This is a genomic window from Streptomyces sp. NPDC026394 (genome assembly GCF_055567735.1).
In genome coordinates, this window is record NZ_JBVHPX010000024.1 from 54,592 (window position 1) to 110,873 (window position 56,282).

The following is a 56,282-nucleotide window of genomic DNA, read 5'->3' on the forward strand; positions in this document are numbered from 1 at the left end:
GCCGATGTTCAGGTGCGGCTTGGTCCGCACGTATGCCGTCTTGGGCATGGCTGTTCTTCCTCGCGAAGCAATGCGGTGAATACGGCGGCGTCGGCGTGACATGCCACCGTGGGAACCCCTGAACCCCACCGACCCTCCCCCTGCGGGGTTCGCCGGTCGATCCGGAGAGGGTCAGCTTCGCGCGCCGCCGGAGACGGGGGCGGCAGTGCCTGCCGCGGCTGCGGCTGCGGTGGTGCCTGCCGCGACGGTGTCGACGGTGGTGCCTGCCGCGACGGTGTCGACGGCGGCTTCGGCCTTGAGCGCGGCGATCAGGGCCGCGAGCGAGTCGACGGCAGCCTTCGGCGCGTCCGCGACTGCGGACGTGAGCGCGAGGTACGGCTGCCGGAACATGCGCCAAGGATCTCGTGCGCGGCGCGCCACGTCGAACGATTTATCACCGCCCCACATCCGCCTTCATCCCCTCCACCTTCTCCCTCTCCTCCCTCATCCACCTCACCACCCCCACCCCCTACCTCCCCCTCTCCCCTTCCTCACTCCCCCCCCACTTCACCCCACAGCGATCGCGAATACACCTCCTCGCCACGCTTGTCGGTTACGCTCCCGGGATGCTCGAACCCGCCGCAACGCCCGACGGCCTCGCCGCGCGCTGCACGCGTGTGCTCTTCTCCCCCTGGGCCCGCCTCGCCGTACTCCTCGTCCTGCTCGCCGGCGCCGCGGCCGCGATGATCGTCTGGCAGCCGCAGCGGCTGCTGGCGCACGGCTGGCCGCCCGAGTGGGCCGGCGGCAGCGCCGTAGTGATCTTCGGCCTCGCGTACGGGGTGTGCACCACCGCCTTCGTCCCCCGGCCGGTCCTGAACCTGGCGGCCGGCGCCATCTTCGGCAGCCTGTCCGGCTTCCTGTCGGCCCTGGCCGGTACGGTCCTCGGCGCGGGCCTGGCCTTTGCCCTCGGCCGGCTGCTGGGCCAGGACGCACTGCGGCCCTTTCTGCGGGCCCGCTGGCTGGCCGCCGCCGACCGGCAGCTCAGCGAACACGGGTTCCGCTCCATGCTGGCGATCCGGCTCTTCCCCGGCCTGCCGTTCTGCGCCACCAATTACTGCGCGGCGGTCTCCCGCATGGGTTGGGGCGCGTTCCTGCTGGCCACCACGCTCGGCAGTGTGCCGAACACGGCCGCGTACGTCATCGCCGGCGCCCAGGCCGCGACGCCCACCTCGCCCGCCTTCCTGATCTCCACGGCCTTCATCGCGGTCTCCGGTCTGGCCGCGGTGCTCGTAGCGTGGCGCAAGCGCGCGTCACTCCGGGGGCGTTGACCCGCAGGCGTCCGGAAAGAGCCCTTTGAGCACTCGGACACTTTCGGGCGCTACGCTGCCCCTCGACCGGTCACCGATCCCGCCGACCGCACGCACGCATTCCCGTCCCTTCCGCCCTCGTGTCGCCTGACCCGGGTCTCTGCTGGGTAAGCGCTTGATCACCCTCTGGATAGCGTAGCTTCGATGCATTGGTTTGAATCCTTCATCCTCGGCCTGGTCCAAGGGTTGACCGAGTTCCTGCCCATCTCCTCCAGCGCACACCTGCGGCTGACCGCGGCGTTCGCGGGCTGGCACGACCCCGGCGCCGCCTTCACCGCGATCACGCAGATCGGCACCGAGGCCGCCGTACTGATCTACTTCCGCAAGGACATCGTGCGGATCGTCTCGACCTGGGCGCGCTCCCTCGTCAACCGCGACCTGCGACACGACCACGACGCCCAGATGGGGTGGCTGGTCATCGTCGGCTCCATCCCGATCGGCGTCCTGGGCATCACCCTCAAGGACGCCATCGAGGGCCCCTTCCGCGACCTGCGCCTGATCGCGACGACCCTCATCGTCATGGGCGTCGTCCTGGGCATCGCGGACCGCCTGGCCGCACGCGACGAGTCCGGCGGCCGTCACCGCGCCGTCAAACAGCGCAAGACCCTCACCGACCTGAACGTCAAGGACGGCCTGATCTACGGCGTCTGCCAGGCCATGGCCCTGATCCCGGGAGTCTCCCGCTCCGGCGCCACCATCAGCGGCGGCCTGCTGATGGGCTACACACGCGAAGCCGCGGCCCGCTACTCCTTCCTCCTCGCCATCCCCGCCGTACTGGCCTCCGGCGTCTACGAACTCAAGGACGCCTTCGGCAGCGAAGCCACCGCGAGCCACGTCTCCTGGGGCCCGACCATCTTCGCCACGGTCATCGCCTTCGTCGTCGGCTACGCCGTCATCGCATGGTTCATGAAGTTCATCACGACGAAGAGCTTCATGCCGTTCGTCATCTACCGCATCCTGCTGGGCATCGCCCTGTTCGCGCTGGTCGGCGCGGGTGTGCTGAGCCCGCATGCGGGGGAATCGGCGGGGTGAGTGAGGGGTGCGCCCCGAGAACGGAGGGGCTGCACGATGCGTGAACGCGAGGCGCTTCTGCCGGAGTTCCTGGAAGTAAGGACAAACCACCGCCCCGACTGACAAAGCTCCTGGCCACGAACGGTGGTCCCCGCACGCGCGGGGCTGCCTCCTCCCCACGCGAGCTCCAGGCGGGTCAGGCGTCGCCGGGCTTTTCGGGCGGCGGTGATGTGGCGAGAAGGCGGATTTCTTCGGCTATGAGGGCTGGGTCGGTGAGGGGGACGTAGTGGCCTGAGTTGAGGGCTATCACGTGTTTGCCGTGGGGGGACTTGGCTGCGGAGGCGGCGTGCGAGGCGTTGGCGGCGTGGCGGGTGGACTGGTTCATGCCGTTGCCGGGGAGTGCTCCGGAGATGAGGGTGATGGGGACGTCGCCCAGTGCGGGTGGGGTGTTGCGGAACGTGGCGAGTTCGTCGAGGAAGGTGCGGGCCTGGGCGCGGTGGGTCTTGACCAGACCTACGGAGAACCCGTCCCGTTTCATGTCGAGGCGCGCTTCCTCGGGCAGTGGTGCGGCCGCCGAACGGTAGACGACGCCGAGGAGTCGCAGCCGGGCCAGCAGGAGGTTGACCGCGATGGCAGCGCGCTCCGCTCTTCGGAAGAGTGGGCTGAAGAGTATGTCCGCGCCCTCGTCGGACGGGTCCACGAGCACCAGGCCGCGAATCCGGTCCAGGCGATCGGCTGCGGCGAGGCGTACCAGCGGGCCGCCCGCGCTGTGGCCGACGAGTACGTACGGGCCGGGGCCGAAATGGTCGAGCAGGTCCGTCAGGTCGTCCGCCATGCGGCGCATCGTGCGGGAGGTCGGGTCGGCGGGGCTGCGGCCGAGGCCGGCACGGTCATAGACGATGGCCCGCGTCCAGGTGCCCACGGCGGGCTGCACCAGGGCCCAGGAGGAGCGGGTCGCGGCGGCGCCCGCTTCGAAGACGACGGTGGGGAGGGAGGCGGCGCCGAGTCCGGATTCGTGTGGGCCTGGTAGTACCAAGGCGTGCAGCTTGCGGCCGTCGCGTGTGGGCACCCATTCCGTGTGGCCCTGAATGTGTGGTGCGCTGTTGCTGGTTGAGGGCATGGGCGGTTCATCTCCCGTCGCATGGGCACGCGGAGAGGTTAGGGTAGCCTAAGTAGGCCGGGGCGGGGCGGAGCGAGGCCGCCGGTCGGTTCGGGGGCGGGCTGTGCCCCTGGGAGGGCTTTGGAGGTCAGGCCCGTTATGCGGCCGGTCGTCGATACGACGATGTCGAGACGCATCGGCGTCATGACGCCGTGGTCGTAATGGCGGTAGCTGAGCAGGCGAGCGTCCGGATCGTTCCTCACGCGCTGGAACCGGGCGTCGGCGCCGGCTGTTTCCGTGGGGAACCAGGTGCGGGCGAATCGTTCCGCCGACTTTCGCAGCTCCGCGTCGAGGAGAGGGAGGGACGGGGAGGGATCGCCTGCTTCGCGCTGGTGACTGACTGCGCTGAGTTCTACGAGCCTGCGGTCCGGCCACGTGGCCACGACGATTCCGCGGTCGGCCTCGGCACGCAGGAACCAGCGCTGCTGTCCGTTCCGCGGTTTGCGCACCTCCATTTCGGTGTTGGTCTGTTCTCCCAGCAGTTCGGTGACGGTGCCGGCGAACCACTCCCGCATGGCCTCGGGGTTGCCGAGCTCAGCGCCGAGTTGGGCTCTCGAACGGTAGATCGTCGCCTCGAAGTCCTCGATGGTGAGGGTGGCGGGGAACACCGTCGCGGCGGCGCAGGCGCTCGCGACGACCGCGCCGAGGCCCCACAGCGTGTCCCGCCGGTTGAAGGGTGAGCGGCGTCGGCCGTCGCGTGGGAAGAGGCAGAGACAGAGACAGCCCAGCGTGAGGCCGATGATGCCGCCCAGGGCATTCGCCTTGATGTCGTCGTAACTGCACGCGCGCCCCAGGGGCAACTGCCCTTGGGCGAGTTCTATCCCGCTGGTCAATATCACTGTCCCGGCGAGTACGAGTACCGGGCACCGGAAGAGGAGAACGGCAAGAAAGCACAGCGGGACGAACAGCAGGACGTTCAACTGGGCTGATTCGGAGGCCAGGGAGGAAGCGCCGGGCAGCCCTTGATCGCATGTGCCGGGCGCTTCGCTTTCGAGAGAGCTCGGCATCAAAGTCACGGTGAGTATGCCGACCAGTGCCGTGGTCAACAACACCGGCAGAACGGCGGAACGGCCGCGTAACGTGCTGATGAGGCCGACCGGCACGGCCAGTAAGAAGGCGGTTATGACGAATGCCGGAACGAGGCCGGGCACCGCACCGACCGATGCTTCAATCACCGATGACGTCTTTCGTCGAGACGGGGTGACGGAACATCACCCCATGAGCCCGCACCGGAATCGGTGGGGGACGGACGCGGAGTGACGTTACCGGTCGACGCTTTCGGTGGTGCGGCGAGGGATCATCGAGCCAGGCGTTGGTACAAGGCCATGGGGGTCACATAGCCGGGCCAGCGGCCGTCGTCGAAGAGACGGACTCCGGCGTCCTGGTAACTCTGGTCGACGAGTTGGGAGCAGATCATGTGGCCGGTGGCGGCGACGTAGCGCCGAAGCCCCGGGAAGGGCAGGCGCAGCCGGTGCACGGCGATGGCCAGGAAGTCGAGGAAGCTGTACGGGACACCCTCGTAACCGCGGCCCGCGGCGCATATCGCGTCGCGCCGGGCGTCGGTGAGCCCTTCCGGGTACACGTACAGGACGTCCACGCCGTCGTAGGCCGACAGGGAACGGATGGTCGCGCCGCCGGGTTCGGCTTCGATCAGCATTTCGCCGGGCAGTACGAGGAAGGCGTGCTGGTAATCCCCGAATCCGTTTCCGTTCAGCCACTGGCCGATACGGATCAAGCGGCCCACATTGCCGCTGATTCGGGTGAGACCTATGTCTCCGGGCATGGGCAGGGCATGTTGCATCCGCGGCTCCGAGGCACACAGTGGGGTGGGTTTTCTGTGTGATACCCATTCCGGAGCCGTTGAAAGGAGACGGGGCGGGGGAATGCGTGAACTGGCGTCTGCGGGAGGGCCGGAGACGCTATCGGTACCGCCGGCGCCGGTACGGGTACGGGCATCACCCGTACTGGCACGGGTGCCGACGCTGGAGGCGGTCGGGGGCGCCGCCACAGGGAGCGGTGGCGGAGCGCCGAGGCGGGGGTCGTGGGGGCCGTCGCCGGGGCCGGTTCAGCGCAGTTCGTAGTGCCAGCTGCCGTCGGAGGGTTCGTACCGCATATGCACGCGGGCGACGGCGCGCAGGCGGTCACGGTCCTGCCGGGTGACGGTCACCGCGCCGCCCGCCTTGTCGAGCACGTACTTCAGCGCGGATTCGAGCTCGTCGCGCCTGCGGGCGAGTTGTACGACCTCGGACTGCGCGTGCTGCAACCGCGCTTGCAACAGCACGATCTGCTGCTCGGGGGATTCGTCGTCATGCGCCATGGCACCGGCGTCCTCGGGATCGGACGGGCACGGACGGGTACAGACCGGCACGGACGGACACGGATCGGCGGGCGAGGCGGGAGAGGCGCCTCGCCCGGACCTTCCGCGTGCCGGCAGGCACACCCGGTGGGATGCCGGATGTGCCCGCCATCAAGGCGCTGGGGCAATCAGTCCTGCTCCAGGTCCCCGAATCGGGCCGCCGAGTTCCAGTTGCCGCTGCCCCAGTTGTGCGAGGCGTGGCTCGGCGCGTTGGTGTACTTGCTGATGTTGACGAGGTCGTCGTCGTGACCGTGGGCCTGGGCCGCAACGGCGCCGGCGGCGGACAGGCCCACCACCGCGAGACCGACGAAAAGCGGACGCATGACAGAACGCATACCAACATCCTCCTTTGAGGCGTGCTGAGAGTGACTGACGCTTCGATTCAACCCTCGGCGTTCGGTCATATGAAAGGAGAAACGCGCCTTTTCTCCCGATTTACCCGGTTGGGCTAAGAGGGAAGGGAGGCGAAGAGGAGGGTGCGGAGGGGCGGGTGGGTCGGGGTGCCGGTGGTTGCGGAAAGGGTGCCGGTGGTCGGCAGGGGCGCCAGGGGCCGTCGGGGGCTACGGCGGGTGCCGGAAAGGGGCGGGAGTGGGGGGCTGTTGGGGTCACCCGTTCGGCGGATGAGTGTGGCGGGACGTGGACAGAGCGTGGGCAGAGGGTGTGGGTCTGGACACATATGGCGAATCCCGCGCGCCGGGCACGTAACGGTCAGGGCAGGTCAGCCGCCTGCGTACGGTGCACGTGCCGGTGCCGGCGCAGTGATGCGGCGGGCGGAGGTACTTCGGGGAGGGGACGTTGTCAGTGGCCGCCCCTAGCATGTACGGCATGTCCCCAACTCCTCCCCCCTGCACGGGCGCGCCCGTTGCCGCGGCCGACGCGAACGAGGCGATCCGGCGGTTCGTGCGTGCCCGCCGCGGCCGGTCGTGGACGGCTGAGGACCGTGCGGAGTATGCGCGGCTGCTGGAGATATGGACGCTCGCGGCCCGCGGGGCTGTCGCCGAGGCCGCCGTCTGAGCCGACGGCGACCGCGAGAACGAGGGCCGCGGGCGAGGGCCGAGTACGGCGGGGCGCAGAGCCGCGTCGGCGTGTGGTCGGAAACCGTTGGCGGTGCGGGGCGTACCGCTGCTTGGATGCGGGCGTGAACGCTGCCGAGATGGACGAGAACCGCCACGCCGACCTGCTGCTGGAGCAGTTGCTCGGCCGGATCGAGGAGTACTACGACGCCGTTCCGCGCAGTGGCGCCCACGCTGAGGACTTCGGGGCACTGACCCTCTTCGTACGCGACGGCCGGGGCTGGCCGTACTACGCGCGGCCCGCACTCGGGCGGACGGGGGACGCGGTGAGCACCGCCGAAGTGGAGCGGGTCCGGGACCGGCAGCGGGAGCTGGGCGTGCCGGAGACCTTCGAGTGGGTGGCCGAGAACTCGCCGCACCTGCGCGCCGCGGTGGAGGAATCGGGGCTGGTGGTGCACGAGCACCCGCTGCTCGCCCTGGACCTGAGCCGGAGGCGGGCAGCGGAGGGCGGAGGGTCGGGCGGGGCCGGAGAGGCGGTGTGCGTCCGGGTGATCGAGGACGGTGACCCGGCACTGCCGTACGCCGTCGCCGTACCGTACGTCGCCTTCGGACAGCGCGACACCCAGGTGGGCCCTGCGGGCCCTCGCGAGCTGGCGGAGGCGGCCAGGCTGCTCGTCGAGGACCGGGCCGTGGAAGCCGTGGCGGAGCGCATACGGGACGGGTACACCGCGGTGGCGGTGGCGGAGGAGGACGGGGTCGCCCTGTCTGCCGGCCAGCATCAGCCGGTCGGCGCGGTCAGTGAGATCGTCGGCGTGGGGACACTTCCCAGCGCCCGTCGCCGTGGCCTGGGCCTCGCGGTGACCGCCGCGCTGGTGGCCGACGCCCGTGAGCGGGGCGTCCGTACGGTGTTCCTGTCGGCGAACAACGACGACGTGGCACGGATCTACGAGCGGCTCGGTTTCCGGCGGATCGCCACCGCACTGATCGCGGAGCCTGCGGAGGCCCCGGAAACCCTGGAAGTTGTGGAAAGCGTGGAGCCCGCGGAGTAGCCGATAGCGCAGGTGAGGGAAAATGGGGCGTGAAGGAGCGGAGGGGCGCGTGCTCTGACGCCCGTGCGCCCACCGGGAACGGCATCGGGACCGGGACCAAGGCCAGACAGAGGCCCGGGCCGGGTCCGGGGCCAGCACCAGGGCCAGGGCCGGACCGGGACCGGGACCGTGAGTGAGGTTGTTGTGGACGTGCCCTTGCCCGGCTTCGGCGGTTCGGAGCGAGTACGGTCCCGGCCCGCGCCGGGTGCGGTGCACGTGCCCGGCTGGCTGTCCCTGGAGCGGCAGCGGGAGCTGGTCGCCGCCTGCCGCGACTGGGCGCGGGGGCCGGTTCCGCTCCGGCACACCCGGCTGCCGCGCGGCGGCGTGATGTCCGTACAGACGGTGTGCCTGGGCTGGCACTGGCAGCCGTACACGTACCGGCGCACCGCCGACGACGTCAACGGCGCCCGCGTCGCCGCGTTCCCGGACTGGCTGGTGGAGCTGGGGCGGGCGGCGCTGGTCGACGCGTACGAGGACACGGCCGCCGGGGACGGCTACACGCCGGACACCGCCCTGATCAACTTCTACGACGGCCGGGCCACGATGGGAATGCACCAGGACAAGGACGAGCGGTCCGGCGCCCCGGTCGTCTCGCTCAGCATCGGCGACACCTGCGTCTTCCGCTTCGGGAACCCCGAGTCCCGCGGCCGCCCCTACACCGACGTCGAGCTGGCCTCCGGCGATCTGTTCGTCTTCGGCGGACCGTCGCGGTTCGCCTACCACGGGGTGACGAAGGTACGTCCGGGGACCGGCGGCCCCACGACGGGGCTGGCGAGCGGGCGCCTCAACATCACGCTCCGGGTCACCGGCCTGGAGTCGGAGTAGGGCGTCCTCCACCGGGCCCCTCGGTCGCTACTGGGCCGTGCCGGCCAGCAGCCAGCGGTCGACCGGCACCTCGAAGAGCACCCGGCCGGACCGGCTCGACGCCGACTGGGGCGTGGCGATCACGTTCCAGTCGTACTTCGCGAGGAAGGCGGCGACGACGTCGGAGGGCACCGCGGCACCGGACGGCACAGTGGCATTGGACGGCGCCGCGGCATCGGACGGCACGGCGGCGTCGGGAGCCGGCGCGGCGTCCGGAGAGGCCGCAGCGCCTGGCGGCACGTGCCATATCCGGGCCCGCCCCTCCGCCACGACCGGGGCCTCGCCGCCCTCCAGGGCCAGCGAGACCCGCGGGTCGTTCTCGATGTTGCGCAGCTTCACCGAAGCGCGTTCCGCGCCGATCCACCACGTGCCGCGTACGAAGACGAACCAGACCGGCGTGACGTGTGGCGAACCGTTCGGGCGGAGCGTGCACAGCCAGACGATCCGCTCGGCGGCCAGGCGGCCGCGGACGGCCGGGGTGAGGTCCTCTGAGCGCTCGGTACCGGCGGTAGGGACGACGGGCCGCGCGTGATCCTGATCGTTCATGTCGGCATTCCAGCAGAGGAGGGAAGGGACGAGGGCGGCGGGACATCATTTCGAGCGCATGTTTGATTGAGTGCGGTGAATCGGCTGCCACGGCCGGGGCGGGGAGGCACACTGGACACATGTGCCGCAGCATCAAGACGCTCAGGCCCCCAGCCACGCCCGATGTGACCGAGGACGACATACGGGCCGCGGCCCTCCAGTATGTCCGCAAGGTCTCCGGGTTCCGCGCCCCGGCCGCGCACAACCGCGAGGTGTTCGAGCAGGCCGTGGACGCGGTGACGGCCGCGACACACGACCTGCTGGCCGGGCTTCAGATACGGGGGCGCAGCGGCAGCGGGAGCAGCAGCGATGGTGGCGGTTCCGGTCAGGTCCTGGAAGCCTCCGGCAACTCCAGCAGCGCGCGCACGGGCAAGTGATCGCTGGGGAACTGCCCGTCCTCGGAGAACGTGTCGATCACGGCGCGGTGGGTCCGGATCGACGGTGACGTGAGGATCCAGTCGATCCGTTCGCCGTCCCGTACCAGCGGCCGGTAGCCGTGGTAGGTGGCGTACAGGGTGCTGCGCGAATCGGCCGTGTCCCAGCTGTCCACGAGTGAGCCCCGGCGGAGCATCGTGTCGTACACCGGATTGTTGTGGGCGGGGACGTTGAAGTCGCCGGTGACGATGCGCGGAATCGCCGGGTCCAGCGCGCGCAGCCGGTCGGTGATCAGGGTGGCGGAGCGCTCGCGCGAGTACTGGTTGAGGTGGTCGAGGTGGGTGTTGAGGGCGTAGAACTCACCGCCGGTACGCAGGTCCCGGAAGCGCACCCAGGTCGCCATCCGGATGACCGTGTTGCCCCATGTCGCGGAACCGATCAGGTACGGGGTGTCAGAGAGCCAGAAATGGTCGTACTCGACCGGGGTCAGGCGGCGGGTGTCGTAGAAGAGGGTGGCGAACTCGTCGCGGCTGCCGCCTGCCCGGCCTGTGCCCAGCCAGGCGTAGTCGTCGCCGAGATCTTCCGCGATGTCCTGCAGCTGGTGGTAGAGCCCCTCCTGCGTACCGAGCAGGTGCGGTGCGGCCCGGTGCAGCAAGTCCCGCATGACGGGGCGGCGTTCGGGCCAGGAGTTGGGGCGCTGGTCCGAGGCGTACCGGAGATTGAACGTCATGGCGCGCAGCCGCCGGTCGCCTCGGGCGGCGTGCGCGGTGCCGCCTCCGTAGGCCAGCGCCGGCGTACCGACCGCGGTCGCCGCGACGGCGCGCAGTGCCGTACGGCGGCTGAAGGGCTCCACGGCGGCGCGAGCGGCGCCCGCGGGCTCCGACGCCGTGTCCGTCGGGAATTGCGGCACCGCGGCGGAGCAGCCCGTCGATCTCGTCATCGCGTCTCCAGTGGCCGGTGGCCCGCCACGTCTGCGGGCCGGGTCACTGAAGAGTCTCGGAGACCTGGGTGATGCGGAAGTGGACAGGAGGGGGAGGGGGTCGAAACGCGCTACTCGGAACGCGCTGCTCCCCTGGTGTCTGCCGGGGGCCCGGAGCCGGGGCCCGGAACCAGGTGCCGGGTACCTGCCACAGCCGGGCATCGGAGCCGAGCGCCCGTCCGCCCGTCCGCCCGGCCCCGATTGCGGCCCCGATTGCGGCCCCGATTGCGGCCCCGATTGCGGCCCCGATTGCGGCCCCGATTGCGGCCCCGATTGCGAACGCCCCGCGCCGGTCCGCGGTTCCCGGCTCCGAGTGTGCCACCGGCCTCCGGTCAGGCTCCCGCTGCCGGGCCCTGCCAGTCGGCGTACCGGATGCGGGAGATCTCCCGTACGTCGCCGGTCGTCCCCCACTCGTCCTTGCCGAGCCGGGACAGCGGCCGCATCTTCCGGATTTCCGGGTGGCCGTCGGCCATGACCTCTTCCGCCACGGCGGCGTGCACCACCCGGCCGAAGACGACGGTCGAGTCACCGAACCGCAGCGTGCTGTGCAGTTCGCATTCGAAGGCCACCGGCGAGGCGGCGACCCGCGGCGCCTTGACCCGCAGACTCGGTTCGGGAGCCACCCCCACCGCGTCGAACTCGCTCACCCCGTGCGGGAAGTCGGTCGCCGTCTCGTTGATCTGCCCGGCGAGTTCCTCCGGCGCGAAGTTCACCACGAACTGGCCGGTCTCCTCGATGTTGCGGAGGGAGTCCTTCCGTCCGACGGCCGAGAACTGCAGGACGGGTGGCGCGACGCAGGCGATGTTGAAGAAGGAGTGCGGGGCCAGATTGGCCACGCCCTCGCCGGAGATGGTGGACACCCAGGCGATGGGCCGCGGCACCACGGTCGCCGTGAGCAGTCGGTAGAAGCCTTGCCGGTCGTACTGTGCGGGGTCGAAGTCGATACGCATGAAGATCAGTATCCATCCCCGCCGATCTGCGGCCCAGTGCCTCCGCGAGGAAGCCCGGCTACGGGGACGGACGCGGGCGCTCGACACCGCACAGCAGCCGGTGCATCCTCGTGATGCCATCCGAAATCCATGAAACTGCCGGAAAACACTTGAAGCTACCTGATGAATTGCACGCTCTCGAACGACATCACATCCGCATACTCCTCCTTGCGCAGGAAGTGGTCAGCGGTGCCTTGGCATGCTTCATCGCTGGTCCAGGTCTCGACCGTCTTGTTCGTCGCGTTGTACACAGCCCCGTCACTCCGGAGTGCGAAACAAGCATTGCTTCGGGGATTGTGCAACGTCTTCACCCGACCGGCTTCCCGGTAGCGGAAGTATCCTGAGTTCGGACGCGTTCTGAAATTCACGCTGCCGAATGTCGCCCGGGTCTGCTGTCCGGGCTGGAGCTTGCGCAGAATGTTTCCCGAGCAGTTTTTTGAAGCATAGAGTTCCGCCGTTACGTCGGTCGCGTTCCAGACACTTCCCGATGCCTGCACATAGGTGTGGCAGCCGTGGCCCGAGAAGTCTCTGATCGTGTGGGCGGGGCCGGGTTCGGTGTATTCGAAATATCCGGTCGTCGTCGCGGCAGGTGACGCTGTCACCATGGTGAGCAGGAATGACGCGACCACCACCGCGGGAGTGTTCCACCGTCGGTGCGCCACTGCACCGCCTCCATTCTTTTCGGTACGGGCACGGTCTTGTGTGCCCATGAGGCTCGCGCCGCCCCGGCCGGGCCGCGCCGGCCTGCCCGACCACCCGGCATGCGGTGGCAGGGCAGGGCCGACGCGGCGGTGGCCGACGCGGCGGGGTCGGCGGGTGTGGCTAGCGGATGAATTCGGCGCTCTTGAACTCGACGTCCGCGCCGTGCTGCCGCGGCCTCAGGAATTGGGTCGCGGTCCCCTCGCAGTCGTCCCTCGACGCATAGAGGGCGACCGTCTTGTTGGTGCCGTTGTAGGCCCGGCCGTTCCCTTCGATCGTGTGGCAGGTGTTGCTCCGCGGATTGTCGAGCTGTTCCTGCTGGCCCGTCGGAGTGGTGTACAGGAAGAAGCCCGTCGTACTGAGAGCGGGCGTGGTCGCGCCGAGAGCGACCGCCGTCGCGATGCCCAGGCCGGCGAGAATACGGGGAATACGCTTCATTCGAAGTCTCCTACTGCGGGGGGGGTGAACTGCCTGCCGCAGTAATTAAATTGGCGCGGCGGTGGCACCGGCAAGATGCTTGGACGTCACCAAAAGAGCGAGTTTACCGTGAACCCGGTGTTATTTAACTCCGGAGCTACGGGCCCGGGTTGCGCACGCAACGGGAAAGCCGGATTCCGGGAATTCACCGGATTAATCCCTCTGTCTCAATGTGAGACGACAGCAGGCGCAAGCTTCGCACGCGTCCGCACTCATCCGCACGCCCCGTGCCCCGTATCTGCCCCAGCCCCGCACGCCCCCAGCCCTGTTCGCACCCGACCCCCGCCCCTCCGACCCCCGCCCCTCCCCCAAGCGGCAACCTTTCCCTCCTCGGCGGCGACAAGGACATGTGCGGCCCCGGGCAGCAAGCCGGGCCGGCCGCCGCTTCCGTCCCCCACGAGAGGAACAACTGCCGTGCGCAGCAACACCGGTCGCCACCGCAGGACTCGCACTCTGACCCTCGCCACCGCCGTGGCCGTGACCGCCGGCGCGGGAGGTGCCTGGCTCGCGCTCGCCCCCGGTACGGCCGGGGCGGCGCCCCAGGCCGTCGTCGTCTCGACCACCGCGGCCCTCCAGGACGCCGTCGCACATGCCGCGGCAGGCACCACCATTCAGGTGCGCGGCGGTACGTACCACCCGACGAGCAGCCTCAAGAGCTCCGCCGACGGCACGCCCACGGCCCGGATCACCCTCGCCGCGTACGGCGGCGAGAAGGTGCGGATCGACGGTTCGAAGCTGCCCGCCGGGTCTTGGCTGGCCGGGATATCCGGTGACTACTGGACCGTCCGGAACCTCACCTTCCAGAAGTCACCCGCGCACGGCTTCGTCGCCACGTCCTCCACCGGCGGCGTCTTCGAGAACCTGGTGACCGCCGACAACGGCAACTCGGGCTTCACCCTGCGCGGCGAGGGCACCCACGACAACCTCGTACGGAACCTGGACAGTCACGGCAACTACGACCGGGCCACGCACGGCCAGAACGCCGACGGCATCGCCGTGAAGTTCGGTTCGGGCAGCGGCAACCGCATCACGGGGGCGCGACTGTCCGGCAACGCCGACGACGGGCTGGACCTCTGGAAGTTCGCCGGTCCGGTCACCATCGAGCACACCTGGGCCTACGGCAACGGCAAGAATCGCTGGCACGACCCCGCGTTCGAGGGCAACGGCAACGGCTTCAAGCTGGGCGGCGGCGGATCGGTCGCCGCACACACGGTGATCAACAACGCGGCCTGGGACAACACGCTCCACGGCTTCACCGAGAACAGCAACCCCGGCGCCACCACCCTCCGGCGCAACACCGCGTACGCCAACCAGAAGGCGGGGTTCTACTTCGCCACGGGCAAGGCGCGGCTGGCGAAGAACCTGGCCGCCGCCAACGGCGACCGGCCCGCCAAGGTGGGCTCCTCCGCCGTGTCGGCGGGGAACAACTGGGACCGCGGCGTGGCGACGCCCGGGTTCCGGTCCACCGATGCCCGTACCGCGTACGGGCCCCGCCGGGCGGACGGCTCGCTTCCGGTGACCACCTTCCTGACCACCGGGAACGCTCCCATCGGGTCGACCATGAACTGACCGGGACGCCGCCCACCTGCCCGCCCCGCCCCGCGACGTTAGCCGGGTGTTAGCCGTTCATCAGCGCTCGCCCGCAGGGTGGAGCGCACGGGGGACGAGGAAGGCCGTACCGGCCCGCCACCGCGTCGGAGCACGTGTCGCGTTGTGTGTATGGGGCAGGCGGGTGGGTGCATCACCAGCGTTTTCCCCGGAATGCCGGGGAAGAGGGAGTTGATCGAACATGCGTGGTCTGCGTACCGCAGCCGCCGTCGCCGCTGCCGCCGCCCTGGCCGTCGGAGCAAGCGCCGGCGCCGCCTCCGCCGCCGGCACGGGGGCGCCCGGTGCCGGGGCCTGCCAGCCCGGGACGCTGAAGGTCACCACGACGGACGCGGGCGGCAGCCAGGCCGGCATGAACCACGCGGGCACCTACCTGCGGATGGAGAACGTCGGCAAGAGCACCTGCACGATATCCGGCTACCCGGGTCTGGCGCTGGAGGGCGCGGGGCACACGGCGCTCAAGACCACGGCGCGGCACGGCGACACGTACTTCGCCAAGGACCCGGGCGAGCACCCCGTCACGCTGAAGCCGGGCAAGAGCGCGTACGCCGACCTGGTGTGGACGCACACCGGCGCGAACACCGCGCACGCCAAGTACCTGCAGGTTTCGCCGCGGGGCGGCAACGGACACAGTGTGCTCCCGTTCGACCAGGAAGTGGACAACGGCACGCTGTCCGTGACCGCCTGGTCGGCGAAGCTGCCCACCCCCTGAAACAGCATCCCGTAGCGGTACGGAGGCCCGGCGCCCAGAGATGGCGGCGCCGGGCCTCCGGCATGCGGTACGGCGGTGGGATGGCGTACGCCGCGTCAGACGGACCGGCGGACCGGCGGACCGCGTACCCACATACCCGCGGACCGGCAGACCGACGGTCGTCAGAACCTCCTAACGGCCGACCGGCCAACCAGCAGACCCGGCACCCCGGCACCCCGGCACCCCGGCACCCCGGCACCCCGGCACCCCGGCACCCACAACAAGCTGTTCACAAAAGCGGTCCGCAACCGACCAGAAATCGGCGACAAACAACCGCATTTCGGCAAACCCCCTGTGAAATCCTTGTTGAAGACCTGACAAAGGCGGTCGGGTGATGGCACTCTCCTCTCGATTCACTCCTGCACCACCGGGCGGCCCGACAGGGCTGCCCTCCCCCTCATTCGGGCCGCAACCGTACGGCCCGCGCTAGGAGACTGAGTTGAGACGCATGACCTCCACCCCCCGCAAGTACACCCTCCGTGCCGCCGCCCTGGTCGCCTCCGCCGCGATGGTCGCGGTCACCGTCCAGACCGGGTCGGCGACCGCGCAGCCCGACGCCGCGACCGGTGCCTCCGCCGTCGCGCTGTCAGCCCAGCAGCGCGTGACCGCGATCAAGAGCGCGCAGGCCGAAGCCGCCGGCACCGCGCAGAAGATCGGCCTCGGCGGTCAGGAGAAGCTCGTCGCCCGCGATGTCATCAAGGACGCGGACGGCACGGTGCACACGCGCTACGAGCGCACGTACGAGGGCCTGCCGGTCCTCGGCGGGGACCTGGTCGTCCACGAGAAGAAGAACGGCACCCGCACGGTCGACAAGGCGACGCAGGCCAAGATAGCCGTGTCCACCACGGACGCCGCCCAGCCGGCCGCCACCGCCAAGAAGAGCGCGCTGTCCGCCGCCGCCGAGAAGAACACCAAGGCCGAGGCCAAGGACGCGCCGCGCAAGGTGATCTGGGCGGCCTCCGGCAAGCCCGTCCTGGCGTACGAGACCGTGGTGACCGGCGTCCAGAAGGACGGCACGCCCAGCGAGCTGCACGTCATCACCGACGCGAAGACCGGGGCCAAGCTCTTCCAGGACGAGACCATCGAGACCGGTACGGGCACCAGCTCGTACAGCGGCACCGTCCCGCTCACCACCACCAAGAGTGGCAGCACCTACAACCTCACCGACGGCGCCCGGGGCGGCCACAAGACGTACGACCTGCGCCAGGGCACGTCCGGCACCGGCACGCTCTTCACCGACGCGGACGACAAGTGGGGCGGCGGCCGCCAGACCGCGGCCGTGGACGCGCACTACGGCGCGGCGGTCACCTGGGACTTCTACAAGAACGTCCTCGGCCGCAACGGCATCCGCAACGACGGCAAGGGCGCCTACTCCCGCGTCCACTACGGCAACAGCTACGTCAACGCCTTCTGGCAGGACTCCTGCTTCTGCATGACGTACGGCGACGGCCAGAACAACGCCAACCCGCTGACCGCGCTGGACGTGGCGGCCCACGAGATGAGCCACGGCGTCACCGCCGCCACCGCCAAGCTCAACTACAGCGGCGAGTCCGGCGGCCTGAACGAGGCCACGTCCGACATCTTCGGCGCGGCGACCGAGTTCTACGCCAACAACGCGGTCGACAAGGGCGACTACCTCATCGGCGAGAAGATCAACATCAACGGTGACGGCACGCCGCTGCGCTACATGGACAAGCCCTCCAAGGACGGCGCGTCCAAGGACTACTGGTCCTCGTCGCTGGGCGGCATCGACGTGCACTACTCCTCGGGTCCGGCCAACCACTTCTTCTACCTGCTGTCCGAGGGCAGCGGCACGAAGACGATCAACGGCGTGACCTACAACAGCCCGACCTACGACAACTCGAAGGTCACCGGCATCGGCCGCAGCAAGGCCGAGAAGATCTGGTACCGCGCGCTGACCACGTACTTCACCTCCACCACGAAGTACGCGGGCGCCCGCACCGGCACGCTGAAGGCCGCCGCCGACCTGTACGGCGCCACCAGCACCGAGTACAAGACGGTCGCGGCCGCGTGGACCGCGATCAACGTGAAGTGAGCACCGTGAGCATCATCTGACGCCGGTCCCGGCGCGCCCGTCGTCGCCAACGACGCGCCGGACCACCGCACGGCTCCGCCCCGCCGGGACTCCCGGCGGGGCGGAGCGCGTTGCGGCGCCGGAAAGCGTACGGGCTCAGGTCACCGGACCGGAAGGAGAGCCTCGGCCTGCTCGGCCGGCCGTGGGCCGAAGATGCGCCGCTCCGCCTCGCTGATCCGTACGTCGTTGATGGCGGCCTCGCGGCGCCGCATCAGGCCCTCGCCGGTGAACTCCCACAGCTCGTTGCCGTAGCTGCGCCACCACTGGCCGGCGGCGTCGTGGAACTCGTACTGGAACCGCACCGCGATCCGGTCGCCCTCGAAGGACCACAGTTCCTTGCGCAGGGCGTAGTCGAGTTCCCGCGACCACTTCTGGCGGAGGAAGGCGGTGATCTCGGCGCGGCCGGTGAGGAACGTGTCCCGGTTCCGCCAGATCGTGTCCTCTGTATAGGCGAGGGCGACGTGTTCGGGGTCGCGGGTGTTCCAGGCGTCCTCGGCGGCCCGGACCTTCTTGAGCGCGCTCTCCCGGTCGAACGGCGGGAGCGGGGGGCGTGACGTCATCACGGACTCCTTGCAGGGGGAACCACACGGAGAACGGTCGTTCTCCGCGCTGTCCGCTACTCTAGAGAACGATCGTTCTCGGCGACAGGGGGAGTCCCTCGTGCACCAGGAAGAAGCCCGGGTACGGCTGCTCGACGCCGCCGAGGAGCTGTTCTACGCCCGAGGCATCCAGGCCGTGGGCATGGACGAGATCCGCGCCGCGTCCGGTGTGTCCCTGAAGCGGCTGTACCAGGCCTTCCCCTCCAAGCACGAGCTGGTGGAGTCCTACCTGCGGCACCGCGACGAGCGCTGGCGCGCGGCCCTGGCCGGCCACGTGAAGGAGCACGCCGCCACGCCCGAGGACGCGCCCGCGGCCGTCTTCGACTGGCTGCACGCCTGGTTCACCACGCCGGGCTTCCGGGGCTGCGCCTTCATCAACGCCTTCGGCGAGCTGGGCGCCGTCTCCGACGGTGTGGCCCGCGCCGCGCGCGACCACAAGGACGCCGTGCACGCGTACGTCTCCGGCCTCGTCCGGGAACTGCCGGCCGACGATCCGGCCGCGCTGGCCGAGCAGTTGGCGCTGCTGATCGACGGCGCGATCACGACGGCCACGATCAGCGGCACCCCGGATGCGGCCCTGCGCGCCCGCGATGCCGCCGTGACGCTGGTGAGGGCGGCGACGTCGGCCGGGACGGGAATGCGCGCCTGCGATCCCGAGGCCCTGAGCTTCGGTCCCTGAGACTTCGAGTCGCCGAGTCCGTCGAGCACCAACACAGGAATGCATGTTCGACCGGAGCGGCCAGGGGGACGTCGGCTCGACGCATCGGCGCGATTCCGGGCACCACGCAGGGCCCCGACTCCACATCCGGCGAACCCGCCCCGGGAGCTGGTGGGCCTCATGACCGGACCGGGACAGCAGCTCGTCGAGGGCGAGGTCGAGGTCGAGGTCGCCGACACGCCGCCGGAAGGCTCTGCGGCGGAACTCCGCACCCACCTCAGGACCAGCCTGCTCGGCCGAGGCACCGGGGCCCGGGCAGGTACGGAAACACCTATGAGCCTTCGTGACGCAATCGCCGGATTGCCGCAACGGAGGGGAGCCAACATCATTCGACGTAGGGTTTCCCCCCGGCTCGCGCCCCCATGACCACCGACTGGAACCACTGTGCACCTCCCCCGCTCCCGGCCGTTCCCCGGGCAGACACGGGCCCGGCGCGGCACGCACCGGTGGCGCCGCCTGCCTTCCTGGACGGCGACGCTGCGCTGGAAGGCCGCGCTGTTCATCATGGTGATGTGCTGCTTCCTGGCCGCGGTCCTCGGCGTACTGGTCCACGTCCTGGTCAGCCGGCAGAGCGAGGAGCAGGCCCGGAACGCGGCCCTGGACCGGCTGGACTCGGTGGTCGAGACGTACGTCGCCGGGGAACCGCTCAGCCGTGACGCGGGCCTCGACCCGCCCGGCCTGCCGCCCGCGCTGCGCGACATGGCGCGGCGGGGCGAGCGCGGTACTCAGCTCGGCGAGCGCGACGGCCGCCCGACGATGTGGGCGGTGACCCCCGCCGACGGCAAGGCGCTGGCCGTCGGCCAGGACTACAGCCAGCGGGCGGCGGTCATCAGCGGGCTGGACCAGGCCATCATCGGGTCGTCGGCCGTCGCCATCACCCTGACGCTCGTCGTGGGCATCTACGCCACCAGGAGCGTCACCCGGCGTCTGCACCGCACCGCGCAGGTGGCGCGCCGGATCAGCGACGGCGACCTCGACGCGCGGGTGGACGACCCCCGCGCACGGTGCCCGGGGTACGCGCGGGACGAGACCGCCGCCGTGGCCGCCGCGCTGGACGCGATGGCCGCGAGCCTCCAGAGCAAGCTGCACAGCGAGCAGCGGTTCACCGCCGATGTCGCCCATGAGCTGCGCACCCCGCTCACCGGTCTGCACGCGGCCGCCGAGCTGCTGCCCGCCGGGCGGCCCACCGAGATGGTGCAGGAGCGGGTCCAGGCCATGCGGCGGCTGACCGAGGACCTGCTGGAGATCTCCCGGCTGGACGCGGAGGTGGAGCGCGCCGATCTCGACGTGCACCGGCTCGGACCGCTGACCGAGCGCGCGGTACGGGCCACCGGGCGCACGGCGGAGGTCCGGGTGGTACGGGACTGCCGGGTGGAGACCGACCAGCGGCGGCTGGAGCGCGTCCTGGGCAATCTCGTCGCCAACGCGCACAAGCACGGCCGTCCGCCGGTGGTCGTGACCGTCGACGGGCCGGTCGTCACGGTGCGCGACCACGGGGACGGCTACCCCGACGAGCTGCTGGCCGAAGGCCCGCAGCGCTTCCGCACCCGGCCCGGGAAGGGCCGGAAGGGCGGCGGGCACGGCCTCGGACTGACGATCGCCGTCGGGCAGGCACGCGTCCTCGGTACGACCCTGCGCTTCTCCAACGCGCCCGACGGCGGCGCCGTCGCCGAACTCACCGTCCGCCTGCCGGAGGCGGAAGCGAAGGCCGCGGACGATCAGCGCGGGCACGCACCGGCGCCTCCGGAGCCGGGCGGCCCTCAGGTCCCCCGGGAGCGCTGAGGTCGCCGGGGCGCCGAGGACACCGGCCGCACGGGGAACGGCTCATCTCAACAGCTCGTGTACAGCGCCCCCTTGGCGTAACACCCCGGTACGCTGGGCTCCTGTCCGACGCCGGTACGGAGCCCCGGCGAGGGGCCCACCCAGGGGGCGATGTGAAGCACCTCGGACCGATCACCGGCCAGGAGCGGCTGCGCGACCGTGCGGCGCACGCCCTGCGCGTCGCGCTGATCGCCGGCGAACTGCGCCCCGGCACCGTGCACTCCGCCCCGGCACTCGCCGCCGGGTTCGGCATCTCGGCGACGCCCGTACGGGAAGCGATGCTCGACCTGGCGCGTGAGGGGCTGGTCGAGCCGGTGCGCAACAAGGGGTTCCGGGTCACCGAGGTGAGCGAGCGGGATCTCGACCAGTTCGCGGAGATCCGGGCCCTGATCGAGGTGCCGACGGTGGGCCGGGTGGTCCGGCTGGCCGTCCGCGAACAACTGGCCGCACTGCGTCCGCTCGCCGAGGAGATCGTCCGAGCCGCGCGCGACCACGACCTCATCGGCTATCTGGAAGCCGATCGCCGCTTCCACCTGGGCTTCCTGGCCCTCTCGGGCAACGCGCGGCTCGTGGAGACCGTCGGCGACCTGCGCAAACGCTCCCGGCTGTACGGGCTGACCGGCCTCGACGAACGCGGTGAGCTGCTGCCCTCGGCACAGGAGCACCTGGAACTGCTGGACCTGGCGCTGGCGGGCGACGCCGCGGGGGCGGAGGCGTGCATGGCGCGCCACCTGGGGCACGTGAGGTCGCTGTGGGCACGGCCCGGGGACGAGTCCGCCGAGCGGCGGGCCGCGCGGGGCGGCCGGAGGACGGTCCGTACGACTCGGGCCCGTACGGTTTCGGGGCCCTGAAAGCGGCAGAGGGCGAGGCCTGCCCCCCCGGGGAAGCAGGCCGGGAGCGTCGCACATCGGAGGCGTCGCGCATCGGAAGCGTTGAGCAGCCGAGGACCGAAAGGCGTATCCGACGGGTTGTCAGTGCAATGTCACATTACTAGGTTACGGGGCGCACAGCGGCCCGTCGTGGCGTCAACTCCCGCCTTACATACGCCAGTTCGCCGGTCGCGCGTGCGCGTACGTGCCGTACACGCCTCTACACAGGAGCAGCCGGTGTTTCCGTTACGCACTGTGCGCAAGGGCCTGCTCAGCGCCGTCCTGTCGGTAGGCCTCGCCCTCCCCGCAGCCCAGGCCGCCGCCCAAGACGCGGCACCCGCCCGGCCGTCGGCCGCCACGACGGCCGCCTCCCCGACAGCAGCCGGCCCGGCAACGGCCTCCTCCCACGGGACGGCCGGCAACGGCACCGACCGGGCCGACCGGTTCGCCGACGCCCCCGATCCGGCGGCACGGGACCTGCCGCCCGGCAACGGCCGCGTCCCCCGGGGCCGTACCCCCGGCGACCTGGCGCGGGACACGTCCGACGCGCCCCACCGCCCGAGCACCGAGGCCCCCTGCACCCTGGACGCGCTGACCCGCCTCGCCCCGGACGCCCTCACGGACTTCCTCACCGACCCGGCCGTCACCGTCGAGGGCTGTCTGCGCGGCCTGATCTGGACCTGGGACGCGCGGCTGGCCCCCGTGATGTCGCGGGCGCACGTACAAGCCGTTTCCCGCCGGATCAGCGCGCTCGCGCCGGGCCATGACGCGACGGACGCCACCCACCTCCACGAGCTGTTCACCTACCTGCACGCCGTCGTCTACCACGACTTCTCGCGCGGCGAGATCGACGTGACGGACGCGCCCACGGTCGGGGCGATGCGGGCGGCCGTCGCCGCGTACGGGGGCGCGGCCCGCACCTTCGAGCCCACCCGGCACAACGCCGAGACGCTACGGGAAGCCCTCACCGCGGCGAGCGCGCCCGGGCTGCGCCAGCACCAGCTTCCGCTGGTGATGAAGGTTCTCGGCACCATGGGGCCCGGCAAGCCGACCGCCGCGGACCCGGTGTGGGGCGGTGCCGCCCTCGCCGCCCTCACCGTCAACTACCTCGGCGTGTACCCCGGAAACAACGACACCGCCTTCCGGGCGGCCGTCACCGCCGACGCCGCGTACCGCGCCGCATTCCGCGCCTTCTGCGGGCACACACACCTGAAGGGGACGGTGAACGCCTGGGCGGTGCGCGACGCCCTGGGCGAGTACGGCCGCTTCGGGCAGATCGATTCCCTCAAGCCCGCCGTTGTCAGCGACCTCGGCGCACTGCTGACCGTCGCGGAGAACAACTTCGGCCGGCTCAGCGCCCCGTGGGCCGGTGTGGCGGGCTGGCTGAACTACTACGGCGTCTGCGCACGGTACGGCGTCTGCCTCCCGCAGATCGAGAACGAGATCTTCCCGCACACGTACACCTACGACCGTGGCACCCTCGAAGTCCGTACCGCACTCGACCGGACCACCGTCGACCAGCTCTACTACGCGAGCAAGAAGGTCAGGTCCCAGTTCTTCCGGGTGCTCGGCGCGGACACGCCGCTGGCCGGTGACAGCAACGCCACGCTGCACGTCCACCTGTACGCGTCCCGTGCCGAGTACGAGATCATGCACCCGCTGCTGACCGGCATGGGCACCGACAACGGCGGCGTCTACATCGAGAACGGGGCGACTTTCTACACGTACCAGCGGCGCGTGCCGCAGGAATCCACCCTCACCCTCGAAGAGCTGTTCCGGCACGAGTACACCCACTACCTCAACGGCCGCTGGGCCGTTCCCGGCAGCTTCGGTGACGCGCCCTGGTACACCGGCGACCTCACCACGGCCATGGACGAGGGCACCGCCGAGTTCTTCGCCGGGGGCACCCGCGACGACGGGGTGCGGGTGCGCAAATCGCTGGTCGAGGGCGTCATCGCGGACACGGCGGGCGGCGGCCCGCGGATGAGCGTCGACCGGCTGCTGCACGCCACGTACGCCGGCGACGGCTTCCGCTTCTACCACTACGCCGGCACCTTCTTCGCGTTCCTGTGGCAGCAGCGCCCGTCACTGATCCGGGAGATGTACGGCTACCAGCGCGCCGACGACCCGAAGGGATTCGACGCCTGGCGGAGCAGGATGGGCGCGGACGGCGCGCTCCAGCGGGCGTACGACGCGTTCCTCGACGCGCGGATCGCCGAGGTCGGCGACCTGTACGTGCCCCGCACCACCTTCCACCCGGTCGCCTCGCTGCGCTTCGCCGAGGCGTCCGAGGTCCGGGCCGCCTTCGCCACCGCCACCTCCGTCACACCCGCCTGCACGGGCAGCGGGGAGACGGGCGGCCGGGCCCGCTTCACCTGCACCGGTCGGATCACCGCCAACCTCTCCGACGCCCGGAACCCCGACCGGGTCTTCGCCGACATGTCGGAGACCGTCGACTACTTCCTGCTGGACCGGGCCGGTGCCGTGGCCGACAACCTCGCCGACATGGACTGCTCCTTCGGGGCCGTGGACGTCTGGTCCGACGGCCGCTCCGGGAGCGCGTCCTTCACGTGCGAGGGCCCGCTGCGCAGCTGACCGGCGGGCGGCGGGGCGCGATGCCGTGGAGCGCGCCCCGTCTCACGCCCCCGATCAGGGGGCGTTTCGAACAACAGCACGTAGATTTCACACAGCCGTAATCTCCCTCTCTACCGGCAGGCGTGCCACCGAGGTTGCCGCCGGCCCCCTCCCCTCCCGACCGGGCATTTCGGACACCCGAGGCCCGGTCGCGCGTGGTGACGTGCGTCCGCGCCGCGTCGGAACGGCAGAATCCGCAGGGGCACGCATCCGACGGCGCACACCGCGCCCGGGCGGCGTGCGCCGTCGGTAGGGACGTCAGGGAGGAAGTTCGGTGTCGGAACGTCAGGTGACGGGTGAGGTCGACGAGGCCGGTGCGCCCGTGGTGGCGCAGGAGCGCCGATTGCGCCGCGACCTGGGGTTCTGGGGGCTCACCGCGATCGGGTTCTCGAACATCGTGGGGTCCGGCTGGCTGTTCGCCGCCCTGTACGCGGCCCAGACGGCGGGCCCCGCGTCCCTGCTGTCCTGGATCGGCGCGGGCCTGCTGTGCGGCCTGGTCGCCCTGGTCATGATCGAACTGGGCGCGTCGCGGCCCGAGGGCGGCGGCACGGTCCGCTGGCCGCTGTTCGCCAGCGGCCGGCTGGTCGGCACCCTGGTGGGCTGGTCGGTGCTGCTCTCGGTGGGCGGCACCGCGGCCGAGATCAGCGCGATCATGCAGTACGCCGCGCACTACGTGCCCGGTCTCTACAGCGGCCACACCCTGACCCTGACCGGCGTGGGCGTCGCCGCCGCGCTCAGCGTGGTCCTGACGGCGCTGAACTGGTACGCGGTACGGATGTTCGCGCGGCTGAACAACCTGGTCTCGGTGTTCAAGATCGCGGTGCCGGTGGTCACCGTGATCGCGCTCATCGCCTCCGGCTGGCACGACGGGCGCCTGACCGACCACGGCGGCTTCGCGCCGTACGGCTACGCCGCCTGCCTGACCGCGCTGGCCGGCGGCGGCATCGTCTACTCGGTCAACGGCTTCCAGGCGCCGCTGGACTTCTCCGGCGAGGCCCGTAACCCGCGCAAGACCATCCCCGCCGCCGTCCTCACCGGCATCGCCCTGGCCGTCGCCATGTACCTGGCCCTCCAGGTGGCGTTCCTGTTCACCGTCCCCGAGAGCGTGCTCGGCGGCGGCTGGAAGGGTGTCTCCTTCGAGTCCCCGTTCGGGCAACTGGCGTTGATCCTCAACCTGCACTGGCTGTCCAGCCTGCTGTACGCGGACGCGGTGGTCTCCCCCGGCGGCTCGGCGTACGTGGGCGTGGCCATCAACGCCCGGCACACCTACGCGCTCGCCAAGAACCGCACGATCCCGCGGTTCTTCATGAAGGTCGACGAGCGGTTCGGGGTGCCGCGCCGGGCACTGGCGATCAACCTCGCGGTGATCGTGATCTTCCTGCTGCCGTTCGGCGGCTGGCAGGACATCGTGAGCGTCATGGGCAACATGTACCTGCTGATCTACGGCGCCTCCGCGGTCGCCGCCGCCGTGTTCCTCGCCGACCCGGGGAGCAGCACGACCGGCTGGGTGCCGGGCCTGCGCTGGATCGCGCCCGTCAGCTTCGTGGTGGCCAGCGAGTTCGTGTACTGGTCGGGCTGGCACACCCTGCGCCTGGCCCTGCCGCTGGTCCTCGCCGGACTGCTGATCTTCCTGGCCATGCGGCGTTCCGGGAACGGCCCGGCGGACGCCGTCGGCGACCGGGACGACGCCGGGCGGCGACTGCCGCTGCTCGCCGAACTGCGCACCGGCGCCTGGCTGGTGACGTACCTGGCGGTGCTGACCGTGCTGTCGTGGCTGGGCAGCTTCGGGGGCTCCACCCGGCTGCCGGCTCCCTACGACTCGCTGGTGGTGGCGGCCTTCGCACTCGCGGTCTTCTTCTGGGCCGTACGATCCGGCGTCCGGCATCTGACGGAGTCGCGTACCGACGCCGCGTGACCGACAGCGGATCGGCCGCGGGCCGACGGCGGACCGGACGCGGGACGGCGGACCGGCCGACGGACCGGCAGCCGAGAGAGGTCGGCAAGGTGGCGGGGAGGCGGCGTCCGCGGCCGGTCCGCCCCGGCCGGTTCCGCGGATGAGGTGGCCTGGGGTCCGTACCGGGGGAAGTATTGCGTATGGACGTTCCCTTGTACCTCGAACCGCGGTTGGAGTCCCGGCTGGCGTCCCTGCTGCGCGCAAGGACGTTCCTCCATACGCTCGCGGGCGGGCTCGGGTCGCCGCTGAACGTGGTGTTACCGGACCGCATGGCCGAGAACCTGGACGCCTTCCGGGCCGTGTACCGCCGGCACCACCTCAGCGGCGGCATCTTCTTCGCGCACAAGGCGAACCGTTCCAGCGCCCTGGTACGGCGGCTCGCCGCCACGGAAGCCGCCGTGGACGTCGCCTCCCTCGGCGAACTCCAGCACGCCCTGGGCTCCGGGTTCGTACCGGACCGCGTCATGGCGACCGGGCCGAAGAACCCGGAATTCCTGTGGCTGGCGGCCCGGTCGGGCACCACCGTGAACATCGACAGCCCGGTGGAACTGGACGAACTCGCCACCCTGGTAGGGGATTACGGCCTCCCCCGCGTCCGCATCCTGCTGCGGCTCTCCGGCTTCTGCGCCCCCGGTGTCCGGCTGTTGACCCGGCAGAGCCGCTTCGGCACGGCGGAGGCGGAGCTGGACGGCCTGCTGAAGTCGGTGGAACGGCACCGCGACGCGGTGGAGCTGACCGGCGTGGGCTACCACCTCGACACGACCAGCCCGGCCGAGAAGGCGGTGGCGCTCGAAGGGTGCGTCAAGGCCCTGGACACGTGCCGGGCCCGGGGCTTCACACCGCGCGCCGTCGACATCGGCGGCGGCTTCGGCACCGACTACCTCGCCGACGGCGCACAGTGGCAGCGGTACACGACAGAGCTGACCAACGCCGCGCTGGGTACCCGCCCGCCCATGACCTGGCGCCGCCACACCTACGGGCTGCGCAACGAGAACGGCACGCTGCGCGGCGCCCTCGCGCTGTACCCGGCCCACCGGCCGACCGCCGGTGCCCAGTACCTGGACGCGCTCCTCTCGCTCCCCGCCCCCTCCCTGGGCCGCCCGCTGGCCACCCTGCTGCTGGAGAACCTTTACGAGCTGCACACGGAACCCGGGCGCGCGCTGGTGGACCAGTGCGGAGTCACTCTGGCGCGGGTGCTGGAGGTGCGCCGTACGGACACCGCCGAGCGGACGGACACCGCCGACCGCGCAGAAGCCGCCGGCCGTACGGGCCCCGGCCACCTCCTGGTACGGCTGGACGCGAACGCCGACGACATCGGCCTGGAGGAGCACGGCGTCCTGGTCGACCCGGTCCTCGTCCCGCGCGCCGCGCCGGGCGGCGCCCCGGACGCCGGGCCGGTGACCTGCTTCCTCGCGGGCAACCTCTGCCTGGAGGCGGACATGATCACGCGGCGCGCGGTCCACCTGCCGAGCGCACCGCGCCCCGGGGACCTGCTGGCCTTCGCCAACACCGCCGGGTACTGCATGGACTTCAGCGCCGACGAGGCCCAGCAGCAGCCCGTCGCCCGCAAGGTCGCCGTATGGCAGGACGGGCCGGCCGACGGCACCGGCCGGGAGGACGCCTCCTGGCACTGGTGCCTGGACGAACAGTACTGGCCGCACGTGAACCGCCGGACGAAAGGGCCTGCATGAGGTTCGAGCGCATCACCGACGCCATCGGAAACACCCCGCTCGTACGCATCGATCCGTCCGTGCACGGCCTGCGCACCGTCGACCTGTACGCGAAGCTGGAGATGCTGAACCCGTTCGGTTCGGTCAAGGACCGGGCGGCCTGGAACATGGTGCGCCCGGGGCTGTCCACCGCCGCCGGCGAGGACCGCACCGTCATCGAACTGTCCAGCGGCAACACGGCCAAGGCACTGGCCGTGCTCGCCGGTATGCACGGGGTACCGTTCAAGACCGTCACGAACCGGATGCGTATACCGGAGATCAAGGATCTTCTCCTGCTGCTGGGCGCGGAGGTGGAGGAGCTGCCGGGGCAGACCGAGTGTCTGGACCCGACCAATACCGACGACCCGCTGACCCACTTCCATCAGACGCTCACCGAGCCGGGCAGCGCATACCTGTACACGGATCAGTATTACAACGACCGCAACACCCAGGCTCATGTGGAGGGCACCGGCCCGGAGATCATCAAGGATCTGGACGGCCGGGCACCGGACTGGTTCATCGCCTGTGTGGGCACGGCCGGCTCGTCCACCGGGGTGGCCCGGGTGCTGCGGGAGCACGACCCCCGGGTGGAGGTGGTCGGGCTGGTCTCGCACAAGGCGGACTTCGTACCGGGCATCCGCACCATCGACGAGGTGCAGGAGGTCGGCCTGTTCGACCCGGGTACGTACGGCACGATCGCCTCCGTCACCGCCGACGAGGCGATCGACGGGATGCTGACGCTGGCCCGGCGGTGCGGCATCCTGGCCGGGCCGACCAGCGGGGCCGCGTACTTCGGTGCCGTGCGGCACCTGCGGGAGCTGGACAGTGGCCCGGCGCCGGGCCCCGACTCCGGTCCGGACCGCCCGGCCGGGCGCCGCACCGCCGTGTTCATCGTGTGCGACCGCATCGAGAGCTATCTCGGCTACGTACGGCAGCGGCGTCCCGAGCTGCTGGGCCGGCCGCCGCAGCCGAACTCCGTGGCCACCCTCTCCGACGCCGAGGTACGCGGTGCGCCGGACGTCGACGTCGAGGACGCCCGCCGGTGGATCGAGGACGACCAGCCGCTCGTCGTGGACCTGCGCAGCCCGTTCGCCTACACCGCGCTGCACATCGCCGGGTCGGTCAACATCGTCGACGAGCTCTTCGGTGAACTGGTGCGCGGCGGGCTGCCGTTCAGCAAGAGCCGGCCCGTGCTGCTGGCCTGCCCGGTCGGCGAGCAGTCCGCCAAGTACGCCGCGCTGCTGGCGCGCATGGGCCATCCCGATGTCCGCAGTCTGCGCGGCGGGATCATCGCCTGGCGCGACGCGGGCGCTCCACTGGTACGGGAGTGACGGCCGATGACCACGACGAACGTGCCCGCCACCGCGGCGCTGGACGAACTGCACGCCTGGCACACCGGCGTACGCGCCCAGTTCCCCATCATCACGGGCGCCCCGCAACTCGCCTATCTGGACAACGCCGCCACGACCCAGAAGCCGCAGGCCGTGCTGGACGCCGTGCTGCACTACCTCACCACCGGCAACGCCAACGCCGGGCGGGGCACCTACACCTGGGCCAACCGGACCACGGCACTGGTCGAGGAGACCCGGCAGCGGATCAAGGAGTTCCTGGGCGATCCGGAACCGGAACGTTCCGGGGTGCACTTCGTCAGCGGGGCGACGGCGGGTCTGCGTGCCGTCGCGCACGACTGGCTGGCCGGCACCCTGTCCGACGGCGACGAGATCGTGGTCCCGCTCGCCGACCACCAGGCGAACATCGTCCCGTGGCTGGAGGTGCGGGACCTGCTCGCCCGGCAGGGTCTGCGCATACGGGTCCGCCCGATGCCGTACCAGGCGGGATCCGGTGACTACGACCCGGCGGCCCTGGCCTCGCTGGCCGGGCCGCGGACCCGCTTCGTGGCGGTCACCCACGTCCACCATGTCTACGGCGGCGACATGAACGTGCACCGCATCCGGCAGGCGGTGGGCCCGGACGTGCCGATCTGCCTGGACGCGGCGCAGAGCGTGGGCCACATCCCGGTGTCGCTGGCCGACCTGGACGTGGACTTCGCCGTCTTCTCCGGGCACAAGGCCCTGGCGCTGCCCGGTTCCGGTGCCGTGTGGGCCCGTAACGCGCGGGGGCCGGCCTTCGTGCCCGGCGGGTGGGACGGCAGCCCCAACACCACCGGCATCCGGAGCCTGCTGGCCGCGTTCGACTGGCTGGACACGGTGGGCACCGGCCGCGTCGAGCGGTGGGCGGCCGCGCTGGCCGCCCGCCTGACCGAGGGGCTGCGCCACCTGCCCGCGTACGAGGTCGTGGGCTGCCGGCGCAGTCTGGCGGCCGACGCGGACATCCAGCGGCGGCAGGGGATCGTGACCTTCCGACACCGCGCCATCGACTCGGGCGATCTCGGCTTCGCGCTGTTCGACCACGGCTTCATGGTCCGTTCCGACAGTCTCTGCCAGGGCAGCGGGGGCGAGCGGCAGCGCTCGGTCCGGGTGAGTCTGCACGCGTACAACTCACCGGCGGAGATCGACCGGCTGCTGGACGTGCTGGGGGCGTGCGCCTGACCCACCGGGGGGGGGCGTCCCCTGCGGAGTGCGGAGTGCCCCCTTTGGAGTGACAGCACGCCATTGGAAACCGTTTTCACCTGTAGGTTGAGGACCACCGGCGGACAGGTGCGAGACGGCTGAGGTGGCGCGACCGGATGGGACTGAGCACGGCTACGGCCGCCCTGTGGGTGCGGCGGTGGGAACGACAGCAGCAGCGGTACGCGATCGACCGTGAGGAGCGCTTCACGGTCGTCGCCGATGCCGTCGAGAAGGTCACCGCGCGGCAGGAGCGGTCGCTGGTCCTGGACCTGGGGTGCGGGCCCGGGTCGCTGGCCGCGCGGCTGGCCCGGCGGCTGCCCGGCGCGGACGTCGTGGCGGTGGACAAGGACCCCGTCCTGCTGGCTCTGGGCCGGACCCACCACGGCGACGCCGTGCGGTTCGTCGAGGCGCCGGTCGGCGCGGCCGGCTGGACCGGCGCCCTGGGCCTGGACCGCCCGCTGGACGCGGCGGTCTCGTCGACGGCGCTGCACTGCCTGGCGCCGGACGCGCTGCGCCGGGCGTACGAGGACCTCGCCGGTCTCGTCCGGCCCGGCGGTGTGCTCGTCAACAGCGACCGGTTCCGCAGCCCGCGGGGGGACCGGGCGGCGGAGGTGGCGGCGCAGGTGGGGCTGCGGCGGGCGGAACGGCAGCGGCCGCCCGGTCACGAGGACTGGGCGGCCTGGTGGGCCGCTGCCGCCGCCGACCCGGAGCTGGCCGGCCCGTTCACCGCCCGCCGCGCCCGGCACACGGCGCACAGCGTGCACAACGGGCTGCCGCTGTCCCACCACGTACGGCTGCTGCGCCGGGCCGGGTTCCGGCACGCCGCGCCGGTCTGGCAGTTCGGCGAGGACGCGGTGCTGGTGGCGGTGCGGTAGTTCCGGTCGGCGCGGCGGGCGGTGGTCCCGGCGGGCTCGGGGCGTGGCTGTGCGGTGATCCCGGCGGGATCGGGGGGGCCGTGCCGTGGGCCCGGCGGGCTCAGGTGACGGCGCCGATGATGTGGAAGAGGGTGCCCTCCGGGTCGCGCAGTTCGGCCACGGGGCCGTGCGGGGTGCGTTCGGCCTGGGACTCCACCTGGCCGCCCAGCTTCTTCGCGGTCTCCACGGCCTCCTCGACGCTCGGCACCTGGAAGTGGATGTTCCAGCGCGGCCGTACCTGCGGGTCGGCCGCCGCCTCGATCGCGCCGCCGTAGAGGCCCACCGCGTCCCGGTCGTCGACGCTGAGCACCACCCGCTCGTCCTCCCAGCGCACGTCGAAGGGGCTGCCGTCCGCCTCGCTGTACCAGCCGAAGAGGTCGCCGTAGAACCGCGCGGCGTCGAACGCGTCCCGGGTGCGCAGCTCCACCCAGACCGGCGCGCCGGGACCGACCGGCTGCCGGTTGGTCCCGGCGACGCTCTCGCGGCACTCCCACAGGCCGAAGTTGGCCCCGGCCGGGTCGGCGGCCAGCGCCAGCCGGCCGGCGTCGAAGTCCAGCGGGCCGATGGCGACCGTGCCGCCGCGCTCCCGGACCCCGTTCGCCGCGTCGTCCGCGTTGCGCGTACCGAAGTACGTCGTCCACGCGTTGGGCAGTTCGGTGTGGCGGGCGGCCGCGCTCAGCCCCGCCACCGCCGTGTCCCCGGCCATCGCCCGTACGTACGGGCCCCACCGGTCCGGCCCGGCCTCGAACCGCCAGCCGAGCAGCGGTCCGTAGAAACGCGTCGCGACGTCGAGGTCCCCCGTCAGGAGGGTGGCCCACGACGGCACCCCGGGAACGAACGTCATCTGGCACTCGCCCATGTAAAGCCGGCCCTTCTCCACCATTGTGTCCAGCACTGCTACTGCGGTCCTACCAGGAAAGGCGGGACCGCATGTCATTTCACCGGGTCATGCCGCAACCGAACTGGCGGGCGCCTCGGGGCCGGTCCCGTCGGCCTGCTCGCGAATGCGGGCGCAGGTCCGCTTGATGAGACGGCACACGTGCATCTGGGACAGCCCCAGTTCCTCGCCGATGCGGCTCTGCGTCATGTCGCAGAAGAACCGCATGTACAGGATGCGGCGCTCCCGTTCCGGAAGGCCGCGCAGACCGTCGCGCACCGTTTCCCGGGCGAGCACCAGCTCGTACTGCGACTCGGTGAAACCGATACTGTCACGGAGGGCGAAATCGTCGTCGGCGCCCGGCCGCTCGGCATCCAGCGAAAGGGTTTTGTAGCTTTCGATGGCTTCCAGGCCGAGGATGACGTCGTCGGCGGAGAGCCGGGTGCGTTCGGCGATTTCCGAGACGGTCGGGAAACGACTGTCGGAGGCCGCGGCCAGTTCGCGCACGGCGATCCGTACGGTGTTGCGGAGTTCCTGGACGCGACGGGGTACGTGCACGCCCCAGGTGCAGTCCCGGAAATGCCGCTTGACCTCGCCCACGATGGTGGGGATCGCGTAACTCTCGAATGCGCTGCCACGCTCGGGCCGGTACCCGCCGATGGCCTTCACCAACCCCAGTGCGGCCACCTGTTTCAGATCGTCCATGCTTTCACCGCGGTCCCGGAAACGCAGTGCGAGGCGTACGGCCATCGGCAGCCAGGCGCGTGTCAGTTCATCGCGCAACCGCCTCTTCTCCGGGCCTTCGGGCAGTTCTGCCAGGCGTGTGAAAACGGCGTTCGTCTCGGCCGCGTCCGGGGTGTCCGGAAAGGCTCGTCGGCGGCGTGACGGAGCCGTGGCAGGTGTGCTCACGGGACCACTCTCCCAACGGACGCGGGGTCTGGGCGTCGTCTCCGAGACGGCGGAGGCACACCTTCCGGACAGCCTCCGGCTGCCCGCACACCGGGTCCGACCTGGTACGCGGCATACGCCCAACGTCTGCACACCGAGCATAGGACGATCAGCGGCGGCTCGCCTGCGGAGCGCTCACACGTCGCTGCACCCCGTCATCCGACCGGGCCGAAATGCATGTTTGGTTTCCCGGCCCGCCGGATACCCAGCCCGGCGGAGTGCCGTCGCGCCGGGTCGCCGGACGCGGCGCGCATTCGTCGTACGGGCGCCCGCACACGAGTGGACAGGGCAGACAAGGAGCGAGAATCCGATGGCCGACCCGAAGCAAGAACAGCGTGACCGCTTCCGCGCCGAAGACCCGGCCTCCGGGCCCATGACAACCGACCAGGGCGTGCCGGTCGACCACACCGACGATTCCCTTCAGGCCGGCGAGCGCGGCCCTACCCTGATGGAGGACTTCCACTTCCGGGAGAAGATCACCCGCTTCGATCACGAGCGGATCCCGGAACGGGTGGTGCATGCGCGCGGTGCGGGTGCGTACGGGTATTTCCAGCCGTACCGGTCGTGTGCGGAATTCACCCGGGCCGCCTTCCTCCAGGACCCGTCCGTGAAAACCCCGGTATTCGTCCGGTTCTCCACCGTGCAGGGCCCGCGCGGGTCCGCCGACACGGTGCGTGACGTACGGGGGTTCGCGACGAAGTTCTACACCTCGGAGGGCAATTACGACCTGGTGGGGAACAATTTCCCGGTCTTCTTCATCCAGGACGGCATCAAGTTCCCGGACTTCGTGCACGCGGTGAAGCCGGAGCCGCACAACGACATCCCGACGGGTGCCTCCGCGCACGACACGCTGTGGGACTTCGTCTCGCTGCAGCCCGAGACGCTGCACACGATCATGTGGCTGATGTCCGACCGGGCCATCCCGCGCAGCTACCGGATGATGCAGGGCTTCGGCGTGCACACCTTCCGGTTCGTCAACGCGCAGGGTCAAGGCACCTTCGTGAAATTCCACTGGAAGCCGAAGCTGGGCGTGCACTCCCTGGTGTGGGACGAGGCCCAGGAGGCGCAGGGCCGGGACCCCGACTTCAACCGCCGGGACCTGTGGGACACGATCGAGGCCGGTGCCTATCCCGAGTGGGAGCTGGGCGTACAACTGGTGCCGGAATCGGACGAGCACGCGTTCGACTTCGACCTGCTGGACGCCACCAAGATCATTCCGGAGGAGCAGGTCCCGGTGGAGCCCATCGGCCGGATGGTGCTCGACCGCAACCCCGACAACTTCTTCGCCGAGACCGAGCAGGTCGCGTTCCACACGGCGAACGTCGTCCCGGGCATCGACTTCACCAACGACCCGCTGCTCCAGGCCCGCAACTTCTCCTACCTGGACACCCAGCTGATCCGGCTCGGCGGGCCGAACTTCGCCCAGATCCCGGTGAACCGGCCGGTCGCCCCGGTCCGCAACCACCAGCGCGACGGCTACCACCAGAACGAGATCCACCGGGGCGCCAACTACCACCCGAACTCGCTCGGCGGCGGCTGCCCCGCGCTGGCCGACCCGGACGACCCGGCCTTCCGGCACTACACCGAGCGCGTGGACGGCCGGAAGATCCGGCGCCGCAGCCCCAGTTTCGAGGACCACTACACGCAGGCGGCCATGTTCTGGCACAGCATGGCCGACTGGGAGCAGAAGCACATCGTCGACGCGTTCCGCTTCGAGCTGGGCAAGGTGGGTGCCAAGGAGGTACGCGCCCGTACGGTCGAGCAGCTCTCGTACGTGGACCACGCGCTGGCCGTCGCGGTCGCCGAGGGCGTCGGCGTCCCCGCGCCGCAGGAGCGCCCGAACACGCCGCAGCCGGCCCCCTCCCCCGCGCTGAGCTTCGAGAACAACCGCGGGGACGGCTCGATCAGCACCCGGCAGATCGCCGTGCTGGTCTCCGACGGCGTGGACGCGGCGCAGACCATCGCGGTCCGCGACGCGCTGACCGAACAGGGCGCGATCGTGGAGCTGCTCGCCCCGCAGGACGGCACCGTTCAGGACAAGGACGGCAGCACCCTCGCCGTGGACCGGGCCCTGCCCACCGTCGCCTCGGTGCTCTACGACGCGGTGCTGCTGCCCCCGGGCGGCCTGGACTCCGGCAACGCGGCCGCCGACGACGCGGCCCTGCGGTTCGTCCGCAGCGCGTACCGCCACGGCAAGCCGATCGGCGCCTTGGGGGCGAGCGTGGACAAGCTGGCGGACCAGCTTCCGGGCGAGCTGCGTACGGCGGCCGACGGTGACGCGACCGTCTCCGAGGTGGGTATCGTCACCGACCGGCTCTCGGCCGGGGCGACGGCCCAGGACTTCACGGGCGCGTTCGCCGAGGCGGTCGCGGCACACCGGCACTGGAACCGCCCGGCGCTGCCCGGCTGACCCCGGACCACGGACACGAAGGCGGACGGCCGCGAAACGGCCGTCCGCCTTCCTACTGCCCGCCTTCGTACTGCCGCCTTCGTCCTGCCCTTCGCCTGCCGCCGGCCCGGTTCCCGCGCCGGTCCGGCGGGGTCAGCGGGTGCCCATCCGGCGGGGTCGGCGGGCGCCGGTCCGGCGGGGTCGGCGGGCCGAGCCCGAGGCGCCGCCGAACAGCCGGGCCAGCGCCCTGAACGGCAGGGTGACGACTGCCGCGAGCGTGCTGCCCACGGCCCTCAGCACGTCCGCGATCGCTCGGAACATCCCACGCACCTCCTGGTCTCGGTGGTCGCGGCGGACCGGGACCGGCCGGACGCCCGTCCCCCGGCCCGCCGCGCACGGCCGCAGCACCGGGTAGCCCCCGTACGGCACCGGAAACCCGTACGGGCGAACGGGCCGCCGGCCCCGGGGCATGATCACCGCACGGCGGGGAACCCGCTGGTGCGTGGGGCGCCTGGTACCACCGGCGCCCGGCGACCGCACCGCACCGCGAGGCCCGGGCCGCGGCGCGGGCCGGACGACCGGCCCGCCGGGCCGCACGGCCTTCGGGCCCACAGGAAGGACCGCTCCATGGGATCCACGGGAAACGACCGCCGGCACACCGACTCCGCCGCCGACGAGCTGGTCAAGGAGTTCGAGGACGCGGAGCTGGACGTCACGGACGACGAGGACGAGGACGAGCGGGTCGGCAAGGAGGGGGACACGTTCTCCACCAACCTGGAGGAGCAGCAGAACGCGGCGGGTCACCCGAGAGGCGAACCGGCCGACGAGCGCCCCTGACGCGTACCGGCGGGACGGGCCCGGGCACGGTGAGCCGCCGTGACCCGGGCCCGCTGCTCAGGATCGGCGGCCAGGTCCGCGGCCGTCAGGGCCATGGCCAGGGCGCCGTCCAGCACCGCACGGTCGGCGTGTTCGCCGATGGTCGCCTCGGCGAACTCCGCCGTGTGCGGCCGGGCGTGGCAGGACAGGCCGATGCTGGGGTGGACGGCGGGCAGCACCTGGCTGATGTTGCCCATGTCGGTGGAGGCCCCGATGAACACCGCGGGCTCGGGGTCACGGCCGAGGGCCCGTACGTGCCGTGCGTAGGTGTCGCCGAGCCACGCGTCCTGGCGCAGGTCGGCGTAGGCGGGGGACGGTTCGGTGAGCGTCAGCTCACACCCGGTGGCCACCGCGCCCGCCTCGAAACAGGCCCGGATGCGGGGCCACAACGTCTCCAGTTCGTCCAGGGTGTCGGCGCGCATCTGCCAGCTCATCCGGGCCCGCGCCGGGATGATGTTGGTCCGGTCGCCGCCGTGCGTGACGATGCCGTGCATCCGTACCCCGTCGGGCAGTTGCTGGCGCAGCAGGGCCAGCGCGGTCTGCGCGACCACGCACGCGTCGGCGGCGTTCAGGCCGTCGTACGGCGCGATGGCCGCGTGCGCGGCGCGGCCCCGGTACTCCGCCTGCACGCCGCGTGAGGCCCGGGACGTGCCGCCGAAGTCGTCCGCCGGTCCCGGGTGGACCATCAGCGCGCACGACACGTCGTCGAAGGCTCCCGCGTCCAGCATGAGGATCTTGCCGCCACCGCCCTCCTCCGCGGGCGTGCCCAGCGCCTTCACCCGCAGCCCGAGGTCGCCGGCGACCGCCGCGAGCGCGATGGCGGCGCCCGCCCCGGCGGCGGCGATCAGGTTGTGCCCGCAGGCGTGGCCGAGGTCCGGCAGCGCGTCGTACTCCAGGCACAGGCCCACGGTCAGGTCGGCGTCGGCCGGTCCCGCGCTGGCCGTGAAAGCGGTCGGCAGCCCCGCCGTACCACGTTCGACGGCGAAGCCCGCCTCCGCCAGCAGGCGGGTGAGGGCGTCGGCCGCGTGGTGTTCGGCGAACGCCGTCTCGGGATGCGCGTGGAGGTCGCGGGCGAGCGACAGCAGCGGGTCGCGCACGGTGTCGAGCCGGGCGCGGATCGCGGCGTCAGGGGCGGGGGCGGTACGGGCCAAGGTCGGCCTCCTCGTCGGTGCGCGTCCAGCGGCGGCCGGTGCGGCCGGAACGCGCCTGGTGGATGTGCGGTTCAGCGGTCCGTGGTCTTGGACCGTAACGCGGCGGCCGCCGCCAGGCCCAGAGTGTGCCCGCCGTTCCGTCCGCTCCGGCAGGCGGTTCCGGTGCACTCGCGCCTTGTGGGGCGGACGCGCCGTTCGGCCCGGTGTGCGCCCGGATTCCGCGACCGGGCGCGGAACATGCGCCCTGTCCGGCCGGTGCGCCCGCTCCTAGCCTGCGAGCGTGGGCCACAGGAGGAAGAGCGAGAGGAAGGTCGAATTGACGGTGACGGTCTTCACCGAGGCCGGAAGCAAGCAGGTCACGGCGCCTTCAGCCGGTTCCTACGGCTCTGCCTGACCAGCTCGGCCCTGTCTGCCGGGGCGGCCCTGGACCCGATGGCCGACCCCGGCGGAAGGAGCCCGCCGCGCGGACCCGGCCGCCTCAGCTCCTGCGCCGGCGCAGCCACCAGGAGCAGAACCCGCCCGCCAGTCCGGCGAGGGCGAGGTGGATCGCGGTCTCGGACCACTGGAAGGCCCAGTAGCGGTCGGCGGGCTGGTAGGCGATCCGCGTGTGCAGGTCCGTCGGGACGGCGCAGCCGGCGGCTTCCCCGCCACCGCCCGGCGCCGCACTCTCCCCACAGGCCAGACTGCGGCCGACGTCCCGGCCCGCCCCGTCGAGGACCGGGCTCGCCCCGGAGACGACCCAGTCACCGGGCCTCGACACCTGTACATCCACCCGGGCCCCGGCACCGGAACCCGACCTGAGGAGCGTGTAGCGGCCCGACGTGCTCTCCGCGAGGTCCAGCGCGACGTCGGTGTGCACCGGTTCCTGGAGGTACGGACGGACCGCGACCGGCATCAGGATCTGGACGGCGGCGAAGACCGCGAGGGTGACGGCCATGGCGGGCACGGTCCGGCGGATCAGCAGCCCGGCGCAGGCGCCGACGGTGAAGGCGGAGGCCGCGTAGCCGAGGGGCGCGATGCCGCGGGCGCTGAACAGCAAGGGCGAGAACCGGTCCATGGCGACCTGGTCGAGCGGACCCGCCCACCACGTCACCAGGAGGCTGAGCAGGCCGGTGACGGCGACGGCGGTCAGGCCGACGGTGGTGAGCTTGACCGCGAGCCAGCGGGCGCGGGTCACGCTCTGATTCCAGACCAGCCGGTGGGTGCCCGCCTCGACTTCGCGGGCGATGAGCGGCGCGCCCCAGAAGACGCCGAGGAGACCGGGTACGGCGATCACCAGGCCCGTGGCGAGGTAGGACAGGCCGGTGTAGCGGGAGAGGAAGGCCGCCTGGGCCGCGTCGCAGCCCCGCGTGCAGCCGGCGACCGCGGTGCCGTAGGTGTGCCGCATCTGCAGGCCGGTGACCAGGAGGAGAAGGGTGATCGCGGCCAGGGCTCCGAGAGCGACGAGGACGTGGACGCGTAACTGGCGCCAGGTCAGCCAGATCATCTCAGCGTCTCCGGTACGGGTCGGGCGCCGAGGGCTGCTCCGGCCGGGTCCAGGTAGGTGAGCACAAGGTCCTCCAGGTCGAGCGGTTCCATGACCCAGGCCGGGTCGTGGACGGCGGTCTCGGCGCGGACGACGAAGGTGCTCTGCCGGCCGGTGTGGACGGCCCGGACGACCTCCAGGCCGTCCGGCAGGCGGTCGCCGTCGCGGCGTGCCGTGGTGAGGCGGAAGTGGGTGGCGAGCAGCTCCTCGACGTCGCCCGCGAGCCGGACGCGGGAGGTGACGAGGGCGATCAGGTGGTCGCAGACCCGCTCCAGGTCGGAGACGAGGTGCGAGGAGAGGATCACGGTTGCTTCGTGCTCCGCGACGAACTCCATGAGGCCGCGCAGGAACTCGCGTCGCGCCAGCGGGTCGAGGGCGGCCACCGGTTCGTCCAGGAGGAGCAGTTCGGGCCGTTTGGCGACCGCGAGGGTCAGGGCGAGCTGGGCCCGCTGCCCGCCGGAGAGCGCACCGGCGCGCTGTGCGGGGTCGATGCCGAGCCGGCGCACACGGTCGTCCGCGAGCCGGGCGTCCCAGCCCGGGTTGAGGCGGGCGCCCAGACGCAGGTGGTCGGCGACGGTCAGGGTGGCGTAGGTGGGCGCGTCCTGGGCGACGAAGCCGACCTTCGCCAGTTGTTCCGGGCCGGACGCGGGCGGCTCGCCGAGGACCGTGACGGTGCCCGAGGTCGGGGAGATCAGCCCGCAGGCCAGTTGTAACAGGGTGGACTTTCCGGCACCGTTGGGGCCGACCAACCCGACCACCCGTCCGCTCGGCACGCTCAGGGTGCAGTCGGTCAGCGCCTGGTGGCGCCCGTACCGCTTGCCCAGACCTGCGGTTTCCAGAATCGCGGTCATGTCTCCTCTTCGATGTGCGTACGGAACGTGGTCCGGAACAGGGCCTCGATACCCTCCCCGTCCAGCCCGGCGGCCCGCGCCCGGCCGAGCCAGCGCCGCAACTCCCGGCGCAGCGGCTCGTGTTCGGCGGGTGTGGTGTCGCCGAGGGTGCCGGTCACGAAGGTGCCGACGCCCGGCTTGGGCGCGGCGAGGCCCTGGTGTTCGAGCTCCCGGTACGCCTTGAGGACGGTGTTGGGGTTGACCGCCACCTGGGCCGCGACATCCTTGACCGTCGGCAGGCGGTCCCCTTCGGAGAGCAGGCCCAGGCGCAGCGCCTGGCGTACCTGCTGGACCAGTTGCAGGTACGGCGCGACACCGGAGCGGGTGTCGAGGTGGAACTCCATCACGGACCAACTCTATTCATCTAGGCTCCTAGCACTTTAGGACCCTAGCTGCATGGGCAGGTCTCTCGCCTTGCCCCGCAAGGGAGTTGGCCGGAATGCGGTCGGTTGCGGCCGGTTCGCGGTGGCCTCCGGGTCTGCGTACTGGTTCCGGGGCGGTCCTGGCGTGTCCCGCTCGCGCCGACGCGTTCCGTACCGTTTTCGCGCACGGAAAAGACCGGTGCCCGGGCAGTGCGGAGACTGCCCGGGCACCGGTCCGGTGCTGACGCGGCCCTACTCGTGCTGGGTCGGTGTGCTCCAGCGGAGGATGGCGCCGAGGCCGCCGGTGGGGGCTTCGGCGGGGTCGCGGACGACCACGGCTTCGGCGCCGTTCGCGGCGGCCGAGCGGAGCAGGGCGTCGTCCGCGCGGGCCGCGGACGGGTTGGTCTCGCCGAGGTACTGGAGTTCGGAGTTGCGGACCGCCAGTTGGTCGGCGCCGGGGCCCACCCAGACCTCGCGTCCGGCGTCGGCGCCGCCGGGGGTGATGATCAGGGTGTCGATGCGGTGTTCGCGTGCCGCTTCGACGAGGGCCGGTACGCCGGTCGCGGCATACGCGGGGTCCGTGCCACCCACTCCGGCGCCCGCCCGGAAGCGGTCGAGGACGTCGGCCACGTGGTCGCGCTCATGGGCGGCGCGTACGTGGGCGATGTCGCGTGCCAGCGCGGTGCTGTCGGAGCCCGCGGCCCGGCCGCCGTGGTCGCTCTCGTAGGTCACCGAGCGCAGTTGCTCGGGGAGTTTGTCGTGCACCGAGCGGCGTTCGCGGGGGTCGCCCGCCAGCAGCATGACCTTGGCGCCGCTGCTGTCGAAGACGCGCTGCGCGGCCTCGGCGATCTCGCCGGCGTTCTGTTCCCAGGTGTTCTCGACCGCGGTCTGGAAGTGCCGTTCGGACCAGTCCGCCGTGGCGGTGCGGTGGATCGGCCAGTCCACGCCGTCGACCTGGCCGGCTTCCTCGCCGCCCCGGTCGTCGTGCAGCTCGAAGTTGGCGCCCGTGCGGTCCACGTACACGACGAGGCAGCCGGCGTTGTCCGCCGCGGCCTCGGCCCACGGCGTGATCCTGGGCAGCGGTGACCAGGCCGCGAACGACTGGGCGGGGCGCCCGGCGAGCGGCGCGTCCAGGACGACCTCGCCGTCCGTGGCGAAGACCGCCCGCCCGGCGGGGGCCGCGGTGTCGCCGTCGGCGCGGAATCCGGCCAGGGCCTCGCGCACGGCATCGCACGTGGCCCGGTCCGCCCCTTGCTCCGCGAGCTGCCGGGCCGCCGCGTCCGCCGACAGCTCCCGCTGCTTGGCCGCGTCCTCGGTACTGTGCGGCACCTCGGCGTACACGGAGGCCCAGGGGCCCGGCCGGTCGATGATCGGTTGAAGGAGCGAGAGGTGCATGGCGCTTCCTCCTCAGGGTGCGCGGGTCACCGGCTGACAGGCGTGACAGCCTTGACGGTGATGTCTTGACGGTGTTCCGGGTGCCCGGTTTTCCACGGTTGCAACGTGTGCGGACGGTTTCTGTGCGGCGTGTGCGGCCGGTGGGCCTTGTGCGCCGGACACGTTCCGGTGCACCGGGCCCTCGGCCGTGTGCCGCCGTCCGGCGTGTCCGCACGCGTGCCCGTTCACCGCGCCGCCATGCCCCTCCGCCACCGGACTGGTTGTCGCTTCACCCTTTCTTCGCGGGCTCCTCGCGGGCTCCTCCTCCACTCTCGGCCCTCGGTACGGCGGGCGCACCCGGAGCGCGCCCGCCGACCGTCCGTTCAGCGGCTCCCCGCGAGACGCTCGCGCTCCCGCACCGCCCGGCCGCCGTCGAGCTCCAGCTCACGTCCGCGGAACCCGCTGCGGAAGCGACGGTCGTGGGAGACCACGACCACCGCGCCGCGGTAGGCGGACAGCGCCTCCTCCAGCTCCTCGACCAGGGCGAGGGAGACATGGTTGGTCGGCTCGTCCAGGACCAGCAGGTCGGCGGGGCGCGTCACCAGGCGCGCCAGCTCCAGCCGGCGCCGCTGGCCGACGGACAGGGCCGCCACCGGGACCGTCAGGTCCTCCTCCCGGAACAGGCCGAGGGCCAGCAGCCCGGACGCGTGCTCCTCGGGCGAGCCGGGGAGACCGGCCGCGAAGGCGGCGAGCAGGGATTGCCGGGGCGGTGCGGCGGACAGTTCCTGCGCCAGGTATCCGGTACGGGCCGGCCGGCGCACGGTACCTGTGTCGGGGCGCAGGTCACCGGCCAGGACACGCAGCAGCGTCGACTTGCCCGCGCCGTTGGGGCCGGTCACCAGAAGGCGGTCGCCCGGCCGCACGGTCAGCTCGGCGATGCGCAGCCGGTCGCCGACCGTGATGCCGGCCAGTTGGGCGGTCGGGGCGGCGGCCCCATCGAGCCCTTCCGCCGCCCCGACCGCCGGAGGAGCGGCCGTGGCCGGTTCGGCCGTGAACCGGAGCGGTACGGGAAGCGGCGGCACCGGGTGGCGCCGGAGCCGGGCCAGCCGCTGCCGGGCCGCCCTGACTTGGCCGGACAGCTTCGCCTCGTGCGAGCGGCGGTGCTTGCCGAAGCCCTCGTGCGGGTCCTTGCCGGTCCCGGCCAGCCGTCGGCCGGCCGACTCCGCCAGGTCGGCGGTCCGGGCGACCTCCGCCAGCCACTCCTCGCGGTCCTGCGCCCAGCGGCGGCGGGCCGCGGCCTTCGCCGTCCGGTAACCCTGCCAGCCGTCGCCGTACCGCGTGACGGTCCGCAGGTCGCGGTCGACCTCAAGGATGGCCGAGGTGACCGCTTCGAGCAGGTCACGGTCGTGGGTGACGACGACCAGCGTGCCGCGGTGCGCCGCGAGGTGTGCCTCCAGCCAGGCGGTGGCCTGCTGGTCGAGGTGGTTGGTGGGCTCGTCCAGCAGGAGGAGTTCGGGCGCGGCGGCCAGGACGCAGGCGAGCGACAGGCGCGACCGCTCGCCGCCGGAGAGTGAGCCGAGCACCCGGTCGCGGGGGAGGTGGCCCAGGCCGAGGCCGTGCAGGGCGGCGTCCACGCGGGCGTCCGCCCGGTAGCCGCCGCGCTCCTCGTACGTGGTCAACAGCTCGCCGTACGCGTCGAGTTCGTCCGGTGTCGCGGTGGCCAGCGCGGCTTCCGCGGCGCGTATCCGGGCTTCCAGGTCACGCAGTTCGGCGAGGGCCGCGTCGACGGCGTCCTGGACGGTGCCGCGCGGGTCGAGTGGCGAGGTCTGGCCCAGGTGGCCGATGCCGCCGGGGAACGACACGGTGATCTCGCCCGTGTCCGGCGCCTCGGCCCCGGCCAGCAGCCGGAGCAGCGTGGATTTGCCGGAGCCGTTCTCTCCGATGACGCCGGCCTTCTCGCCGGGGCGGACGGTCAGTGACACCTGCTCCAGCACGGTGCGGTCGCCGTAGCTGCGGGAGACGTCTTTCATGGTCAATTGGGCACGGTGGCGCGCGGGAATTCCCTGGGTACGTCGTGGCCGCGCCGTGCGCCTGCGCACGGGGGCCGGATTCCGATGGAGGCCGGGAAGGCAGCGCGCAGGGGAATGCGAAATGCGGCTGCGGCTGCGGCAAGAAGGTGACCGCGGAATCGGCGCGGCGGCCAGGCGACAGGTGATCCTGCGCGGGCGGCGGCGCTGCCGGTCGTACGGCGGGGCGGCGAAGAGTCAGCCGTCCGCGGTCACGCCCGGTCTCAGATGAAGTAGTACCAGGAAGCCATGTCCTCCACTGTAGCCGACGGGCGCGGCGGACGAACGGAATGTGCGGCGCTGCGACCCGCCCGCACCGGTTCGCGCGGGTCCGGCTCTTTCCCGCACGCGGTCCGCCACGTCCCGGCGCCGGTCCCAGCATTTGAGACGCCGGAGCGTTACGTTGCGAGGACGCGGACGCCTGACGGAGACTCCGACCGGGAACGCGTACGTCCGTTTCCCGTACCCCTGAGAGAGTTCGGAACACCCACCGTGAGTCTGCTGCGCAAAAAGCCTTTGGAGCGAGCCGTCAAGGAGGCTCGTGGAGAGGGCGAACAACAACTTCGCCGGGATCTTTCCGCGCTCGATCTGACCATCCTCGGGGTCGGTGTCATTCTCGGCACCGGAATCTTCGTGCTGACCGGTACGGTGGCCCGGAACATGGCCGGGCCCGCCGTGGCGCTCTCCTTCGTCGTCGCCGCCGCGGTCTGCGCCTGCGCCGCGCTGTGCTACGCCGAATTCGCCTCCTCGGTCCCGGTCGCGGGCTCCGCGTACTCGTATTCGTACACCTCGCTCGGCGAACTGCCCGCCTGGATCATCGGCTGGGCGCTCAGCCTCGAACTGACTCTGGCCACCGCGGTGGTGGCGGTCGGCTGGTCCGGTTATCTGCAATCGATGCTGAACAGCCTCGGGCTGCACCTGCCCGCCGCGCTGAGCGGGGGCGACGACGCCGTGGTGAATCTTCCCGCGGCGCTTCTCGTGCTCGTCCTGGGCGCGGTGCTCGTCGTCGGCGGAAAGCTGTCCAAGGGCGTCACCAATGTGCTGGTCGGCATCAAGCTGGCGATTGTGCTGCTGGTCATCGTCGCCGGGCTGTTCTTCATCGACACCGCGAATTACAGCCCGTTCGTGCCGGAGGCCCAGCACACCGCCGAGGTGTCCGGACTACAGGCGCCGCTGTTGCAGCTGTTGACGGGCATCACCCCGACGGCATTCGGTGTCGCGGGAATTCTCAGCGCCGCCGCCATGGTCTTCTTCGCCTACATCGGTTTCGACATGGTGGCGACCTCCGCCGAGGAGACCCGCCGGCCGCAGCGTGATCTGCCCATCGGCATCATCGCCTCGTTGATCATCGTCACCGTGCTGTACGTGGCGGTGTGCCTGGTGGTCACCGGAATGCAGCACTATTCGCAGTTGTCGGTCAAGGCTCCGCTGGCCGACGCCTTCACCGCGAAAGGCCATCCCTTCTTCGCCACGGTCATCAGCCTCGGCGCGGTGGTCGGCCTCGCGGCGGTGAGCCTGATCTGCTTCCGGTCGCAGAGCCGCGTCATCTTCGCGATGGCCCGGGACGGGCTGCTGCCGAAGGCGCTGTGCCGGGTGGACCCGCGGCACGGCACCCCGAAGGCCAACCTGATCGTGCTCGCCGTGATCATGGCTGCGCTGGCCGCGTTCCTGAAGTTCGACCTGCTCGCCGAAATGGTCAACATCGGCACGCTGTTCGCCTTCGCTTCGGTCTCCGCCAGTGTGCTGATCATGCGGCGCACCGCCCCCGACCTGCCCCGCGCGTTCCGTACGCCGTGGGTGCCGTTCATCCCGCTGGTCTCGCTGCTGTGCTGCCTGTACCTGATGCTCAACCTCCAGCTGATCACCTGGGTCGGCTTCCTGGTGTGGCTCGCGGTCGGCCTCGCGCTGTACTTCGGCTACGGCCGGCGGCACAGCAAGCTCAACGAGCGGGCACGGGGCGCGGTGGAAGAGGCCGACGTCACGGTGTAGCGGTACGGCGGGCCGGGCGGGCCCGTACGGCAGCGTGCATGGCCTCGGTGCCGCACACCCGTACACCCGTACATCCGTATTCGCGTACAACGGACCGGCGCGCTCCCGGGAAGAGGGTGCGCCGGTCCGCTCCGTCCTCACTTCGCCGCGGGCAGCTCCGCCAGGAACTCCAGCAGCGCGGCGGTGACCTCGTCCGGCCGCTCCTGCTGCGTCCAGTGGCCGCAACCGGTCAGGGCCGGGGCCTGCCGCAGGTTCGGCATCAGCCGTTCCAGGGCGGGCAGTAGCTGATCGACGCCCGGGAAGGCCCGGACCAGGTCGCGGTCGCCCGCCATGTACAACGCGGGTACGTCGATGCCACGCCCCTGGAACGGCGCGAGCAGTTCCCAGCTACGGTCGATGTTGCGGTACCAGTTCAGGCCGCCGGTGAAGGCACGGTCACCGTGCCGGGCGAACTCGCCGACGAAGGTCTCGATGTCCTCCTCGGTCAGCCAGCCGGGCAGCTCCGCCGGCTCCTCCATCGTGTCCAGCAGCTTGGCGCCCTCCGGAACGACCCACGGGCGCGGCGGGTCGGTGAACGGGCTGTCGCCGGAGCCGTTGGACAGTATCGCGCGGAAGGTGGCGGTGGGGTTCTGGGCCAGTTCGGCGTCGGCGACGCCCGGTTCCTGGAAGTAGACCTGGTAGAAGCCGTCCCCGAGCAACTCCCTCAGGTGGGCCAGCGGCGCTCGGGGAGAGCGCGGCGCGGGCGGCACGCTCAGCCCGACGACCCCGCGCACCACGTCCGGGCGGAGCTGCGCCGTCGTCCAGGCCACCGGGGCGCCCCAGTCGTGGCCGACGACGACCGCCCGCTCCTCCCCCAGCGCGTGGATCAGCCCGATCACGTCACCGGTCAGGTGCAGCATGGTGTACGAGGCGATGTCGGCCGGCTGGTCGCTGCGCGCGTAACCGCGCTGGTCCGGTGCCACGACCCGGTACCCGGCCGCCGCCAGCGGCGCGAACTGGTGGCGCCAGGAGTACCAGCACTCCGGGAAGCCGTGCAGGAGCAGGACCAGGGGCCCCTCCCCCTGTTCGGCGATGTGCAGCCGGACGCCGTTCACCTCGACGGAGCTGTGCTCCACTGCGCTGGACACATGTCCTCCCGCGGTCGTCTGCCGGACGCACCGTTCGGTGCGGGGTCTCACGTGGCCCGTCGATCGGTGCGAGGTCTCACGTGACGCACCGAACGGTACGGGCAACGGCCGCGCGGCGGAACGCCTTCGGGCGGGCTTCACCCCCGGCCGTCGGGGGTACTGGCGGGCGGCGGCGCGGGGGCGCCGACGATCACCTGGGTGGTGTGCCGGACAGTCGGCGCGTCGGCGCTGGTCACGGTGGTCGTCATGGCTCCGGCCGGCCCCGGGGCGGCCCCCTGCCGCGGGGTGAGGTGGAAGGGGGTGAAGGCCACGCCCTGTTCGACATCCCCCAGCGCGCAGGTGATGATCTGGCCCGCCGGCGCGCACCGGTGCCCCTTGTCCACCCAGGTGACGTCCGCCAGGCCCGCGAGGACGGACAGGTCGATCCGTACCGTGACGCCCTTGACGACGTGCGGTTCCCGGGCCTTCAGCGTGATCCGGTACTCCGCCGGGAGGTCGTCCCGGACCGGGAGGCGGTACCGGGGGAGGTAGTACGTGTCCGTCGTGTCGGCGAGTGTCAGCTCCGGCCCCGCGGCGGGTACTCCACCGGCGACGGCGGCCACCGGCGCATTACCGCCGGCCGTCACCGTCACGGCCAGCGTCACCAGCACCGCGGCCGCGGTGGCCCCCGCCACGCGCTGCGACCGCGTCCCCGTCATCGATCCGTTCATACGAGGCCAGACCGGCGCGGATGCAAGATGGTTGCACGCTGGACCAAAATCGGGCGGCCCGCCGGGACGCATCCGCCCCCGCTGTCCCCGTCACTGCATTCCGGTTCCGTCCCGGGGCCGGGTGCCCGGCATGAGCTGGACCAGGATCGTGTCGTCGTCCTCGATGACGAAGGCGGGGTCGGTACGGGCGCGCCAGCCGACGGGCAGGACGTAGTAGCGGCGGTCGCGTTCGAGGATCAGGCGCAGCCCGGTGTAGCGGTAGCGGTAGTGCATGCCCGGGAGGGTTTCGGTCATCAGGCCGGGGCCGGTCAGGCTGAGGCGTTCGACGCTCAGCACGACGACGGCGGGGCGGCGGACGAGGTGGGCGGCGGTCGAGCGGGCGTCCTGCGTACCGAGGTGGCCCGCGACCAGGGCGATCACCCAGACGAGGAACAGCGCCGCCGCCGCGATGGGGAAGCCCTTGCGCCACGGGCCACGCGGTGGGCGTACCGGGTTCGCCGCGTCGCTCTGGCCCAGCACGAGGCCGGTGGCCACCAGCAGCGGCGCCGCCCACCCGTACGGCTGGATGTGCTGCCACAGCAGCATCAGCACGACACCGGCGGCCACGAACAGGACGTACTGGCGGGCGACGGCCCGGCCGGCGCGGCGCACCCCGAGGGTGACGCGGTGCGGGACGCGGAGCGAGACGAGCAGTTCCGGCAGGCGCGGCGTCACGGCCAGGAGGGCGAGGCCGATGAGGACCGGCAGGGTCACCAGGCGCAGACTCCAGATGATCATCTGTGGGAAGCCGAAGCCGAGGATCGACGCGCGGACGTGGAAGTAGGCGAAGTAGGCGCTGCTGTGCATGACGCCCGCGTAGAACATCAGGCCGCCGACGATCGATCCGGCGCCAAGGACGGTATTGGCCCACTCGAAACGCTGACCGGGCTGCGGCGGCGTGTCGGTACCGGCGGCGCGCGGCGGCGGGGCGGCCCGCCGGAGCTGTCTGCGGCGCCGGGCGCGGGCACGGGCCGCGGCGGCGGCCGGATAGTCCGGCACGGCAGGCGGGGCGCCCATCGCCGGATCAGGGCACGTCGGTGGCGGCCGGGCTGGGGCCGGGCCGGGTGTTCCCGGTGTCCGACCGGGAAGGCTGCTGGGCCTCCTCGGTCGGGCCGCCTCCCCCGTTCCGTCCGTACTGCCCGGTGTCCGTCCGCGAAGGGCCGGGGGCAGCCTCGCCCGTCGGCGGGGAGGAGTCGTCCACGCGGCACGATACCTGCTGCCCCGTGGAGTCGGTGCACGAGGGCACGGGCGTCTCGTGGCCCTGGCTGGGTGTGTCGCCGACGCCGATCGTCTCCGGGCTGCCGGTGTCCTCCGGCGGCTGTGACACCGGTGTGATCGGGTCGCCGCCCTGGCTGTACGCGGCCGAGCCGCCGCCGGCGCCGTGCGAGCCGTCCCCGGCACCGGGCCCACCCGCGCTCGCCCCTGGCGCGCCCGGCCCGCCGCCGTCCGAGGCACCGCTCCCGCACACCGACGATGCGGCGCCGCCGGTCCCCGCGCCGGGCGGGACGTCACCGGGGCCGGTCCCGCCGGACCGGCCACAAGCTGTGGTGGTGGCGAGAATAACCAGCACCACCGTTGCGGTGGCGCGACCGGCTTTCGCTGCTGCGGACCTCATCCCGGACCCCCGTCCCCCGCGAGCCGCTGCTGCGAGGCTAGCAGCGGCCCGGCGGCCGGTCACCGGCCCGCGGAGGGCGCATCAAGCGGGTCGCGCGCCCCCGGCGCCGCTCCCCGCGCTCCGTCCGGCGCCCCTCCGCGCAGGCCCTCCGGTGCCCGTCCTGCCCGCCCTAGTCCAGGTAATCGCGCAGTAGCTGGGAACGCGACGGGTGGCGGAGTTTCGACATGGTCTTGTTCTCGATCTGGCGGATCCGCTCGCGCGTGACGCCGTAGACCTTGCCGATCTCGTCGAGCGTCTTGGGCTGCCCGTCCTTGAGGCCGTAACGCATGGAGACGACACCGGCCTCCCGGTCGGCCAGGGTCTCCAGGATGGAGCGAAGCTGCTGCTGGAGGAAGGAGAAGCCGACGGCCTCCGCCGGGACGACCGCTTCGGTGTCCTCGATCAGGTCGCCGAACTCGCTGTCGCCCTCCTCGCCCAGCGGGGTGTGCAGGGATATCGGTTCACGGCCGTATTTCTGTACTTCGATGACCTTTTCCGGGGCCATGTCGAGTTCCTTGGCCAGTTCTTCCGGAGTGGGTTCGCGGCCGGTGTCCTGGAGCAACTGGCGCTGAATCCGCGCCACCTTGTTGATGATCTCCACCATGTGGACGGGAATACGGATCGTCCGCGCCTGGTCGGCCATCGCCCGGGTGATGGCCTGGCGAATCCACCACGTCGCGTACGTCGAGAATTTGAATCCCTTGACGTAGTCGAACTTCTCGACCGCGCGGATCAGACCGAGGTTGCCCTCCTGGATCAGGTCCAGGAAGAGCATGCCGCGGCCGGTGTAGCGCTTGGCGAGCGAGACGACGAGCCGGAGGTTGGCCTCGACCAGGTGCTCCTTGGCGCGGGCGCCGTCCGCGACCAGGATCTCCAGTTCGCGCCGGAGCTTCCCGGCGGGCTCGCCGGTGTCCAGCTTCTCCTGGGCGAACAGCCCGGCCTCGACGCGCTTGGCCAGCTCCACCTCCTGCTCGGCGTTGAGCAGCGGCACCTTGCCGATCAGCTTCAGGTAGTCCTTGACCGGGTCGGCGGAGGCTCCGGCGCCGGCGACCTGCTGCGCCGGCGCGTCCCCCTCGTCGCCGTGGGACAGGGTGAATCCGCCGGCCGCCTCGATCGCCGTACCGTCGGACGGTACGGCTTCCGGGGCCGGGGACTCGGCTGTCTCCTGCGGTCGCATGACGGGCGAGGTGAGTGACACGAGGAACCTCTCGATACACATAGGCACGGTGCACGGCGAGCACCTCTTTGTTCATCGCGCACTTACCGGTGGTTTGTTACACCACCATTCCCGTGATCTGAATCACGGTGGTCCGGCGGGGTGCCCGTGCCCGGCTCGTCCGGCGGCCGCAGCATGATCACGTGGGTGGTGTTCCGTTCGATCGCGGCACGGCCGTACAGGAGCGGAAAGGCGCCGTCCGCCGCCCAGTCCGCGAAGAGGTCACGGTAGTGCGGGCTGTCCGGGTCGCCGGACTGGCCGGGCGCGTTCATGGCCACCGAGGCGTCCCAGTCGCCGACGTCGATCACCAGCCGGAAGGTGGCTCCGGTGGTCTGCCGGAAGTCCGTGCCGTACGCGGTGGCATCGACCGTGTCGCCGCTGCCGCCGCGCGGCGCGGGCCCGGCCCGGGTCCAGTCCGGCGCCTGCTCGCCCAGCCACGCGGCGAGCGGATGCCGTGGTTCCGCCTGGTGCAGGGCTCCCCAGGTCCAGCGGGCGCGGTCCGGTCCGAGCAGCCGTCCGAGCTCGGCGAGCGCGGCGGGGAGGGTTTCGAGGACGGCCGTACGCAGGGTGCCCTCCGGGTCGGGGCCGAGCCGGTCGCCCGGTGTGAGCAGCAGGTCCAGGTCGACCCGGGGGTCCGTGGTGGCGGCGTCGCCGACGGGCAGGACGCGGGCCGACGCGGCGGCCCGCCGGTCCGGGGGCAGCAGACGGGCCAGCGCCCGTTCCCGTACGGCCGGACACAGGTGCCGCCGGAACCAGACCTCGAAGAGCGCCGCGGGCAGGGAGTCGGGGGCCAGCTCGCCGTCCCAGGCGCGGAGCTGCTCCAGCGCCCATGCCACGTCCGGGTCGTCGCTGCCGACGCCGGCCAGCAGCGGCTGGACGCGGCGTGCGGTCAGACTGGTGTGGTCGGTCTGCAGGCGCACGCAGTCCGCTACGGTCCAGCCGGTGCGTGCGGCCAGTTCCGCGGCGATCCGGTCGTGGCGGACGGGCGCGTGCCAGTCGTAGGTGACGGTCCGGTCGGCGTTCGGGTAGCCGGGCGGCAGGTTCATCTGGTTGGCCGTGGCGAACCAGCCCTGCTCGGGGTCGCGTACGGACGGCAGCGAACCCACGGGGTGGAAGCCCGCCCACTCGTAGCGGCCGTCGCCGGGCACCGGGAGCGTGCCGTCCCAGTTCGGTCGGTCGGGGACCCGGCCGGCGGGCTGCCAGCCGATGGTCCCGTCGGGCGCGGCGTACACCTGGTTCTCGCCGGGGGCGCCCCACCGGTCCATCGCGGTGACGAAGGCGTCCGGGCCGTCCGCTGTCATGTACCCGGTACTGCCCAGGTACGGGGCCATGCCGGGGCCGAGCCAGGCCGCCCGTACCGCGAACGCGGTGCCGCGCTCCGGGTCGTCGTGGATCACCGGGCCGTGCCGGGTGAACCACAAATCGACGGTGGCCGGCTGCCCGGCGTCGCGTACCGGGACCGTCTCGGTGACCCGGCGCATCGGCTCCCAGTGGCCGTCGTACCAGTACTCCCGCGGGTCGGCGGGGTTGGTGCGGTAGACGTACAGGTCCTCCTGGTCGATCGGGAAGATCGTCAGCCCGAAGGCGATCCGGCCGTTGTGGCCGATGGAGATGCCGGGCAGCGCGGGTTCCCCTGCGCCGATGGCGTCGATGCCGGGGGCCGACAGGTGCGCGAGGTAGCGCAGCGCGGGCAGGGTGACGGCGCGGTGCGGGTCGTTGGCGAGCAGCGGGCGGCCGGTGGCGGTACGGGACGGGGCGATCACCCAGTTGTTGCTGCCGTCCGGCCCTCGGAACGGCCCGCCGTTCTCCCACGGCGGCGTGGTGGCCAGCCGGTAGACGCGGAGCACGTCGTCAGGGATGACGGACAGGTCCAGGCCCTCCGGTACGCGGAGGTCGTGCGCCGGCTCCCGTACCCGGCGCAGGTCCTCGGCTTCGGGGCCGTGGTCACGCAGGGTCAGCGCGCGGGCGACCTCCTGCTCCACGTTGTAGAAGAGGCCGTGGCTGCGGATACGGGCGACGTCGGCGGGCTCCCAGTAAGCGGGCCGGTGACCGAGCAGCGCGAACTCGGGCGGCAGGTGCGTGGGATCGGCCCGGCAGAGCGCGACGTACGCGTTGACACCGCGCACGAAGGCGCCGGCGACGCGCTCCGTACCGGGTCCGTAGGCGGACCATTCGGCGGCCATGTCGCCGCGGTACAGGAAGAGCCGGGCCGCCCGGTCGTGTTCGAGGCAGCTCTCCCCGAACACCTCGGAGAGCAGTCCGAGTCCGCGGCGCCGCCACAGGTCGATCTGGAAGAGCCGGTCCCGGGCGGCGTTGAACCCCTGGGCGAGGAAGAGGTCGTCCTGGGAGGCTGCGTACAGGTGGGGCACGCCCCAGCGGTCGACACGGATCTCGACGGGGGCGGTGAGGCCGGGGAGGGTGAAGCTGGTGGTGCGCGGGGCATGTGTCTCCATGGTGGTCCGTGGTCCGTGATCCGGTACGCAGGTACGCAGGTGCGGCCGGACGGGCGTGCTCAGAGCGACGGCTCGTACCGGCCGTCGACCGCCGTCCACCCGCCGTCGACCGCCAGGACGCTGCCGGTGACGAACGTGGACGCGTCCGAGACGAGGTAGACGACGGCGCCCGCGATCTCGTCGGCGCGGGCCCAGCGCCGTAGCGCGGACGCCTGCGCGTAGGCGTCGTACCACTGCGGGTCGGCGGCGATCTGGTCGGTGAGCGGCGTACGGACCACTCCGGGCGCCACCGCGTTGAACCGGACGCCGCGCGGCCCCCACTCCGCCGCGGCCGTCCGCAGGAACTGCACCAGCCCTGCTTTGGACGCCGCGTACACGCTCTGCCCCGGTTCGACCTGGACGGCGCGCATCGAGGCCAGACCGACCACGCTGCCCCGGGCGCGCTCCGCCATGGCGGGTGCCACGGCCTGGACGAGGGTGAAGACCGCCCGCAGGTTGAGGGCGACGACCCGGTCGAACTCGGCGGCGGTGTAGTCGGTGATCCGCTTGCGCACGTTGACGCCGACGGTCACGACCAGGCCGTCCAGGGCGCCCCACCGCGCGGCCGCGTCCCGTACCGCGTCGTCGTCCAGCACGTCGAGGGGGAACGCGGTCGCCGTGCCGGTCCGGCTGCCGGGGGCCGGGGGCTCAGCGGCGGCTGCCTCGGCCGCCGAGACCGCGCCGGCCGCGTCCACGTCGGCGACGATCACCTCGGCGCCGTGGGCGGCGAGGGCGTGTACCGCCTCCCGCCCGATCCCGCCGGCCCCGCCGACGACCGCGATCCGCCGCCCGTCCAGACGGAACAGCTTCGCGTACTCGGTCACCTGGTCCATGGTGTGCTCCGGGGTCGTAGGGGCTACGGGGGTGTGCTCCGGGGGGCGTGGGCGCAGGCTCCGCGGTGGTGGGGGTTACGGGGGCGGGCTTCGCGGTCGCGGCGGTTACGGGGGCGGGCTTCGCGGTCGCGGGGGTTACGGGAGAGTGCTCCGGGATCGGATCGCAGGGAATACGGACGGTGTGCTCCGGGGTCGCCGGGGTACGGCCCGTATCGTCGCCGTCCGCGGCGCTCACGGGCGGATCACCACCATCCGCGTCACCGTCAGTTCCTCGATCGCGAACCGCGGGCCCTCGCGGCCCAGCCCCGAGTCCTTGACGCCGCCGTACGGAGCCACGTCGCTGCGGTAGCCCGGCACCTCGTTGATCACCACGCCGCCGACGTCGAGCGCGTCCAGCGCCCGGAAGGCGGCGTCCAGGCCACGGGTGAAGACCGCCGCGTGCAGTCCGTACCGCCCGGCGTTGACCAGCTCGTACGCCGCGTCCAGGTCCGGGACCGTACGCAGCGCGACGACCGGCCCGAAGATCTCCTCGTCCCAGGCGGGCTGGCCGTCCGGCACCTCCGCCAGCAGGGTCGGCGCCACGCACCGGCCGACGCGGGTGCCGCCCGCCACCAGTCGCGCCCCGGCGGCTCGGGCCCGGTCGATCCAGGTCAGCACACGTTCGGTGGCAGCCTCGTCGATGAGGGCGGCGACCTGGGTGCGCTCCTCGCGCGGGTCGCCGACGACGACGCCGGGCAGCCGTTCGGCGATCCGCCGCTCCAGTTCGCCGGCGATCTCCGCGACGGCGATCACGCGTTGCACGGCGATGCACGCCTGGCCGGAGGCGTAGTAGCCGCCACGGGCCACAGCGTCCGCGGCGGCGTCCAGGTCGGCGTCGGCGGCGACCACGAGGGCCGCGTTCGAGCCGAGTTCGAGCACCACTTTGCGGGGCGCGGCGTCCCGGGCGATGCGGTGGCCGACGGCGGCGGAGCCGGTGAAGGAGACCGCGGCGACCTCGGGGTGCGTGGTCAGGGCGCAGCCGACCTCGGTGTCGCCGGTGACCAGTTGGACGGCGCCGGCGGGCGCGCCGGCCGCGGCGAGGCGTTCCCGTACCAGGTGGACCAGCCACAGGGTGGCCAGCGGAGTGGCCGGGGCCGGTTTGACGATCACCGGGCAGCCGGCCGCGAGCGCCGGGGCGATCTTGTGGGAGGCCAGCATCATCGGGTAGTTGAAGCCCGCGATGCCGACCACGACACCGACCGGGCGCCGGGTCCAGAACCCGAACAAGCCGTCCCCCGAGGGCAGCAGGTCCAGCGGCACCGTCTCCCCGTGGATGTGCACCACCTCGTCGGCCGCGGCCTGCCAGGTGGCCACGGCCCGCCGTACTTCGGTACGGCAGTCGGTGCGCGGCTTGCCCGTCTCCCGTACGAGCAGATCCTCCATCGGACCGGCCACGTCCTCCAGGTCCGCCGCCACGGCGCCCAGCACCTGACGCCGCACGCGCGAGGCCAGCTTCGCGACCCGGGGGCGGGCAGCCGCGGCGTGTTCGACGGCTCGGCGGGCGAGGTCCGGGTCCCCCACCGGCGCCGTGGCGAACTCCTCGCCGTCGTACGGGAAGATCACCGGGCCGGTACGCGGGGCGGGCACCCAGCCGTCGCCTACGGGGAGACGGCCAGGAGGGACGGGCGGGGCGAGCGGCACGTCGACGGGCTGGGCGGGAGACACGTCCGCGGGCGGAGTGGGAGACACGTCCACGGGCTGGGCAGGAGGCACGTTCGGCGCGTCGTCGCGGCTGCCGGGAGGTCTCATGCCATGTCGCCGCCTTCGGGGCGGAGGGATTTGGGCCCAGGCCCGGTGCGGGCGTCGCTCCCGTCGAGAAAGCGCCGGGCCGCGACCGCGTACACCCGCGCGTACTCGGCGATCTCCCGCACCTCCACGTACTCGTCCTTCTGGTGGGCGATCCACTTGCCGCCCGGCCCGTAGACGACGGTCGGCAGGCCCGCGTCGCGGGTGAGGATCGTCCCGTCGGTCGTGCCGGGGACCGCGCCGAACGGCGGCTCGACGCCGTGCACCTGCCGGTGGCCGGCCACCAGGCTCTCGACGAGCGGGTGGCCGGCGGCGATTTCCACGGCCGGGCGGTCGTCGACGACGGTCAGCTCGACCGTGACCCCCACGTCGGCCGCGGCGGTCACGGCCGTCCGCCGCAGCCGTTCGACGAGCTCGGCGTGGTCCGTGCCGGGCACGGTCCGTACGTCGATGCCGAGCACGCCGTGGCCGGGGATGACGTTGAGCTGGTCGGGGTCGCCGGCGCACAGCACCGTCGGGGTGACGGTCACCGTACCGGCGTGCGGGTGGGTTCCGTACCGCCCGGCCGCCCACTTCTCGGCCTCCGCGAGCGCGGCGACGATGCGCGCACCCGCGACGAGGGGGTTACGGCCCTCCTGAGGCATCGCGCCGTGCGCCATCACCCCGCGCAGGTCCAGCCGGAGGCGGATGCCGCCGCGGGCCGAGGTGCACACCTCGTACCCCTCCGGCTCGCAGACGACGACACCGTCCACCTCGGCGGCCGGCGGCGAGGCGGCGAACGCCTTGGCGCCGAGCATCA

51 protein-coding genes and 1 pseudogene (2 of these 52 only partly in view) are annotated in these 56,282 nt (G+C 71.9%); 21 read left to right on the forward strand and 31 right to left on the reverse strand.

The window, feature by feature from the left end:
• Together tuf and ACZ4QV_RS35515 are read right to left on the reverse strand one after the other, a co-directional pair.
• Positions 1-48: the 5' end (the start) of an elongation factor Tu gene (tuf, locus tag ACZ4QV_RS35510; RefSeq protein ID WP_361618497.1), read on the reverse strand. It extends 1,128 nt beyond the left edge of the window; the window shows 48 of its 1,176 coding nt (coding positions 1-48); it begins with the start codon at positions 46-48; its stop codon lies off the left edge, out of view.
• A 123-nt stretch (positions 49-171) separates the two neighbouring features.
• Positions 172-390: a hypothetical protein gene (locus tag ACZ4QV_RS35515; RefSeq protein WP_467763994.1), complete on the reverse strand. Its 219-nt coding sequence runs from the start codon at positions 388-390 to the stop codon at positions 172-174.
• A 215-nt stretch (positions 391-605) separates the two neighbouring features.
• Between ACZ4QV_RS35515 and ACZ4QV_RS35520 the strand changes: the two genes are divergently transcribed.
• Both ACZ4QV_RS35520 and ACZ4QV_RS35525 read left to right on the forward strand, forming a co-directional pair.
• A complete protein-coding gene (locus tag ACZ4QV_RS35520) occupies positions 606-1,307 on the forward strand; it encodes a TVP38/TMEM64 family protein (RefSeq protein WP_361158400.1) in 702 nt (233 codons plus the stop codon).
• Positions 1,308-1,490: 183 nt separating this feature from the next.
• Complete coding sequence (locus ACZ4QV_RS35525; protein ID WP_361158397.1) at positions 1,491-2,378, forward strand: undecaprenyl-diphosphate phosphatase; 888 nt, start codon at positions 1,491-1,493, stop codon at positions 2,376-2,378.
• Positions 2,379-2,553: 175 nt separating this feature from the next.
• Here the strand turns inward: ACZ4QV_RS35525 and ACZ4QV_RS35530 are convergent, their stop codons facing one another.
• From ACZ4QV_RS35530 to ACZ4QV_RS35550, 5 genes are all read right to left on the reverse strand, one after another.
• Complete coding sequence (locus ACZ4QV_RS35530) at positions 2,554-3,426, reverse strand: alpha/beta hydrolase (RefSeq protein WP_361589694.1); 873 nt, start codon at positions 3,424-3,426, stop codon at positions 2,554-2,556.
• An 89-nt stretch (positions 3,427-3,515) separates the two neighbouring features.
• Complete coding sequence (locus ACZ4QV_RS35535) at positions 3,516-4,691, reverse strand: VanZ family protein (protein ID WP_467763995.1); 1,176 nt, start codon at positions 4,689-4,691, stop codon at positions 3,516-3,518.
• A 122-nt stretch (positions 4,692-4,813) separates the two neighbouring features.
• Positions 4,814-5,317 carry a hypothetical protein gene (locus tag ACZ4QV_RS35540; protein WP_361158388.1) on the reverse strand — a complete coding sequence of 168 codons (504 nt, stop codon included), beginning with the start codon at positions 5,315-5,317 and terminating at the stop codon, positions 4,814-4,816.
• A gap of 264 nt (positions 5,318-5,581) precedes the next feature.
• Entirely contained in the window at positions 5,582-5,833 is a 252-nt protein-coding gene (locus ACZ4QV_RS35545; protein ID WP_361158385.1) for a hypothetical protein, read from the reverse strand.
• A gap of 167 nt (positions 5,834-6,000) precedes the next feature.
• Positions 6,001-6,207, reverse strand: coding sequence for a hypothetical protein (locus tag ACZ4QV_RS35550; protein ID WP_361158382.1), 207 nt, complete (start codon positions 6,205-6,207; stop codon positions 6,001-6,003).
• Positions 6,208-6,697: 490 nt separating this feature from the next.
• Here ACZ4QV_RS35550 and ACZ4QV_RS35555 point away from each other — a divergent pair, with 490 nt between their 5' ends.
• From ACZ4QV_RS35555 to ACZ4QV_RS35565, 3 genes are all read left to right on the forward strand, one after another.
• Complete coding sequence (locus tag ACZ4QV_RS35555; protein WP_359294810.1) at positions 6,698-6,886, forward strand: hypothetical protein; 189 nt, start codon at positions 6,698-6,700, stop codon at positions 6,884-6,886.
• 124 nt (positions 6,887-7,010) lie between these two features.
• Positions 7,011-7,934 carry a GNAT family N-acetyltransferase gene (locus tag ACZ4QV_RS35560; RefSeq protein WP_361589686.1) on the forward strand — a complete coding sequence of 308 codons (924 nt, stop codon included), beginning with the start codon at positions 7,011-7,013 and terminating at the stop codon, positions 7,932-7,934.
• 183 nt (positions 7,935-8,117) lie between these two features.
• The gene (locus ACZ4QV_RS35565) at positions 8,118-8,798 is read left to right on the forward strand and encodes an alpha-ketoglutarate-dependent dioxygenase AlkB family protein (protein WP_361589809.1); all 681 of its coding nucleotides are present in this window, start codon (positions 8,118-8,120) and stop codon (positions 8,796-8,798) included.
• A 27-nt stretch (positions 8,799-8,825) separates the two neighbouring features.
• Here ACZ4QV_RS35565 and ACZ4QV_RS35570 read toward each other — a convergent pair whose 3' ends face one another.
• Entirely contained in the window at positions 8,826-9,383 is a 558-nt protein-coding gene (locus tag ACZ4QV_RS35570; protein WP_361158376.1) for a pyridoxamine 5'-phosphate oxidase family protein, read from the reverse strand.
• Positions 9,384-9,502: 119 nt separating this feature from the next.
• On the opposite strand from ACZ4QV_RS35570, the gene ACZ4QV_RS35575 reads away from it, so the two are divergent.
• Positions 9,503-9,799, forward strand: a complete 297-nt coding sequence (locus tag ACZ4QV_RS35575) for a DUF2277 domain-containing protein (RefSeq protein ID WP_361158373.1) — start codon at positions 9,503-9,505, stop codon at positions 9,797-9,799.
• Here the strand turns inward: ACZ4QV_RS35575 and ACZ4QV_RS35580 are convergent.
• From ACZ4QV_RS35580 to ACZ4QV_RS35595, 4 genes are all read right to left on the reverse strand, one after another.
• On the reverse strand, positions 9,748-10,737 hold the full coding sequence (locus ACZ4QV_RS35580; protein ID WP_361589681.1) for an endonuclease/exonuclease/phosphatase family protein: 990 nt from the start codon (positions 10,735-10,737) through the stop codon (positions 9,748-9,750). The two genes, ACZ4QV_RS35575 and ACZ4QV_RS35580, sit on opposite strands and share 52 nt — an antisense overlap.
• A 371-nt stretch (positions 10,738-11,108) precedes the next feature.
• A complete protein-coding gene (locus tag ACZ4QV_RS35585; RefSeq protein ID WP_361158367.1) occupies positions 11,109-11,726 on the reverse strand; it encodes a flavin reductase family protein in 618 nt (205 codons plus the stop codon).
• 155 nt (positions 11,727-11,881) lie between these two features.
• A complete protein-coding gene (locus ACZ4QV_RS35590; RefSeq protein WP_361589678.1) occupies positions 11,882-12,397 on the reverse strand; it encodes a hypothetical protein in 516 nt (171 codons plus the stop codon).
• A 190-nt stretch (positions 12,398-12,587) separates the two neighbouring features.
• The gene (locus ACZ4QV_RS35595; protein WP_361158361.1) at positions 12,588-12,902 is read right to left on the reverse strand and encodes a hypothetical protein; all 315 of its coding nucleotides are present in this window, start codon (positions 12,900-12,902) and stop codon (positions 12,588-12,590) included.
• Positions 12,903-13,355: 453 nt separating this feature from the next.
• Here ACZ4QV_RS35595 and ACZ4QV_RS35600 point away from each other — a divergent pair, with 453 nt between their 5' ends.
• The 3 genes from ACZ4QV_RS35600 to ACZ4QV_RS35610 all read left to right on the forward strand — a co-directional run bounded on the left by ACZ4QV_RS35600 (position 13,356) and on the right by ACZ4QV_RS35610 (position 17,353).
• Positions 13,356-14,510, forward strand: coding sequence for a right-handed parallel beta-helix repeat-containing protein (locus ACZ4QV_RS35600; protein ID WP_361638724.1), 1,155 nt, complete (start codon positions 13,356-13,358; stop codon positions 14,508-14,510).
• A 220-nt stretch (positions 14,511-14,730) separates the two neighbouring features.
• Positions 14,731-15,258, forward strand: coding sequence for a DUF4232 domain-containing protein (locus ACZ4QV_RS35605; protein ID WP_361158356.1), 528 nt, complete (start codon positions 14,731-14,733; stop codon positions 15,256-15,258).
• Between the two features lie 487 nt (positions 15,259-15,745).
• Positions 15,746-17,353, forward strand: a complete 1,608-nt coding sequence (locus ACZ4QV_RS35610) for a M4 family metallopeptidase (protein WP_361618509.1) — start codon at positions 15,746-15,748, stop codon at positions 17,351-17,353.
• Between the two features lie 140 nt (positions 17,354-17,493).
• Here ACZ4QV_RS35610 and ACZ4QV_RS35615 read toward each other — a convergent pair whose 3' ends face one another.
• Complete coding sequence (locus ACZ4QV_RS35615) at positions 17,494-17,952, reverse strand: nuclear transport factor 2 family protein (RefSeq protein ID WP_361589669.1); 459 nt, start codon at positions 17,950-17,952, stop codon at positions 17,494-17,496.
• 100 nt (positions 17,953-18,052) lie between these two features.
• On the opposite strand from ACZ4QV_RS35615, the gene ACZ4QV_RS35620 reads away from it, so the two are divergent.
• From ACZ4QV_RS35620 to ACZ4QV_RS35660, 9 genes are all read left to right on the forward strand, one after another.
• Complete coding sequence (locus ACZ4QV_RS35620) at positions 18,053-18,670, forward strand: TetR/AcrR family transcriptional regulator (RefSeq protein WP_361158348.1); 618 nt, start codon at positions 18,053-18,055, stop codon at positions 18,668-18,670.
• 543 nt (positions 18,671-19,213) lie between these two features.
• Positions 19,214-20,491, forward strand: coding sequence for a HAMP domain-containing sensor histidine kinase (locus tag ACZ4QV_RS35625; RefSeq protein ID WP_361158562.1), 1,278 nt, complete (start codon positions 19,214-19,216; stop codon positions 20,489-20,491).
• Positions 20,492-20,643: 152 nt separating this feature from the next.
• On the forward strand, positions 20,644-21,381 hold the full coding sequence (locus ACZ4QV_RS35630) for a GntR family transcriptional regulator (RefSeq protein WP_361589665.1): 738 nt from the start codon (positions 20,644-20,646) through the stop codon (positions 21,379-21,381).
• Positions 21,382-21,636: 255 nt separating this feature from the next.
• Positions 21,637-23,994 (forward strand): collagenase, encoded by a 2,358-nt coding sequence (locus ACZ4QV_RS35635; protein WP_361589662.1) that lies wholly within the window; start codon positions 21,637-21,639, stop codon positions 23,992-23,994.
• A 313-nt stretch (positions 23,995-24,307) separates the two neighbouring features.
• Complete coding sequence (locus ACZ4QV_RS35640; RefSeq protein WP_467763996.1) at positions 24,308-25,948, forward strand: APC family permease; 1,641 nt, start codon at positions 24,308-24,310, stop codon at positions 25,946-25,948.
• Positions 25,949-26,127: 179 nt separating this feature from the next.
• Positions 26,128-27,678, forward strand: coding sequence for a type III PLP-dependent enzyme domain-containing protein (locus ACZ4QV_RS35645; protein WP_361589659.1), 1,551 nt, complete (start codon positions 26,128-26,130; stop codon positions 27,676-27,678).
• The gene (locus ACZ4QV_RS35650) at positions 27,675-29,027 is read left to right on the forward strand and encodes a pyridoxal-phosphate dependent enzyme (protein WP_361589656.1); all 1,353 of its coding nucleotides are present in this window, start codon (positions 27,675-27,677) and stop codon (positions 29,025-29,027) included. Before ACZ4QV_RS35645 ends, ACZ4QV_RS35650 begins: the two co-directional genes overlap by 4 nt.
• A 6-nt stretch (positions 29,028-29,033) precedes the next feature.
• A complete protein-coding gene (locus ACZ4QV_RS35655; RefSeq protein ID WP_361158336.1) occupies positions 29,034-30,245 on the forward strand; it encodes an aminotransferase class V-fold PLP-dependent enzyme in 1,212 nt (403 codons plus the stop codon).
• Positions 30,246-30,382: 137 nt separating this feature from the next.
• Positions 30,383-31,141 carry a class I SAM-dependent methyltransferase gene (locus ACZ4QV_RS35660; protein WP_361158334.1) on the forward strand — a complete coding sequence of 253 codons (759 nt, stop codon included), beginning with the start codon at positions 30,383-30,385 and terminating at the stop codon, positions 31,139-31,141.
• Positions 31,142-31,241: 100 nt separating this feature from the next.
• Here ACZ4QV_RS35660 and ACZ4QV_RS35665 read toward each other — a convergent pair whose 3' ends face one another.
• Together ACZ4QV_RS35665 and ACZ4QV_RS35670 are read right to left on the reverse strand one after the other, a co-directional pair.
• Positions 31,242-32,075: a VOC family protein gene (locus ACZ4QV_RS35665; protein WP_361158331.1), complete on the reverse strand. Its 834-nt coding sequence runs from the start codon at positions 32,073-32,075 to the stop codon at positions 31,242-31,244.
• A 51-nt stretch (positions 32,076-32,126) separates the two neighbouring features.
• A complete protein-coding gene (locus tag ACZ4QV_RS35670; RefSeq protein ID WP_361158328.1) occupies positions 32,127-32,966 on the reverse strand; it encodes a SigB/SigF/SigG family RNA polymerase sigma factor in 840 nt (279 codons plus the stop codon).
• Positions 32,967-33,315: 349 nt separating this feature from the next.
• Here ACZ4QV_RS35670 and ACZ4QV_RS35675 point away from each other — a divergent pair, with 349 nt between their 5' ends.
• The gene (locus ACZ4QV_RS35675; protein WP_361158325.1) at positions 33,316-35,415 is read left to right on the forward strand and encodes a catalase; all 2,100 of its coding nucleotides are present in this window, start codon (positions 33,316-33,318) and stop codon (positions 35,413-35,415) included.
• A 132-nt stretch (positions 35,416-35,547) separates the two neighbouring features.
• On the opposite strand, the gene ACZ4QV_RS35680 is transcribed toward ACZ4QV_RS35675, so the two are convergent.
• On the reverse strand, positions 35,548-35,715 hold the full coding sequence (locus ACZ4QV_RS35680) for an LPFR motif small protein (protein WP_361158322.1): 168 nt from the start codon (positions 35,713-35,715) through the stop codon (positions 35,548-35,550).
• A 306-nt stretch (positions 35,716-36,021) separates the two neighbouring features.
• Here ACZ4QV_RS35680 and ACZ4QV_RS35685 point away from each other — a divergent pair, with 306 nt between their 5' ends.
• Positions 36,022-36,231 (forward strand): hypothetical protein, encoded by a 210-nt coding sequence (locus tag ACZ4QV_RS35685; RefSeq protein ID WP_361592302.1) that lies wholly within the window; start codon positions 36,022-36,024, stop codon positions 36,229-36,231.
• Here ACZ4QV_RS35685 and ACZ4QV_RS35690 read toward each other — a convergent pair.
• The 6 genes from ACZ4QV_RS35690 to abc-f all read right to left on the reverse strand — a co-directional run bounded on the left by ACZ4QV_RS35690 (position 36,195) and on the right by abc-f (position 43,602).
• Positions 36,195-37,421, reverse strand: a complete 1,227-nt coding sequence (locus ACZ4QV_RS35690; protein ID WP_361592300.1) for an amidohydrolase — start codon at positions 37,419-37,421, stop codon at positions 36,195-36,197. The genes ACZ4QV_RS35685 and ACZ4QV_RS35690 overlap by 37 nt on opposite strands.
• A 478-nt stretch (positions 37,422-37,899) precedes the next feature.
• Positions 37,900-38,907 (reverse strand): ABC transporter permease subunit, encoded by a 1,008-nt coding sequence (locus ACZ4QV_RS35695; RefSeq protein WP_361640032.1) that lies wholly within the window; start codon positions 38,905-38,907, stop codon positions 37,900-37,902.
• A complete protein-coding gene (locus ACZ4QV_RS35700) occupies positions 38,904-39,797 on the reverse strand; it encodes an ABC transporter ATP-binding protein (protein ID WP_361640034.1) in 894 nt (297 codons plus the stop codon). Before ACZ4QV_RS35700 ends, ACZ4QV_RS35695 begins: the two co-directional genes overlap by 4 nt.
• A complete protein-coding gene (locus tag ACZ4QV_RS35705) occupies positions 39,794-40,180 on the reverse strand; it encodes a GntR family transcriptional regulator (protein WP_361640054.1) in 387 nt (128 codons plus the stop codon). The genes ACZ4QV_RS35700 and ACZ4QV_RS35705 overlap by 4 nt, the downstream gene beginning before the upstream one ends.
• Before the next feature lie 270 nt (positions 40,181-40,450).
• A complete protein-coding gene (locus tag ACZ4QV_RS35710; RefSeq protein WP_361640036.1) occupies positions 40,451-41,593 on the reverse strand; it encodes a baeRF2 domain-containing protein in 1,143 nt (380 codons plus the stop codon).
• A 362-nt stretch (positions 41,594-41,955) separates the two neighbouring features.
• Positions 41,956-43,602: a ribosomal protection-like ABC-F family protein gene (abc-f, locus tag ACZ4QV_RS35715; RefSeq protein ID WP_467764005.1), complete on the reverse strand. Its 1,647-nt coding sequence runs from the start codon at positions 43,600-43,602 to the stop codon at positions 41,956-41,958.
• Between the two features lie 528 nt (positions 43,603-44,130).
• Here abc-f and ACZ4QV_RS35720 point away from each other — a divergent pair.
• Positions 44,131-45,627 (forward strand): amino acid permease, encoded by a 1,497-nt coding sequence (locus tag ACZ4QV_RS35720; protein ID WP_361877636.1) that lies wholly within the window; start codon positions 44,131-44,133, stop codon positions 45,625-45,627.
• A 137-nt stretch (positions 45,628-45,764) separates the two neighbouring features.
• Here the strand turns inward: ACZ4QV_RS35720 and ACZ4QV_RS35725 are convergent, their stop codons facing one another.
• The 9 genes and pseudogenes from ACZ4QV_RS35725 to ACZ4QV_RS35765 form a co-directional block, all read right to left on the reverse strand.
• Complete coding sequence (locus ACZ4QV_RS35725) at positions 45,765-46,754, reverse strand: alpha/beta fold hydrolase (protein WP_467763997.1); 990 nt, start codon at positions 46,752-46,754, stop codon at positions 45,765-45,767.
• Positions 46,755-46,891: 137 nt separating this feature from the next.
• Positions 46,892-47,452 (reverse strand): hypothetical protein, encoded by a 561-nt coding sequence (locus ACZ4QV_RS35730; RefSeq protein ID WP_361592292.1) that lies wholly within the window; start codon positions 47,450-47,452, stop codon positions 46,892-46,894.
• Positions 47,453-47,554: 102 nt separating this feature from the next.
• Complete coding sequence (locus ACZ4QV_RS35735) at positions 47,555-48,520, reverse strand: hypothetical protein (RefSeq protein WP_467763998.1); 966 nt, start codon at positions 48,518-48,520, stop codon at positions 47,555-47,557.
• A gap of 7 nt (positions 48,521-48,527) precedes the next feature.
• The gene (locus ACZ4QV_RS35740) at positions 48,528-49,118 is read right to left on the reverse strand and encodes a hypothetical protein (RefSeq protein WP_467763999.1); all 591 of its coding nucleotides are present in this window, start codon (positions 49,116-49,118) and stop codon (positions 48,528-48,530) included.
• A 169-nt stretch (positions 49,119-49,287) separates the two neighbouring features.
• Positions 49,288-50,268, reverse strand: a pseudogene (locus ACZ4QV_RS35745) (RNA polymerase sigma factor); the annotation flags it as partial.
• Between the two features lie 149 nt (positions 50,269-50,417).
• Entirely contained in the window at positions 50,418-52,826 is a 2,409-nt protein-coding gene (locus tag ACZ4QV_RS35750; protein WP_467764000.1) for a penicillin acylase family protein, read from the reverse strand.
• A 59-nt stretch (positions 52,827-52,885) separates the two neighbouring features.
• The gene (locus tag ACZ4QV_RS35755) at positions 52,886-53,698 is read right to left on the reverse strand and encodes an SDR family NAD(P)-dependent oxidoreductase (RefSeq protein WP_467764001.1); all 813 of its coding nucleotides are present in this window, start codon (positions 53,696-53,698) and stop codon (positions 52,886-52,888) included.
• Between the two features lie 231 nt (positions 53,699-53,929).
• Complete coding sequence (locus ACZ4QV_RS35760; RefSeq protein WP_467764002.1) at positions 53,930-55,486, reverse strand: aldehyde dehydrogenase family protein; 1,557 nt, start codon at positions 55,484-55,486, stop codon at positions 53,930-53,932.
• Positions 55,483-56,282: the 3' portion of a M20 family metallopeptidase gene (locus tag ACZ4QV_RS35765; RefSeq protein ID WP_467764003.1), read on the reverse strand. It continues 535 nt past the right edge of the window; the window shows 800 of its 1,335 coding nt (coding positions 536-1,335); the start codon falls outside the window, past its right edge — the gene reads right to left on this strand; it ends in the stop codon at positions 55,483-55,485. The genes ACZ4QV_RS35760 and ACZ4QV_RS35765 overlap by 4 nt, the downstream gene beginning before the upstream one ends.

Excerpts from the sequence above, each read along its gene's own strand:
- ACZ4QV_RS35625 (WP_361158562.1), top strand. The coding sequence starts at position 19,214 with ATGGTGATGTGCTGCTTCCTGGCCGCGGTCCTCGGCGTACTGGTCCAC.
- ACZ4QV_RS35750 (WP_467764000.1), bottom strand. The coding sequence starts at position 52,826 with ATGGAGACACATGCCCCGCGCACCACCAGCTTCACCCTCCCCGGCCTC.
- ACZ4QV_RS35695 (WP_361640032.1), bottom strand. The coding sequence starts at position 38,907 with ATGATCTGGCTGACCTGGCGCCAGTTACGCGTCCACGTCCTCGTCGCT.
- ACZ4QV_RS35615 (WP_361589669.1), bottom strand. The coding sequence starts at position 17,952 with ATGACGTCACGCCCCCCGCTCCCGCCGTTCGACCGGGAGAGCGCGCTC.
- ACZ4QV_RS35755 (WP_467764001.1), bottom strand. The coding sequence starts at position 53,698 with ATGGACCAGGTGACCGAGTACGCGAAGCTGTTCCGTCTGGACGGGCGG.
- ACZ4QV_RS35520 (WP_361158400.1), top strand. The coding sequence starts at position 606 with ATGCTCGAACCCGCCGCAACGCCCGACGGCCTCGCCGCGCGCTGCACG.
- ACZ4QV_RS35605 (WP_361158356.1), top strand. The coding sequence starts at position 14,731 with ATGCGTGGTCTGCGTACCGCAGCCGCCGTCGCCGCTGCCGCCGCCCTG.
- abc-f (WP_467764005.1), bottom strand. The coding sequence starts at position 43,602 with ATGAAAGACGTCTCCCGCAGCTACGGCGACCGCACCGTGCTGGAGCAG.
- ACZ4QV_RS35735 (WP_467763998.1), bottom strand. The coding sequence starts at position 48,520 with ATGGGCGCCCCGCCTGCCGTGCCGGACTATCCGGCCGCCGCCGCGGCC.
- ACZ4QV_RS35580 (WP_361589681.1), bottom strand. The coding sequence starts at position 10,737 with ATGACGAGATCGACGGGCTGCTCCGCCGCGGTGCCGCAATTCCCGACG.
- ACZ4QV_RS35675 (WP_361158325.1), top strand. The coding sequence starts at position 33,316 with ATGGCCGACCCGAAGCAAGAACAGCGTGACCGCTTCCGCGCCGAAGAC.
- ACZ4QV_RS35650 (WP_361589656.1), top strand. The coding sequence starts at position 27,675 with ATGAGGTTCGAGCGCATCACCGACGCCATCGGAAACACCCCGCTCGTA.
- ACZ4QV_RS35585 (WP_361158367.1), bottom strand. The coding sequence starts at position 11,726 with ATGCGTATCGACTTCGACCCCGCACAGTACGACCGGCAAGGCTTCTAC.
- ACZ4QV_RS35570 (WP_361158376.1), bottom strand. The coding sequence starts at position 9,383 with ATGAACGATCAGGATCACGCGCGGCCCGTCGTCCCTACCGCCGGTACC.
- ACZ4QV_RS35705 (WP_361640054.1), bottom strand. The coding sequence starts at position 40,180 with ATGGAGTTCCACCTCGACACCCGCTCCGGTGTCGCGCCGTACCTGCAA.
- ACZ4QV_RS35555 (WP_359294810.1), top strand. The coding sequence starts at position 6,698 with ATGTCCCCAACTCCTCCCCCCTGCACGGGCGCGCCCGTTGCCGCGGCC.
- ACZ4QV_RS35645 (WP_361589659.1), top strand. The coding sequence starts at position 26,128 with ATGGACGTTCCCTTGTACCTCGAACCGCGGTTGGAGTCCCGGCTGGCG.
- ACZ4QV_RS35550 (WP_361158382.1), bottom strand. The coding sequence starts at position 6,207 with ATGCGTTCTGTCATGCGTCCGCTTTTCGTCGGTCTCGCGGTGGTGGGC.
- ACZ4QV_RS35700 (WP_361640034.1), bottom strand. The coding sequence starts at position 39,797 with ATGACCGCGATTCTGGAAACCGCAGGTCTGGGCAAGCGGTACGGGCGC.
- ACZ4QV_RS35655 (WP_361158336.1), top strand. The coding sequence starts at position 29,034 with ATGACCACGACGAACGTGCCCGCCACCGCGGCGCTGGACGAACTGCAC.
- ACZ4QV_RS35610 (WP_361618509.1), top strand. The coding sequence starts at position 15,746 with ATGACCTCCACCCCCCGCAAGTACACCCTCCGTGCCGCCGCCCTGGTC.
- ACZ4QV_RS35740 (WP_467763999.1), bottom strand. The coding sequence starts at position 49,118 with ATGAGGTCCGCAGCAGCGAAAGCCGGTCGCGCCACCGCAACGGTGGTG.
- ACZ4QV_RS35545 (WP_361158385.1), bottom strand. The coding sequence starts at position 5,833 with ATGGCGCATGACGACGAATCCCCCGAGCAGCAGATCGTGCTGTTGCAA.
- ACZ4QV_RS35685 (WP_361592302.1), top strand. The coding sequence starts at position 36,022 with ATGGGATCCACGGGAAACGACCGCCGGCACACCGACTCCGCCGCCGAC.
- ACZ4QV_RS35575 (WP_361158373.1), top strand. The coding sequence starts at position 9,503 with ATGTGCCGCAGCATCAAGACGCTCAGGCCCCCAGCCACGCCCGATGTG.
- ACZ4QV_RS35525 (WP_361158397.1), top strand. The coding sequence starts at position 1,491 with ATGCATTGGTTTGAATCCTTCATCCTCGGCCTGGTCCAAGGGTTGACC.
- ACZ4QV_RS35515 (WP_467763994.1), bottom strand. The coding sequence starts at position 390 with ATGTTCCGGCAGCCGTACCTCGCGCTCACGTCCGCAGTCGCGGACGCG.
- ACZ4QV_RS35680 (WP_361158322.1), bottom strand. The coding sequence starts at position 35,715 with ATGTTCCGAGCGATCGCGGACGTGCTGAGGGCCGTGGGCAGCACGCTC.
- ACZ4QV_RS35660 (WP_361158334.1), top strand. The coding sequence starts at position 30,383 with ATGGGACTGAGCACGGCTACGGCCGCCCTGTGGGTGCGGCGGTGGGAA.
- ACZ4QV_RS35730 (WP_361592292.1), bottom strand. The coding sequence starts at position 47,452 with ATGACGGGGACGCGGTCGCAGCGCGTGGCGGGGGCCACCGCGGCCGCG.
- ACZ4QV_RS35760 (WP_467764002.1), bottom strand. The coding sequence starts at position 55,486 with ATGAGACCTCCCGGCAGCCGCGACGACGCGCCGAACGTGCCTCCTGCC.
- ACZ4QV_RS35540 (WP_361158388.1), bottom strand. The coding sequence starts at position 5,317 with ATGCAACATGCCCTGCCCATGCCCGGAGACATAGGTCTCACCCGAATC.
- ACZ4QV_RS35710 (WP_361640036.1), bottom strand. The coding sequence starts at position 41,593 with ATGCACCTCTCGCTCCTTCAACCGATCATCGACCGGCCGGGCCCCTGG.
- ACZ4QV_RS35595 (WP_361158361.1), bottom strand. The coding sequence starts at position 12,902 with ATGAAGCGTATTCCCCGTATTCTCGCCGGCCTGGGCATCGCGACGGCG.